The organism is Neorhizobium alkalisoli, from assembly GCF_002968635.1.
Lineage (GTDB): Bacteria > Pseudomonadota > Alphaproteobacteria > Rhizobiales > Rhizobiaceae > Neorhizobium > Neorhizobium alkalisoli.
On record NZ_PVBN01000019.1, the window covers coordinates 1 to 56,844 of the forward strand.

Annotated in this window: 51 protein-coding genes, 1 tRNA gene, 1 pseudogene and 1 riboswitch (1 of these 54 only partly in view); of the genes and pseudogenes, 21 read left to right on the top strand and 32 right to left on the bottom strand. The window is 58.9% G+C overall.

The genetic code is table 11. The annotated features are described in order from the left end of the window. Positions 1 to 529: 529 nt before the first annotated feature. The 5 genes from C5L13_RS27070 to C5L13_RS27090 form a co-directional block, all read right to left on the bottom strand. A complete protein-coding gene (locus tag C5L13_RS27070) occupies positions 530 to 2,596 on the bottom strand; it encodes a tetratricopeptide repeat protein (protein WP_105386384.1) in 2,067 nt (688 codons plus the stop codon). Between the two features lie 153 nt (positions 2,597 to 2,749). Next, the gene (locus C5L13_RS27075) at positions 2,750 to 4,120 is read right to left on the bottom strand and encodes a hypothetical protein (RefSeq protein ID WP_105386385.1); all 1,371 of its coding nucleotides are present in this window, start codon (positions 4,118 to 4,120) and stop codon (positions 2,750 to 2,752) included. A 33-nt stretch (positions 4,121 to 4,153) separates the two neighbouring features. Beyond that, complete coding sequence (locus tag C5L13_RS27080; protein ID WP_158693542.1) at positions 4,154 to 5,101, bottom strand: hypothetical protein; 948 nt, start codon at positions 5,099 to 5,101, stop codon at positions 4,154 to 4,156. Positions 5,102 to 5,157: 56 nt separating this feature from the next. Then, entirely contained in the window at positions 5,158 to 7,170 is a 2,013-nt protein-coding gene (locus C5L13_RS27085) for a peptidoglycan-binding protein (protein ID WP_105386387.1), read from the bottom strand. 12 nt (positions 7,171 to 7,182) lie between these two features. Continuing rightward, positions 7,183 to 7,947 carry a hypothetical protein gene (locus tag C5L13_RS27090; RefSeq protein WP_158693543.1) on the bottom strand — a complete coding sequence of 255 codons (765 nt, stop codon included), beginning with the start codon at positions 7,945 to 7,947 and terminating at the stop codon, positions 7,183 to 7,185. A 696-nt stretch (positions 7,948 to 8,643) separates the two neighbouring features. Between C5L13_RS27090 and C5L13_RS27095 the strand changes: the two genes are divergently transcribed. The 3 genes from C5L13_RS27095 to C5L13_RS27105 are packed head-to-tail and all read left to right on the top strand — an operon-like array spanning position 8,644 to position 11,686. Next, positions 8,644 to 9,813: a hypothetical protein gene (locus C5L13_RS27095; RefSeq protein ID WP_158693544.1), complete on the top strand. Its 1,170-nt coding sequence runs from the start codon at positions 8,644 to 8,646 to the stop codon at positions 9,811 to 9,813. Further along, positions 9,773 to 10,555 (top strand): hypothetical protein, encoded by a 783-nt coding sequence (locus tag C5L13_RS27100; protein ID WP_105386390.1) that lies wholly within the window; start codon positions 9,773 to 9,775, stop codon positions 10,553 to 10,555. Before C5L13_RS27095 ends, C5L13_RS27100 begins: the two co-directional genes overlap by 41 nt. A gap of 3 nt (positions 10,556 to 10,558) precedes the next feature. Further along, the gene (locus tag C5L13_RS27105; RefSeq protein ID WP_105386391.1) at positions 10,559 to 11,686 is read left to right on the top strand and encodes a substrate-binding periplasmic protein; all 1,128 of its coding nucleotides are present in this window, start codon (positions 10,559 to 10,561) and stop codon (positions 11,684 to 11,686) included. A 1,080-nt stretch (positions 11,687 to 12,766) separates the two neighbouring features. On the opposite strand, the gene C5L13_RS27110 is transcribed toward C5L13_RS27105, so the two are convergent. The 3 genes from C5L13_RS27110 to C5L13_RS27120 form a co-directional block, all read right to left on the bottom strand. Further along, entirely contained in the window at positions 12,767 to 13,057 is a 291-nt protein-coding gene (locus C5L13_RS27110; protein WP_105386392.1) for a hypothetical protein, read from the bottom strand. Between the two features lie 81 nt (positions 13,058 to 13,138). Continuing rightward, positions 13,139 to 13,225, bottom strand: a tRNA-Leu gene (locus C5L13_RS27115). Positions 13,226 to 13,326: 101 nt separating this feature from the next. Continuing rightward, complete coding sequence (locus tag C5L13_RS27120) at positions 13,327 to 13,626, bottom strand: SelT/SelW/SelH family protein (protein WP_105386434.1); 300 nt, start codon at positions 13,624 to 13,626, stop codon at positions 13,327 to 13,329. A 149-nt stretch (positions 13,627 to 13,775) separates the two neighbouring features. On the opposite strand from C5L13_RS27120, the gene C5L13_RS27125 reads away from it, so the two are divergent. Beyond that, positions 13,776 to 14,225, top strand: coding sequence for a DoxX family protein (locus tag C5L13_RS27125; RefSeq protein ID WP_105386393.1), 450 nt, complete (start codon positions 13,776 to 13,778; stop codon positions 14,223 to 14,225). Positions 14,226 to 14,254: 29 nt separating this feature from the next. Here the strand turns inward: C5L13_RS27125 and C5L13_RS27130 are convergent, their stop codons facing one another. Next, a complete protein-coding gene (locus C5L13_RS27130) occupies positions 14,255 to 15,124 on the bottom strand; it encodes an NAD(P)-dependent oxidoreductase (RefSeq protein WP_105386394.1) in 870 nt (289 codons plus the stop codon). A 137-nt stretch (positions 15,125 to 15,261) separates the two neighbouring features. Here C5L13_RS27130 and C5L13_RS27135 point away from each other — a divergent pair, with 137 nt between their 5' ends. Continuing rightward, on the top strand, positions 15,262 to 15,726 hold the full coding sequence (locus tag C5L13_RS27135; protein ID WP_105386395.1) for a GFA family protein: 465 nt from the start codon (positions 15,262 to 15,264) through the stop codon (positions 15,724 to 15,726). Between the two features lie 68 nt (positions 15,727 to 15,794). On the opposite strand, the gene C5L13_RS27140 is transcribed toward C5L13_RS27135, so the two are convergent. Genes C5L13_RS27140 through C5L13_RS27150 form a run of 3 tightly spaced genes read right to left on the bottom strand, consistent with a single transcriptional unit; the run spans position 15,795 to position 17,888 of the window. Further along, entirely contained in the window at positions 15,795 to 16,817 is a 1,023-nt protein-coding gene (locus C5L13_RS27140; protein ID WP_105386396.1) for a DUF3618 domain-containing protein, read from the bottom strand. Next, entirely contained in the window at positions 16,817 to 17,233 is a 417-nt protein-coding gene (locus tag C5L13_RS27145; RefSeq protein ID WP_105386397.1) for a phage holin family protein, read from the bottom strand. The genes C5L13_RS27140 and C5L13_RS27145 overlap by 1 nt, the downstream gene beginning before the upstream one ends. Then, positions 17,226 to 17,888 carry a nutrient deprivation-induced protein gene (locus C5L13_RS27150; protein ID WP_342588205.1) on the bottom strand — a complete coding sequence of 221 codons (663 nt, stop codon included), beginning with the start codon at positions 17,886 to 17,888 and terminating at the stop codon, positions 17,226 to 17,228. Before C5L13_RS27150 ends, C5L13_RS27145 begins: the two co-directional genes overlap by 8 nt. Positions 17,889 to 18,141: 253 nt before the next feature. Here C5L13_RS27150 and C5L13_RS27155 point away from each other — a divergent pair, with 253 nt between their 5' ends. Then, entirely contained in the window at positions 18,142 to 19,191 is a 1,050-nt protein-coding gene (locus C5L13_RS27155; protein WP_105386398.1) for a glycoside hydrolase family 25 protein, read from the top strand. Positions 19,192 to 19,240: 49 nt separating this feature from the next. Here the strand turns inward: C5L13_RS27155 and C5L13_RS27160 are convergent, their stop codons facing one another. After that, complete coding sequence (locus tag C5L13_RS27160) at positions 19,241 to 20,317, bottom strand: class I SAM-dependent methyltransferase (protein WP_105386399.1); 1,077 nt, start codon at positions 20,315 to 20,317, stop codon at positions 19,241 to 19,243. A gap of 143 nt (positions 20,318 to 20,460) precedes the next feature. On the opposite strand from C5L13_RS27160, the gene C5L13_RS27165 reads away from it, so the two are divergent. Next, positions 20,461 to 21,507 carry a GlxA family transcriptional regulator gene (locus C5L13_RS27165; RefSeq protein WP_105386400.1) on the top strand — a complete coding sequence of 349 codons (1,047 nt, stop codon included), beginning with the start codon at positions 20,461 to 20,463 and terminating at the stop codon, positions 21,505 to 21,507. Between the two features lie 456 nt (positions 21,508 to 21,963). On the opposite strand, the gene gcvA is transcribed toward C5L13_RS27165, so the two are convergent. Further along, entirely contained in the window at positions 21,964 to 22,905 is a 942-nt protein-coding gene (gcvA, locus tag C5L13_RS27175; RefSeq protein ID WP_105386402.1) for a transcriptional regulator GcvA, read from the bottom strand. 162 nt (positions 22,906 to 23,067) lie between these two features. Between gcvA and speB the strand changes: the two genes are divergently transcribed. The 10 genes from speB to C5L13_RS27225 all read left to right on the top strand — a co-directional run bounded on the left by speB (position 23,068) and on the right by C5L13_RS27225 (position 31,759). After that, a complete protein-coding gene (gene speB / locus C5L13_RS27180) occupies positions 23,068 to 24,126 on the top strand; it encodes an agmatinase (protein WP_105386403.1) in 1,059 nt (352 codons plus the stop codon). Positions 24,127 to 24,200: 74 nt separating this feature from the next. After that, the gene (locus C5L13_RS27185) at positions 24,201 to 25,289 is read left to right on the top strand and encodes an ABC transporter substrate-binding protein (protein WP_105386404.1); all 1,089 of its coding nucleotides are present in this window, start codon (positions 24,201 to 24,203) and stop codon (positions 25,287 to 25,289) included. A 130-nt stretch (positions 25,290 to 25,419) separates the two neighbouring features. Next, positions 25,420 to 26,457, top strand: coding sequence for an ABC transporter ATP-binding protein (locus tag C5L13_RS27190; protein WP_105386405.1), 1,038 nt, complete (start codon positions 25,420 to 25,422; stop codon positions 26,455 to 26,457). Further along, positions 26,454 to 27,308 (top strand): ABC transporter permease, encoded by an 855-nt coding sequence (locus C5L13_RS27195; protein WP_105386406.1) that lies wholly within the window; start codon positions 26,454 to 26,456, stop codon positions 27,306 to 27,308. The genes C5L13_RS27190 and C5L13_RS27195 overlap by 4 nt, the downstream gene beginning before the upstream one ends. Then, a complete protein-coding gene (locus C5L13_RS27200; RefSeq protein WP_105386407.1) occupies positions 27,305 to 28,099 on the top strand; it encodes an ABC transporter permease in 795 nt (264 codons plus the stop codon). The genes C5L13_RS27195 and C5L13_RS27200 overlap by 4 nt, the downstream gene beginning before the upstream one ends. Continuing rightward, a complete protein-coding gene (locus C5L13_RS27205) occupies positions 28,096 to 28,863 on the top strand; it encodes a carbon-nitrogen hydrolase family protein (RefSeq protein ID WP_105386408.1) in 768 nt (255 codons plus the stop codon). Before C5L13_RS27200 ends, C5L13_RS27205 begins: the two co-directional genes overlap by 4 nt. A 572-nt stretch (positions 28,864 to 29,435) precedes the next feature. Further along, positions 29,436 to 29,810: a GFA family protein gene (locus C5L13_RS27210; RefSeq protein ID WP_105386409.1), complete on the top strand. Its 375-nt coding sequence runs from the start codon at positions 29,436 to 29,438 to the stop codon at positions 29,808 to 29,810. Between the two features lie 40 nt (positions 29,811 to 29,850). Next, the gene (locus tag C5L13_RS27215; RefSeq protein ID WP_245571503.1) at positions 29,851 to 30,276 is read left to right on the top strand and encodes a metal-dependent phosphohydrolase; all 426 of its coding nucleotides are present in this window, start codon (positions 29,851 to 29,853) and stop codon (positions 30,274 to 30,276) included. A gap of 75 nt (positions 30,277 to 30,351) precedes the next feature. Continuing rightward, a complete protein-coding gene (locus C5L13_RS27220) occupies positions 30,352 to 31,131 on the top strand; it encodes an SDR family oxidoreductase (RefSeq protein WP_105386410.1) in 780 nt (259 codons plus the stop codon). 70 nt (positions 31,132 to 31,201) lie between these two features. Next, on the top strand, positions 31,202 to 31,759 hold the full coding sequence (locus C5L13_RS27225) for an isochorismatase family protein (protein ID WP_105386411.1): 558 nt from the start codon (positions 31,202 to 31,204) through the stop codon (positions 31,757 to 31,759). On the opposite strand, the pseudogene C5L13_RS27230 reads toward C5L13_RS27225, so the two are convergent. The 7 genes and pseudogenes from C5L13_RS27230 to C5L13_RS27265 all read right to left on the bottom strand — a co-directional run bounded on the left by C5L13_RS27230 (position 31,740) and on the right by C5L13_RS27265 (position 40,028). Further along, a pseudogene (locus C5L13_RS27230) lies at positions 31,740 to 33,339 on the bottom strand (ABC-F family ATP-binding cassette domain-containing protein). The gene C5L13_RS27225 and the pseudogene C5L13_RS27230 overlap by 20 nt on opposite strands. A gap of 187 nt (positions 33,340 to 33,526) precedes the next feature. Then, complete coding sequence (locus C5L13_RS27235; RefSeq protein ID WP_105386412.1) at positions 33,527 to 34,387, bottom strand: hypothetical protein; 861 nt, start codon at positions 34,385 to 34,387, stop codon at positions 33,527 to 33,529. Between the two features lie 1,584 nt (positions 34,388 to 35,971). Then, positions 35,972 to 37,207 carry a peptidase T gene (pepT, locus tag C5L13_RS27245; protein ID WP_105386414.1) on the bottom strand — a complete coding sequence of 412 codons (1,236 nt, stop codon included), beginning with the start codon at positions 37,205 to 37,207 and terminating at the stop codon, positions 35,972 to 35,974. Positions 37,208 to 37,399: 192 nt separating this feature from the next. Next, positions 37,400 to 37,801, bottom strand: a complete 402-nt coding sequence (locus tag C5L13_RS27250; protein WP_105386415.1) for a response regulator — start codon at positions 37,799 to 37,801, stop codon at positions 37,400 to 37,402. A 10-nt stretch (positions 37,802 to 37,811) separates the two neighbouring features. Beyond that, entirely contained in the window at positions 37,812 to 39,437 is a 1,626-nt protein-coding gene (locus tag C5L13_RS27255; RefSeq protein WP_158693545.1) for a sensor histidine kinase, read from the bottom strand. A gap of 181 nt (positions 39,438 to 39,618) precedes the next feature. Further along, the gene (locus tag C5L13_RS27260; RefSeq protein WP_105386417.1) at positions 39,619 to 39,831 is read right to left on the bottom strand and encodes a hypothetical protein; all 213 of its coding nucleotides are present in this window, start codon (positions 39,829 to 39,831) and stop codon (positions 39,619 to 39,621) included. Between the two features lie 11 nt (positions 39,832 to 39,842). Next, entirely contained in the window at positions 39,843 to 40,028 is a 186-nt protein-coding gene (locus C5L13_RS27265; RefSeq protein ID WP_105386418.1) for a hypothetical protein, read from the bottom strand. A gap of 162 nt (positions 40,029 to 40,190) precedes the next feature. Here C5L13_RS27265 and C5L13_RS27270 point away from each other — a divergent pair, with 162 nt between their 5' ends. Then, complete coding sequence (locus C5L13_RS27270; protein ID WP_455363820.1) at positions 40,191 to 41,858, top strand: glycoside hydrolase family 13 protein; 1,668 nt, start codon at positions 40,191 to 40,193, stop codon at positions 41,856 to 41,858. Here C5L13_RS27270 and C5L13_RS27275 read toward each other — a convergent pair. Then, positions 41,844 to 44,042, bottom strand: coding sequence for a heavy metal translocating P-type ATPase (locus C5L13_RS27275; RefSeq protein ID WP_105386419.1), 2,199 nt, complete (start codon positions 44,040 to 44,042; stop codon positions 41,844 to 41,846). The genes C5L13_RS27270 and C5L13_RS27275 overlap by 15 nt on opposite strands. Positions 44,043 to 44,154: 112 nt before the next feature. Continuing rightward, positions 44,155 to 44,250, top strand: a riboswitch (TPP riboswitch). A gap of 41 nt (positions 44,251 to 44,291) precedes the next feature. Between C5L13_RS27275 and thiM the strand changes: the two genes are divergently transcribed. From thiM to thiD, 3 genes are read left to right on the top strand one after another with little or no spacing between them, the layout of a single operon-like run. Next, positions 44,292 to 45,092, top strand: coding sequence for a hydroxyethylthiazole kinase (gene thiM / locus C5L13_RS27280; protein ID WP_105386420.1), 801 nt, complete (start codon positions 44,292 to 44,294; stop codon positions 45,090 to 45,092). Then, complete coding sequence (thiE, locus tag C5L13_RS27285) at positions 45,089 to 45,724, top strand: thiamine phosphate synthase (protein ID WP_105386421.1); 636 nt, start codon at positions 45,089 to 45,091, stop codon at positions 45,722 to 45,724. Before thiM ends, thiE begins: the two co-directional genes overlap by 4 nt. Beyond that, complete coding sequence (thiD, locus tag C5L13_RS27290; protein ID WP_105386422.1) at positions 45,721 to 46,542, top strand: bifunctional hydroxymethylpyrimidine kinase/phosphomethylpyrimidine kinase; 822 nt, start codon at positions 45,721 to 45,723, stop codon at positions 46,540 to 46,542. Before thiE ends, thiD begins: the two co-directional genes overlap by 4 nt. Positions 46,543 to 46,570: 28 nt before the next feature. On the opposite strand, the gene C5L13_RS27295 is transcribed toward thiD, so the two are convergent. From C5L13_RS27295 to hutF, 10 genes are all read right to left on the bottom strand, one after another. Then, on the bottom strand, positions 46,571 to 47,152 hold the full coding sequence (locus tag C5L13_RS27295) for a HutD/Ves family protein (RefSeq protein ID WP_158693546.1): 582 nt from the start codon (positions 47,150 to 47,152) through the stop codon (positions 46,571 to 46,573). An 8-nt stretch (positions 47,153 to 47,160) separates the two neighbouring features. Then, positions 47,161 to 48,834, bottom strand: coding sequence for a urocanate hydratase (hutU, locus tag C5L13_RS27300; RefSeq protein ID WP_105386424.1), 1,674 nt, complete (start codon positions 48,832 to 48,834; stop codon positions 47,161 to 47,163). Between the two features lies 1 nt (position 48,835). Beyond that, positions 48,836 to 49,645, bottom strand: a complete 810-nt coding sequence (hutG, locus tag C5L13_RS27305) for an N-formylglutamate deformylase (RefSeq protein WP_105386425.1) — start codon at positions 49,643 to 49,645, stop codon at positions 48,836 to 48,838. Position 49,646: 1 nt separating this feature from the next. Then, positions 49,647 to 51,182: a histidine ammonia-lyase gene (hutH, locus tag C5L13_RS27310; protein ID WP_105386426.1), complete on the bottom strand. Its 1,536-nt coding sequence runs from the start codon at positions 51,180 to 51,182 to the stop codon at positions 49,647 to 49,649. Further along, positions 51,179 to 52,411 carry an imidazolonepropionase gene (gene hutI / locus C5L13_RS27315; RefSeq protein ID WP_105386427.1) on the bottom strand — a complete coding sequence of 411 codons (1,233 nt, stop codon included), beginning with the start codon at positions 52,409 to 52,411 and terminating at the stop codon, positions 51,179 to 51,181. Before hutI ends, hutH begins: the two co-directional genes overlap by 4 nt. Then, a complete protein-coding gene (locus C5L13_RS27320; RefSeq protein ID WP_105386428.1) occupies positions 52,408 to 53,916 on the bottom strand; it encodes an HAL/PAL/TAL family ammonia-lyase in 1,509 nt (502 codons plus the stop codon). The genes hutI and C5L13_RS27320 overlap by 4 nt, the downstream gene beginning before the upstream one ends. Next, entirely contained in the window at positions 53,909 to 54,739 is an 831-nt protein-coding gene (locus tag C5L13_RS27325) for a quaternary amine ABC transporter ATP-binding protein (protein ID WP_105386429.1), read from the bottom strand. Before C5L13_RS27325 ends, C5L13_RS27320 begins: the two co-directional genes overlap by 8 nt. Further along, positions 54,732 to 55,589 carry an ABC transporter permease gene (locus C5L13_RS27330; RefSeq protein WP_105386430.1) on the bottom strand — a complete coding sequence of 286 codons (858 nt, stop codon included), beginning with the start codon at positions 55,587 to 55,589 and terminating at the stop codon, positions 54,732 to 54,734. Before C5L13_RS27330 ends, C5L13_RS27325 begins: the two co-directional genes overlap by 8 nt. Before the next feature lie 105 nt (positions 55,590 to 55,694). After that, entirely contained in the window at positions 55,695 to 56,732 is a 1,038-nt protein-coding gene (locus tag C5L13_RS27335) for an ABC transporter substrate-binding protein (RefSeq protein ID WP_105386431.1), read from the bottom strand. Between the two features lie 47 nt (positions 56,733 to 56,779). Further along, a protein-coding gene (hutF, locus tag C5L13_RS27340; RefSeq protein ID WP_105386432.1) for a formimidoylglutamate deiminase crosses the window boundary here: on the bottom strand, positions 56,780 to 56,844 show its 3' end. 1,306 nt of this gene lie beyond the right edge of the window; only the last 65 of its 1,371 coding nucleotides appear in the window; the start codon falls outside the window, past its right edge; it ends in the stop codon at positions 56,780 to 56,782.

Below are 56,844 nucleotides of genomic sequence, written 5' to 3' on the forward strand. Positions count from 1 at the left end.
TCGGATGCGGCTCCCGACATAAACGTCAATGGGGTTCGGCTTCTTCTGGTCCATTACGAAAGGCCCTCCGTCTTCATCGAAGACTGATCCAATCGTGAAACTATTTCAACTAGTGCTCGAAAAAATAGTCGTGCCAAAAGCCAGATTGTCAGACGGCCACCTGAACACCTGTTCTTCGGCTACGTTGCGGGGCGATTTCAAAAACAATGAAATAGATGCATCTGAAGCGTCGGCCAGTTAAATCCGCGACATGAGAGGCGCAGATGAATGCTATCGAACTTGCTCTATGGGAGGAGTCCTGCCACTGCTCCGAACTGCCTGACAAACCGATGATGGCTGTGGCATCGGCGACGGGTGCCTGAGAATGCTATCCAGACAGGCCCGAATGTTCGGCGGTGGGCACTCATTCGGAAACCCGCTACCGGCCATCGACAACTGCCGTAGCGACAGCGCCATGTGGCGCGTTGTGGTTGTCGCGGCCCGAAAGACGCTGACTTCGCGCCCCGCTATCCGACAAAATGGTGCTGGCTCAATTTGCCGGCAGGCGATGAAGATTTACCGGAAGGTCGAAAGCGTCGCTTCCGGTGGGACCGTTCGTCTCCGCCATCTTGGCCATGCTGTCCAGTTCGACGGACATGCCTGTGACGGAAAATTTGTTCAAGAGCGGCAGTAGAACCGCCCCGAACAAAAGGGCCGTGAGTACTGTGACGAGGGCGCTGAACGTGGCACCTTCGAAAACAGTCGTTCCTACGGCATACTCCGCGAGTCTAACCGCCCAAACGAACACCAGTTGGGCGAGAATAATGGTGAACAAGATCCAGCTTTTGTTGTCCGGTTTGCGCAGAGAACCCCATCCGCCGGGGATGGACTCCGCAATTCGCAGCGCATAGGTTTCCGCGATCGTCCACTTGGGATCCAGCGTGTGACATCTTGTAAAGGCATCCTTCGCTTCCGTTAATCGCTTTTGCTTCGCGGCGATTATCCCTTCAAGGAAATAGGCCTCTGCTTCGATAATCGGGGTCGTCAGGACGGTCCTGAGCTCGGCGTCCGCCTGAGTTAGATAGAGTTCCTTCTTAGTCTCCTCGAATTTCTGGATCAGAACCCGCACAAGCGCGCGCAGAAGCCTGGATCTTTCCGACCCTTTGGCAGTCTTCAATGCCAGGCGTGCGGACGTTTCGGCTTCATCGTATCGGCTGCAGGCCTGAAGAGCAGAAACTAGCCCATAGGTCGCTACTGGATGCCTCGGCTCAATCTGCAGCGCGGCCTGATAGCTTTGCGCTGCTTGCTCCCATTGCACTTCGCTCGCGCGCAGATCACCTTGCTGGATGAGCAGGGCCGCCGAAAAAGGCGAATAGATGAGGGCATCGCTGAGGACAGACTGCGCGCGCTGATACTGGCCGAGAAACGTGTAAAGCGCCACGAGATCTGGCTCAAACCGACGAAGAATGTCGAGTTCGATCGACCGCTTTAGATAGATCTCCGCGTCGCGATGATTACCCTGATTGAAGCAAACAACGCCGAGGCAACCGAACGCCTCAGGGCTTTTGTGAAGAATGAGGGCTTCCCGACACATTGCGGCTGCTTCGACAAGTTTCTTCGCTCCACCCTGCTTCTCCAGCGCCCAGGCTAGATTGACCTTGTTAAGGTCGTCTTGCGGCGCGCGCGCTACAAGGGCGCGAAAGATCTTCTCAGCCTGGCGAAGCTCCTTCTGGGCAAAGTGAATCCACGCTTTTTCGGCCTGTAGCCCCATGCTGACAGCGAAGAGCGTGGGGTTTTGTGCGAGAACCGCCGCTGCGTCTGCCAAGCGGTCGCTTTGTCGCAGTGTTGCTACCTTTCCCTGGAGGGCCGCCTCATTGTGTGGCGCACTCAAAAGAACTGCTTCGAAGGCCCGTTCGGCCGCATCAAATTCGCTCCTGCTCGCATGAAGCCATCCGATTTCGATACCTAGCCGAGGTGTCTTTCCATATTTGCCAATCGCGCGGCTGATAGCAGCGTCGATGTCGTCAAGAGCGCCGAGATGGCGCAGGGCGAAGATGAAAGAAAGATGGTGGTCCTCCTCAGCCCTACTGTGACGGAGAACAGCCTCAAACCGCGGCCGCGCCTTTTCAAAATCCCGTTGATCAGACCAAATCCAGGCACCCTCGCAGAGGATTCCCAGACAAGGTGCAAGCCCAGTATCTTGAAGGGACTTCCAATGTTCCTCTGCTGCGGAAAAATCCCGCTGCTTCCGCAATGCAGCTATCAAACCCTGATTTGCTCCCTCGTCCAAAGGGAACCTACGAAGGAGGCGGCGAAACCGAGCCTCAGCTTTTTGAAACTGATCCCGCTCCTGCCTGAACCAGCCTACCTCACAAGGAAAACGGGGATTTGTGGAGAATCGTCGTAGCGACCAGATAAGCCGCTCTTGATACTCAATGTCCTTTGCCCGGTCAGGATACTTTCGCAAATATTCGAGCAGCAGCAGGAGAGCATCGTGGCGTTGTTCTAGTGCCAATGTACTTAGAAGCTCCAGTGCATCGTCGTACTTGGAAGACTGCCAAAGAGCCTTGGCACGAGCGATATCCGGGGCTTCCGACTGAATTGCCACGTTACTCATGGGACGGCATCTCCGACCTTCGTTTTCCTGACGCCACCCCATCGCATTCGCTCGATACAAGAAGGCCTCCTGTATTGCCAACTTTGCTTAGAAGGGCCCCTTCCGCCGCACCTGTCCCGGAAGTGGCGTTTTTGCGAAACACGAAAATCACCCTTAGTTCCTGAATGCTTCAAACAGCTGTTTTGTTCTTTCGCCTGATTGTTCGTAAGCTGCGTCCAGGTCGGTTTTAAGGGCCTGCTTGGCGACAGGATCTAACCGCCGCCAGCCATCTTGCGCGGCGAGTACCCAATTGTACCGGGCATCATTGTTTTGCGTGGACGCGGCGCGCGCGATTGCAAGTTTTGTAACCTCCGGGTCGCCGAGGTCAAATAGGAACTCTGTGGCGTAAATCCGCACAGTGCGATCGGGATCCCCGGCCAAATCCAGAAGCGCATTTCGGTTTTCGGACGAAAGAAGCGGAGAGATGATTGGGCCCTGTTCTTTGTTTCGGCGCAGCATCTCCGTCAGTGCTACCGCGACCCCGAGCTTCGTCCTATAAACATCGGGGTCAGCATTGAGAAGTTCGACGATCGCAGGGACCTGCTCTGGTCGAGCCGACGATAGGGTATTTCGGGCAGCGCGGCGTACTTCGGTAACGTCGGATTTCAGGTCGGCGCCTGTCTTGGCGAGATCCACGTGAGCGGACATTTGGTTTGGCGAACTCTGCTGTGCGAACGCATTGCTGACCACCGAGAGCAACCCGGTAAAGCTCAAACCGCGTCCTCCGGATGCAACTTGCGGCGCGCAGGGATCAGCGCGTCTTCCGCCCCAACGGCCGACCACACGTTCACTCTGCCGCTGATCAATTACCTCCCATGTTTCACCTGCCTTGCGGACCGACCAGTCCAGCGGCCTGCTCGCGCCCATACCGAGTTCAATGCAACTCACGGGAATTCCGATGGTGACCAAGGGTGCGGTTTCCTCGTCTGGAGGCTCCAGTCTTAAAGAAGCGTACTCAACTTCCTTAGTCTGGTCGCCAAACACCGCAAAGGAAAAAAGGTCGGGTCTGCTGATCGTAGTGCTTACAATCACGCTTTCACCAAAAACCAGAGAGACCTTTGTCGGCGGCGCAGGGACATCCCGAACGTAACCGCGCGCATAATCCTTCCCTCGAGCCGCTATCGTGTCGATATCACGCTGAATGTCCGAACTTCGCTGGTGCTCCAGGAACCAAGTAAGGACGACAGCCAGAGCCGCAACACCTGCAAGAATGAAGACTTTTCCGCGGAGCGTGGCCTGACCACCAAATGCTGCAAGTATGATTGCAATACCCGCACTCAGCAGCAAACTTCCGGTAGCTTGGAGCCTCCAGTTGCCAATGTGACCAATCAGAGCTCCGGCAACCAAGACAAGACCCATCGCCATCGCCAGCCACACAAACGGCGTGATTTTCTCTGGGAAGCTGATCTCAATCAGCGAGAGTTGTTGCGCAGTGTTGGCTCGGGTTTCCAGCTTAGCCGGTTCATCAGGTTGATGGTCTGCCATCTCATATCCCCCAGTTCATTCTTAAGGTATTGGCTAAGTCAGCCTGGCCCGGGTAAGCCAGCCGGTTACTGCCTCTGTCTTCTGCCCGGTGGCGGTCAGGAAGAGATCGTCACTGTTAGAATCCTGAAGTGCACGAAGCGCCTGTTCGATCGAGACGCTTTGGGGAGAGAAGCCGAACTGAACGGCGTCGGCCGCGTTGTTGCTAGCCTTGAGGTAGTCATCGATGGTTGCCGATAGTCCCTTGAACTTTCCCGTCTCGTCAATCCACTCTGCCGGGACATTCTTGCGACGGATAATGAAAACTGGTGAGCGGGCCTTATCGAAGACAATCACACGCGTCGTCTGGTCGTTGAAGAGTGAATGGACCTCTGACATCAACGTCGAGCGTACGCCTCCCCGATCCACTTCCAGTTTCGCGATTTTCTCGTAGGGAATCATGCGCGATGAGGCGGGCGCGAGATGCACGTGCGGCGGATTAGCGGCGAGGAGCGCCGCCTCTGATGCCTGCTTAAAGCTCTCGTTGGTGAAATAAAACGCGAGGACCGTTCCCACCCAAGTGGCGAACACAGGCAGTGTCGCGGTAAAGATGCTCATCAGAATCGCGTCGAGCTTTTCTCGAATCGGATTATTCGAAACTGGTTCAGCCGCCAGTCGCCAGAACACGATGATCAAAAGCGCTGAAATCACAGTGATCGCAAGGGTGCCTCCGGTCAGCACAATCGGAGCGATCCGTTGCCGCATCCAAGTATCCGCGGGGCCGGCGTTTGCCGCAGCGCTTTCAGCCACTTTTTGTGGGCCGATTGCATGTCGGGCAACAATTACAAGCACGCCTGACAACGCTACAATTCCCGCAAGATGCGCGAGTTTCTCGAATCCGCCCCACGCCACAGTGGGCATATCGAGTAAGATAAGACTTGCCGCAAAGGCAGCGAGACCCACCAAAAGCGGTAGATACCGACGGACCAGTTCCTCGTTGCTCATGACGCCCTCATATTGCTCATCTAAATCCTGAACTTTCAAAAGGCAGGATAAATCCCTCAGCCGAAATTCTCGGATTTCATCCCCCTGAGTAGGCGCTCATGTACCTTCGCAGCAGCCTCGGCCTTGGTTATGACGCCGTCCTGATTGACATCCAGTCCCCGGTTTTGCGAGTACGCTTTAGTGCCTGCTTTGAACAGCACATGCCCTTCTGGTTGACCTACGGCAGCCGGTAGTAGAACTGCCATATAGAGGTCGCTAAGGGTCGGCATCGGCCTGTTGCGGGCAATGGACCTGAGGTATTTCTCGACAAAGTCAAGCTGAGCGACGGCTGACATTACGGCCAACTTGTCGGTCGTGGTTCCAAGTCCCTCCGCGGTGTCGGGCATAAACTGGATGAGGCCAGTCGCCCCACTGCCAGCGGCATTTCGAATGTCAGGCGCGAAGGTCTCGCCGGTTTCGAATGCAATGACCGAAAGCAGATGACTTGGATCGCATCTCAGCCGTGTTGCGATTTCGATTGCCTTTGCCCTGAATCCGGGACCGGCCTTTCGCTCTGCCGTTGCGCCCCAAGCGACAGAAACAGTTGCTACGCCCTGCGGTGAAGATGCGCGAGCGCGCCCCTGAGGTCCATCCCCGAAATCAGAATCCTCCTCAGGAACCTGATCGTCCATACTTCCGTTGAAACTAAAATCGGGGAGCGTCATTCCAAGTTCTGCGGCCGTCTCGGGACCGACAATTCCATCATCCGCGTTTGGACCGAAAACCTGGCTTTGGAAATCTAAAACAGCCTGGAAGGTCGTTACGCCGAAGTCTCCGTCGTCCTCTATCGCGCGGCCGAGCTTTGCGGCCAGCCGTCGTTGCATCTCCGCAACCAGCGGCCCTGATGAGCCCATCCTCAGTATCACTGTCTTGCCTTGGAGCCGTGTTCTGATGACTTGCTGTACCTCAGAATAGTCAAAAAGAACGTACTCTGTTTCTTCCTGCATCCCGGCACCGGCCTTGAAGGGTTCAATGAACGCAGCCCATGGCCCTCGCTCACTACCTCTCTCCCCTTTTCGCACAGTTCCGGCGACGACTTGGCATCCCACACTTGAAAAGCGAGAGTTTGGGATCTGGCCTTCCGGTCCCATATGAAAGGCGCAATGGATGTTGTCCCCTGCGATCCGACCGACTTCCCAGCGGTCACCCGTGTCGAAGTCGACGTCATCTCCTGTCCGTTGCAACGTGATTGCGCATTCCTGCAGGAGAGCCCAATGCCCAGACGCTCCTTCGGAGCGCTTGTGGAAGCCAGGCCGATACGATAAATATCGTCCTCGCCCCATTTGGTTGACACCCACTCCGCCTCGAGTGATACCTTGTTGAACAGCACTGAAAAATGGGACGGTTGACCCCGGAAACAGTGCGAAACCTTCGCCTGGTACCCACTGGCCGATTGCGCAGTTCATAGTTCGGTAGTTCACAGCGCTTTGAGAAACCTCGTGACTGCGCCCAAATCCGGTTCCTGAACGATTTACCGGCAGGCAGCCACGGATCCCGAAGATGATGATTTTCCCCGGTCTGAAAGGATAGAGGGATCGCTTCCACAGCCCTGCCAGGTGTTCTTCAGAAAGAACAAGCCCCTCGCCGGCAGACGCGAGCGCTCTGTCCCCAACATCTGCCATGCCAGCATTGGCGGAACCTGACACGGGTGGCACCGATAGGTCTTGCGACGATGATTGACCCCCTTCATGTTCGGTCCCGTCGTCCTCAATTGGGGGCTCAGACGCCCTTTCGCCTGAAACTTCTGAACTGCGCCCAAGGGCCTTTGTATGGGATCTATCAATCTGACCGCCAAATGGCCCCGAAAGGGCGATGCCGGTGAGGGCCTCGATCTTCTTCTTAAGGTCGCTGACTTTCTTTGCCGAAATGGCAACAATGCTGAGTTTTATCTCGTCGGACAACAAATCCAGATCGACGAGCGTGGCACGAAGTGTTTCTTTCAAGGCGGGGTCAGTCTCGCTGTTGAAACGCGTCACGAGCTTCACCCGCTCCTGGTTGAGCTCTTGTAGTTGTTCCTGCAAAGTCGGCATGAAACCCTCCGTTTAAGGCTGCTGGCTAGCCCGGCTCGCCTTTATTTGCTCGGCAAGCACGCGTATCTCCCCAGAAGCTTCGACGAGGCCATCGGCACCAACCCCGCCCTTGGCCGCGCTCTCGGCAGCAAGCTCCATGGCCACTATGGTTTGATCAATCAAGATAACCCAACCTGCGAGTGCCCGTCGGTCCCGTTCAAGATCGACAAGGTTCTGAGGCGAAAGTCCGCTGTTAGAAATAGTCGAACCCGGTTCGCGATAACGGCTCATCATCAGGTCGTACATCGCGGGAGTACCGTCCCTGATCGCTGTAAGCAGGTCTCTCATCGTCGGGAACCCAGCCACCAGCTGGTGCCTGAATTTCTCGCGGCCGGCGAGCGTTGCGATTTGTCGGAATATCGGTAGGGCAACAGCCACCGCAGCCGAAGCGGTGCCAAGGAACGTCGTCGCGCTGGGAGCGAGTGCTCCTTGGCCATGAGCTGTGGCCATCGCCGTTCCCGCGGCATGCAGGTTAGTTGAGATCACATTTAGACGATTTGCCAAGGCAGCAGCTGACTCGCCGTTCGCCAAACCGCTCAGGGCATTGTTGTAGGCTTTGATCGACTGCAGCGAGGCACGGAAGGACATTGTGAGCGGCGGATCGCCGACGTCGAGGTAGTAGCGAGCCTCATCGGGGTCAAAAGACAACGGCGCACGTCTCACAAGGAGCCGGCGTTTGACGATCCGTTCCGCCGCCGCCAAACGATCGAGAACGTCGGTCCCCTGTTCGAACTGCACCTCTGACGCCTGGACATAAGTTTGGAACTCAGCAACACTCGAGGTGCAAGCCGACAAGAAAAACGCGGTCACAAGGACATTTATGGCTAGGAGAAGGCTCGTGGGCCGAAACTTGTTTCCGCCACTGCGGCTGTTACAGCACTCGATCCCATATGCCGGTGATTGGTTTGACCTGCTGCCTGGAATTTCTGGCGTAGATAGCGAAAGTTGGCACCCAGCCGGACGATAACACCATGCGCCGCATGTATCCAGTTGCTGCTTTGGGCGTGTCGGCCTCTGCATATCCTTCACCACGCATCATGGATGATCACGAAGTCGCGATCATCTCATTCGCGGAAGTTGAGGTCCATGCAACCGAAAGGAGTAGATATATGACAATTGGTTAGGTTTAATCTATCAACGGCATTAGCATTCGTGGTAGGTCTAGACTTTATTATTCATTGCTAAAAAAGACAATCCTGATAACGTTCCTGCGTTGGCCCATCAGCTAGAGATTGTGCAGATCTAGCAATCGCATTTCCCACGTAGGGAGGGTCTTTATCATGATTAGAGTGTTTCTTTTGTTGCTTAGCCTGTGCGCAATTCCCGTGACGGCGGCTGCGCAATGCAACCCGGCAGTACAGCAGTGCCGATAAGGCCGCCGGACTTGTGGCCATTCCCATGCCTAACCTTGTTGCGCTGCTCCTAGGAGCAGCGGTGGTTTTGTTTTTTTCATACGAGCGCTTCAACCGCGTCACTTACGAGGGCGGCCGGCAGTTGCAGCGTCTCGTCAACCTGTTGTCGCCGGACAAACTCCGTGCCCGGCGCATCGTCTTGCATGCCTATGCATTTTATGCCGTCACATTGTTGCTTATCTACTTCTTCCTTTGTGCCTATGCCGAACTGCTGCCTAAGCTCGGCGGACCGGACCTTGAAGTCGGCGCAAGTCAGCTTCCCGTGACTCCTGTCGACGCTGCGGCCACCAGCACCACGGGCTTTGCTCCGGACGATGCCAGGGACGCCATCCCGTGGACGCAGCCGCTCTCGAGCGCGGCAATGCCGGCCGTCGCACGTGCGTACGATATCGGCATCGACTCATCCGTATCGCTGACAATAGCGCTGATCATGGTTGGCCTGGCGCCCACCTTTCCAATTCTGCGCAGCTTCGAAGATTGGATGCGGGCTGCCGCGCACCGGCTGGCAGGCATACCAACGCGCGTCATTGCGGCCGGTGAGGAACTCCGTCGACGTCATCTTGCGATCACCTTCGCCTCAGATGGAGGCGTCCTTGACAAACCCGCACTCCTCATTCCCAGGAGCGGCTGGGAGCGCATGGCCTGCTATTATGCAGTAGCAAAGGATCAGGTGAGTGAACCCGAAGACTTCCGAGCCGACCTCGAACTGATCTTCGCTCTTTCGGCCTGGATACTCGACCGGAAGCTTAAACTCGGGAATATCTCTGTTCGCGAGCGTTTCAACCATCTTGAGGAGGAACTCCGCAAGCGCAGGGATCAACTGATTTTGGCGTTGGACGACCGGTCAAACTACGAAGGAGGCAAGTTTAATGAAGCCTTGGCGCCGGAAGGGAGCGGCGGCCAAGGAAGTCTGGGGGATCGTAAACGTGCAAGCTGGGAGCGACTCGTCTCAGACGCTGACGACCTCGCGGACGATCTCTGCATCTTGCTTTGCACTCTATGTGGAACACGAGATCATATCGAACTCCACAGCAGTATCCGACGACGCCTCCTCAAACCCACAAACCCTCGCCGCCAGAAAGCTGGACGAGTTCCTTGGCGAGCTTTTGCGCCCCACGCCGACGACAGGATATCGAAGGTCCTACGCCACAATGACATCGCTCTGGGTGCTCGGTGTCGTGATATTCGTTAGCTTGGTCTGGAGCGTACTGCCTGGAAAATTTGAACACGAACTTGTCTGGAACACCCCTGGCAGCATCTATTCGCGCGCTTTGAGCATCAGTTTTTATGCCTTCAACAATTATTGCATTCCGATGATCGTGACGCTCGCACTTCGGGACGCAGGGCTCCAGTCCCATCGTTGGCGCAACATCTCACAAAGTCATTGGACCTCATGGCTTCCGCAGGCGGTCATCTTGGTCTTCGTTTCCTGGGCAGTCGCCACAGTATTTGTTGTCGGGTTGACTCTTTGGAAAACGGGTTTGGATGCAGGCTGGGACGCCAATGAATATAACGTTTGGCTGACGCTGCGACGGACTTTTGAATATAATGCGCCCACACCTCTCCGCGGTGCCGTCCTGGCCCTGATCGTGATTGTCTTGCTTGATGCATGGTCCTCGCAGGCACGTATTCTTTCCCGAAAATCGCGCCGCCATTCAAGCGTGATCTGGGCAGCAAGCAGCGCGATGATCATGGGCATGTGCGGCGGCGTGACCCGTTACATTACCTCATGGGCCAGCAAATCGACGGCGACACCTAGCCTCGACGACATCGATCGCGGCCTAATTTTTTACTCAGCGATGTTTTCGGCCCTTGTAGGTTTCTTCGTCGTTTTTTGCATCGTCGAGGCGCTTTTGCACCAGCACAGCAACACAGAGCGCTTTCGCGGGACAAAGACATCCGCCAAAACGCCTAAAGCAACGATTGCGGAGTAGCTGATGCGCGTCTTATTCGTCACGCTCATATTGGCCTTGCTTTTGGCACAGGCCCGCGCCGAGGCAGCGCGTAGCGAAACTCTGGACCGGGATCAAATCAGCGTCGGGGTCCGTGATGATGCCCGGCCGTTTATATGGCGAGATCCTGCCACCAACGACTATCTCGGTTTCTATTGGGATATATGCGCAAGTGCAGTTGAGCGCGCAGGCTACCACCTTAGGAAGACGGACGTCGACTCAAGCCGGCGAGCCGGGTTCCTGAATACGGGTGAAGGCGACTTCGACCTTCTCTGCGATCCCACGACGATCACGCTCAAGCGGATGCAGAATTTTGCCTATAACGGTCGGGCTCCTCATCTTGAGTTTTCGCCGATAATCTTCGTCGCCAACGGCTCTTACCTTCAGCTACAACGAGGCACAAATGCGGCAAAGGCAGCAGGGATCCTTCCGAAGGATGCCCCGGTTAATCCGTCATGTGACGCCATTATCAAGTGGCTGGAAGGCTTGGGAAACAAGCCGCCAGAAGAGTGGACCTGGTATGCAGCGACAGACACGGCGAGCGCTCCATCCGTGACGGACGGGGGCGGCCTGCTCGGTTGGCTCTCCGACACCTTTGATGTGACGCTTAGGCAGTCACCGGAAGGCGTTGGGGAGAAAACTAGGGCGTTCGAAATTTGGGGCTATGTCAAGGGGTCCACCATCGGGGAGACGCTCAACGATCAGGCTCCACGCCGATCGAAGCCCAATTGGGTGATCTGTCCATGGGAAAGACCATCGCACCAAAAGGCAGCGGAAGACTTCTGCGATGGTCGACTTGCACGTTATTTCGGGGACGTTGACATAATCAAAGCGGCGGTTGCGGAATACGGCGAAAAAACTGCCAAAACCTGCCCGGCCGACGAATCCGCAACCACCGTGGGCAGCTATGAGCCCTATGCCTTCGTGATGTCGGCGCATCATTTCCCCGACTTCCCCGAGCGCCTCACTCTAGCGCTTTACGAGATGTTTGAGGACGGAACTATCGAGCGGCTGTTTGCAGGTCATTTTCCAAGAACAAAGAAATCCCAACACCTCAGCACATTATTGAGGATCAATCGAATCCCGGCCGGGGCTGCCGCACGGAACGACTGATTTTCTTTGCATATGAACTGACGCCCTGTTCGATAAGCTAAGTACCTGACAAACCGGCGTTGGAATCTATGGGCTTTTGGTTAGTCCAGTCTAGCCAAAGAAGGCGCTGACTTCTCGATTGTTAGTGTCCGATCAACAGAACATGGAATGTGCATCCGATGCAGCGCAACCGAGCCTGCCAACTCGCCAAGGGCTAATCGTTCCGAAGCCAACAACGGTGAACAACGTTGGCACACGTATGGGAGATCGTGGTTAGCTTCAGTTTTGTCCGCGCAGAAGCACGAGGAGATAATGACTGCCCGCAAGGGAGCGCCGAAGGGGCGGACCTGCCCCACTTTAGGTACTATACGGTCGAAGCCGCCAAGTTATCTATCCTGACATCTAGAAACATACTTGCATCACCCGGTTCGCCTCACTGAAATCGTGACGCCGCACCATTTCTCCCCCGGCATGTTCAATGGAGGGGGCGTCCACCCCATCGCTCACGCCTTGAAGGGATCTGAACCTACGACCCAGTAATAATTTTTCGTACCCAGAGGATTATCTATTTACTTCAGAGGCTTAACTAATCACAATTGAAGCTCGTGAGCTGATGGATTTACAGGGTGTTTGCACAAAACCTCATGTCTATTGGAACGTGTTAGGAAACACCGTACGGCAAGGCGTGAGCGTTGAATGCTGTTGGCTCTAACCTATCCAAGTCGTTGCCGATCATAGACTGTCCAGCCAGCAGGGTGACTTCGTATAGTCCGCAGCATCCCGGGACTTACAATTGGGGCTCAGACTGGCGGCCGTCGCGTCCTTGAGGATGTCGTAGGTTGGAAGCTGCACCAAACTGACAATCTGGGAATGTTCTGATACCGCAATCAACCCATCTGTCGTAAAGGCGAGACCAAGCAGTCCTCTCCGACATCCCATGATCTTTTCTGGGCTACGGTGGAATAGACAAAGCCTTGGATGCCCCCTTCGCCGATACTCTTCTTAATGATTAAGCTGCTTCCGTCCTCATTTGGTTCAGCGAAGAAGACGATGTTATCGCCCTTATATATTGTTACCGGCTGACATAGCCCGGTTGGGATGTCACATGCCCCATTTCGACACGGTGTAGGAACTGTCCGTTGTGACGATCTGCTCCGTATCGCCGATGAAGAAGGCCGAGCTGACAGCTTGCGGGACGGTTGCAAGCCTGGCGTCCGACCAGTTTGTCCCGCCCATCACCTTCTCAAAGTCGGCAAGTTCGACACGATCGGAAAATACCCTAATGGCTCGTTTGCCGGCTTTAGAAACCACCACGCAGTCAGCTTTATCAAGGCCGATTTGCTTGATATTACCATCCGTAACACCATTGAGCCGATCGGGCAGCATTCCCATCGATCGAAAGCCTCGACCAATACAGGGCACGAGAGCTAGAACAAAAAAATGTCCGAGCGATATCAGACACTTAGTGGGAAATGGTGCCCAGAAGAGGACTCGAACCTCCACACCCTTTCGGGTACCAGCACCTGAAGCTGGCGCGTCTACCAATTCCGCCATCTGGGCGACGGAGAGCCATGTACGGGCGTGGCCTCTCCCTGTCAACTGCCTTTTTGAAGTTTCCGTGTCAGTCGTGGAAAAACCCTCGGCAGCGCCATCAAAGACCCTCAGGCCTCGCCGCCCTCCTTCGCTGCGCGATCCAAATGACCGAGATCGCGCTCCGGATCGATGACGTCGCGGATCCGCTGCTTCAACTCCTTCGGTCCCGGGAAACCACCGTCGCGCCTGCGCTCCCAGATCAGTTGATCGTCGATGCGGATTTCGAAATTGCCGCCAGTGCCGGGAATGAGCGCCACCTCGCCGAGCGAGTCGCTGAAAGTCTGGAGGAGTTCCTGTGCCATCCACCCGGCCCGCAGCAGCCAGTTGCACTGTGTACAATAAAGAATGGTAATTCGCGGTTTTTCCATGAGATTCGCCCTTTCGCCGATCTTCAAATCAATCTCACAATATTGTCACCTATAAAAGTCAAGTTTTGAAGGCGGACACCTCGACTTCGACGGCGCCTCGGTCAATTTGTGACGCGACGCACCATTGTTCCTAATCCAAGAGGTCCCCCATGGCTCTCCAGTCCACGACACGCTCCCGCCTGATCATCCCGGCATTGTCCCCTGTCTATACCTCCGCCCATGAGATCGTCGAAACGATCCTGCGAGTGATTGCCGGTGTTTTGCTCGTCACCCACGGCTTCGGCAAGATCACCAATCCCTTCGGCGCCGTCGGCATGGTGGAAAGCCTCGGCTTTTATCCAGGCGTCTTTTGGTCACCGCTGCTGGCCGCGACGGAATTTTTCGGCGGCATCCTCATCACCATCGGCCTCTTTACCCGCCCGGCCTCATTCGCGGCGATGATCGTGCTGCTGGTCACCGTCTACTTCCATGGGATCGTCCGTGCCGAGGGTCTTGCCGGCGCAGAAAAATCCATCCTCTGGGCCGCAATCTTCCTGTTCTTTGCGCTGCGCGGCGGCAACAGCCATTCTGTCGACGCCCGGATCGGCCGCACGTTCTGACCTTTCGGCAAGGGCTGGGCGACGCTCGCTCAGCCTTTTCTTTCCAGCGCCAGCCGCACCACGGCTCCGAGATCGGCTTCGCCATGACCAAGCGCGGCGGCTTGCCTGAAACTCTGGCAGGCGGCTTCGATCGTCGGCGTCGCGACGCCCAGACGAGTGGCTACCTCAAAGACCACGCCCATATCCTTGAGGACGCCCGAGACCGGAAAGCCAACTGTATCCGTCCGGCCGAGGATGACCGGCAGGCGGGACTTCATCGCGGGACTGGCAGCGGGGCTGCCGGACAGGATTTCGATCATCTTGTCAGACGAAAGGCCGGCTTTGCCGCCAAGCTCGATCGCTTCCTTCATGGTCTGCCAGAGACCCATCAGCATCATGTTGTTGACGAGCTTTGCCGACGCGCCGTCACCCAGTTTGCCGACATGGAGAATCCGGTTCGACAGATACTCGGCAACCGGCTCGAAGCGGCGGAAATCCTGATCGGCACCACCGATATAGAAGCCGGCTGTCCCGGCAAGCAGCATCTCCGGCCCCCCGGCAATCGGCGCGTCGAGAAGTGCCGCGTCCTTCTCGGCCATCACCGCCTGATGGGCGCGCAGTGTCTCCGGGCTGACCGTGCTCGTATCGACGATCAGCTTTCCGGCAGGATCGGCGAATGCGATCTCCTCGATCACGGCATGCACGGCGGCATCGTCAAGCAGAGCAAGAATGATGATGTCCGAAGCGGCCGACAGGGCGGCTAAGTCGCTTGCCGCGGCAATTCCAAGCGCGGACGCCTTTTGTTGGGAAACCCCGCTGCGGCTCCACCCGGTGACCGCGAAACCCTGCCCCGCGAGCCGCTCTGCCATCGCGCTACCCATGCGCCCTAGGCCGGCGATCCCGATCCGCTCCTTTGACATCCTGATATCCCTCCCCTTCCATGCACTCTTGCGGTTAAAGCAGAACCGGCCGATTTCGTCTTCTTCATTTTACCCTGCAAGATGAAGGTCCGATCTTTCGTGATAGGCTTGCTGCGTTTCGAGGGAGCATAAGCCATATGGACGAGATCTATGAGGGCGGCTGTTTCTGCGGCCGGATCCACTACCGCATGCACGGACAGCCGATGTTCATCCATTGCTGCCACTGTACCGATTGCCAGCGACAGACCGGTGGTGCCTTTGCCATAAACGCATTGATCGAGGCCGAGCGGATCGAGATCATCAAGGACGAGCCGGTAGCCGTCACCATGCCGACAGACAGCGGTCATCCCCACGACATCTACCGCTGCCCTCAATGCCAGACGGCACTCTGGAGCGATTACGGTCGACGCGGGTGGATGCTCTTCATTCGGGTGTCGACTTTGGAGAGGCGCGCCGAATTTTTCCCCGACGTCCGCATCTTCACCCGCTCGAAAGTTCCCTGGGTGAGGCTCCCCGAAGATGCTCAGATCTTCGACGAATATTACAGCACCAAGGCGCTCTGCCCTCTGAAAGCCTTGCACGGCGCGAGACAGCCAGGCTGAAGGCGGGCGCAGAGCGCTAAAAAGGCCCCCGAAATCCTCGGGAGCCTTCGATGCGATCTCGACGCTATTCAATGTGTGCGAGTGTCCGTGCGCCCTTCGCCCTTCGCGCGCTGAAAAGGTTTCGCTTCTTCGACGATGCGCTCCTTGGCCACATCATGGACTTCGGAGGCAACCGACGCAGCCTTCTCATAGACCTCGGACGCTACCTCTTCGGCCTTCTCGCGGACATCGGATGCTTTGGCGGCAAGCTGTTCGCGCATGTCATCGGCCATTTCTCCCATCATCTCGTCCTCGCGGCGAGTATTCGGGAGAGCAGCGCCGATCGCGGCACCAAGCGCGAAGGCGAGAGCACCTCCGATCAGCGGCTGATCCCTGAAGTGGCTCAGGATGGCGCTGTTCATATCGGATGCTTGGTCTCTTAGCGCGTCGGTTCTGGACATCGTGCCGTCCCGGACGGACCGGAAGCCCGCCGCCACGGAACCACTCGCCTGGGATGCTGTCGCACCCATGCGACGCCACGCCTTTGCAACCCAGCCAGAGGCCTCGTCAAAGAGGCGGCCGGTTTCGTCGCGGATGTCGTGGATCTGCTGGCCGGTGGCGTCGGCAAACCCGCGATAGGTGCGGCCGGCGTCGTCCATGAAATGGCCTGCTCTCCGTCCTGTCTCATCCGTCAGTGCCTTGAACCGGCTGCCGCCGTCGTCGGAAAAATGGCTGTAGCGATATTCGCCATCCATCTGTACCGGGCCGGTGCGGCGAACAGATCCCTTTACGGGAGCAAGAGGATAGCTCTCCTCCTCGTAATCGGAATGATCCACCTGCGCAGCTCTTGAACCTACCGGGTTTGCCATCAGCCAGGCCATGCCGACGCCCATCAGTGCGACCGGAATAGGATTGGTCTTCATGGCACTGCCGAGATTGGCGACATATTCGCCCCCACCGCTCGACTTTGCCCAGCCAAGCGCCTCATCGAGCAACTGCCCCGGAGACATCTTGGCCTGGATGGCATCCATCCGTTCTTCAATACGACGGCGATCCTGATCGATCTCCCGTTCAAGCGCTTCAGCTTTCGCCTTGTCAGAAATGTCACCCATCACACACGCTCCTTGATCATCTGGGCATCCCGGCGAAGCGACGACGAGGTGCGGTCAAGTTTGAGGTTTTCGCCACGCAGCGTGGCAAGACCCTTGGAAATCATCACCCATGCTGCGAGTGCGACAAGCACCCCGACAATGACGGAAGACAGGGCATCGGCCCCAGGCTCGGTCATCCCTTGGGAAACGAAGAAGGCGGTGAGCCCCCTCACGAGGGCGGCCAGAAGTACGCCCACAGCAGCAATGGCGAAGATCACGCCCGCCGCAAAGGCTTCCACGCCGGTCAGCGCCGATGACATCTTGGCCGAAGCTTCCGTCTTCGCCAAAGTGATTTCCTTGCGGAACAGGCCGGTAATGTCGGTCACGAGGTCCCGCACCAGTTCCGGAAGAGGACGGTTTTCGAAGGTGTTAGCCATTGTAGGTGCCTCCTGTCTGATAACCCGAGGTGAAGCTCGTGTCCGTCCCGGGGGTCGCGGGAGAAGCTGGCGTAGATGGTGATCGCGTAGTGCCGGCATCATTGCGCGAGGTCGTCGGTCGCGAGCGGCGATCTGCGGAAGCAGTCAGAAAGCGGCTGGCGGCAAAACCGGCAAGGGCTGCGATCCCGAGAAAGGCCGCTGGATTCTGACGTCCGAAATCCTCCGCCATACCGGCGATCTGGCCCATGTCCTTGCCCTTGATATCGTCAGCAAAGCGCTGGACGGACGAGCCGATCTGCTTTGCGTAACGCCCCACCGCCGCCTGATCGCCTTGCTGCAGCTCATCGCCCACCTTGCCAATGGCCGCGGCAATGCCGCCGACCTGTTCGGCGGCAAAGTCCTTCTGTCCGGCGGCTGCCTCCTTGGCCTTTTCAGTGGCGTGGCTTATTTCCACGCGAGCGGCGGATTTGGCGCCACGCCAGTCTTCCTTGGCTTTGTCCACGATTCCGGCTTCGGCAGCCTGGCCGGTCGTAGTCCCGAGGCCGGCGTCTTGGGCGGCCTGCGAGGTCGGAATATCCCTGGCCGGATTGCCGGCATCCGCATAGGTGGGTTCGGGCTGAAGACCCGTTCCACGGTTTAGGTCACGTTCTGTCATTGGTCTCTCCCAGTCTCTAGGAACAGGATCGGCGGGATACCGTCTGTGCGATATCTACCCAACGATGCGGTTAGGAAGTTGTTCCCACCGTCCGTAACAAGCCTCTGTAGCCGTTGGTATTTCCCAGAACCGGCATGGAAGAGAATTCGAGCCCCGCAGTTAAGATTGCATTCAGTGTTTTCCGGTAATTTTCCGTTAGCTATTCCGTCCACGGACGGATCAGGCTCCGTTTCTGTTTTGCGTACGGGTTGTCATGCGTTTATCGGTCTTGCCATTTCTCATCGCCGGCCTTGCACTTGCTAGCTGCTCGTCCAATTCCGGTTCAGAACGCGTCGCGGCCAATGTGTCGTCCAAAGAGACGACCGGTTCAGTCTCTCAGCCGACGGCGCCTGTGCCTGCAGCCAACGTGGGTGCTCCCCTTGCGCAGGGTCAGGCCGATGCCTCCCGCCAAACCCTGGCTTGGGCAGAACCCGTTCGGGCACCAAATGCGTTTGCCAGGCAGACGACCGTCGGCATGCCGCTTCCCTCCGATCGGCCGATCACGACACTCATGCCCGAGGAGCCTCAGATAGATCCGGCGCCCGCCCGGGGCCGCATGCAGATCTACAGCCGCCGCTTTCGGGACGCCAAGCCGATCAATTTCGGGCGCGTTTCGCCGAAGGACTATGCCGTCCACGGGGTGGACGTGTCGCGCTGGCAGGGGGAGATCGACTGGGTCAGGCTTCGCACCCAGGGAGCAAATTTCGCCTATATCAAAGCGACCGACGGCGGCGATCATCTTGATCCGATGTTCAAGACGAATTGGCGCCGCGCCAAGGAAGCCGGCCTGAAGCGCGGCGCCTACCACTTTTTCTACTGGTGCCGCACAGCGGGCGAGCAGGCAGACTGGTTCATCCGCAACGTGCCGCGGGATCCGGACGCCCTGCCACCGGTCATCGATGTCGAGTGGAACGGCGAATCCCGCTGCAAACAGCGCCTGGCGCGCAAGCGCGTGCTGGAAAAGATGCAGGTCTTCATGGACAAGCTCGAGCGCCACTACGGCCAGCGGCCAGTCATCTATACGGCGCCTGATTTCTACGAGGACAATCTCTCCGGCGAATTCCCGAACTACCCATTTTGGCTGCGCGCCGTTGCCCAGCACCCTTCCAAGGTCTATCCGGGCCGCAAATGGGTCTTCTGGCAGTATTCCGGTTCAGGCCTTTCGCACGGCGTCGACGGCAAGATCGACCTCAATGTCTTTCACGGCAGCGTGGAGCAGTGGCATAACTGGATTACGCCAAGAACTGCCATGGCACAAAACTAAGAGGGCGGGGACCTCTTTCGAGAACCCCCGCACCTTCCTTTAAATCACCTCAAAACCGCGCTTCCAGGATCAGGTTGAACGGCGTTGCCATGGCCCGCCGGAAGTGGGTGAACCCTGCCTTGTAGAACAGATCCCGCAATCGCGCCTCGCCGGCCTGTGCCCCAAGTACGGTGCGGCCGCCATCGGAAATGGCATGCGCGCAGCAGATCGTAGTAGATGCGGCGTAGTATAGGCGTGCGACCGGCGAGATATTGTCCTCTACCCGGTCATTGGCAAACGGCTCCACCAGCATGACCGTCCCTCCAGGAGCGAGCATCCGCGCGGCATGCTTCGCAGCAGCAAGCGGGTCCCCCATATCATGGAGGCAATCGAAGAAGCAGATCAAGTCATAACCTGCACCTGAATAATCCTCCGCGCGAGCCTGTTCGAACGTCACCCTGTCTGTAACGCCTGCATCAACCGCGATCTTGCGCGCCTCAAGAACGGATTTCTGGTGGGTATCAAAGCCGCGGAAGCGCGATGCCGGAAAGGCTTCAGCCATCATGACCGTGGAATGGCCATAGCCGCAGCCGACATCCGCAACACACGCACCGGCCTTGAGCTTTTCGATGACGCCATCCAGAGAGGGCAGCCATTCCGGGACAAGACTCGCCTTATAGGCGTTCCGGTAGAATGAAGCGACGCCGCAATAGAGGCGGCCATCATGATCGCCCCACGGAATTCCAGACCCTGTGCGGAACGCCTCCAGCGCTTTGTCTTCGTCCGCCCACATGGATGCCGGGACAGCCCAGGCGCCCGCGACAAAGACGGGGCTCTGGTCGTTTGCAAGCACGAGCGCCTGTTCCGGCGTGAGCTCGAAACGGTCGCTTGTGGCGTGGTAAGCGAGATAACCGCCTGCGACCTGCGAGTTCAACCATTCCCGCACATAGCGCTCGGCACAGCTGGTGCGGCTTGCAACTTCTCGCGAAGTGAGCGGGCCTGCACCTGCCATTGCCTTGTAAAGGCCGAGGCGGTTGCCGATGCTGATCATAACGCCGCCATAGCCGGCAGACAGATCTCCGATGGCACGGGAAACGATCGCGTCCAGCTTTGCCGGATCTACCGCATTGCTCGTGACATAATCCATATTGCTATCTCCTCTTCATTCGTCTGTTGTGATGATGAGTGGAGGGTCGCAGGTCAGAAGCTCGATAGGCAGAGCGGGAAACACCAAAATCGGGTCGTTTGGGCCACCAGGTGCCGCGACACGAGTTGATATGGGAGACGAACATGTCGCGCGAGGCGACCGGGGCGGAGATCAGGCCGATACATGTGAGCCTTGTGGCCATTCCCGACGCGGTGGTCTCGACACTCAGCGGCGTATTCGACGTCATGAATGCCTTCTCTGTCTTCCCGCCGCCGGGGGCTTCGAAATTGCAGCCCTTCGAAGTTGAGATCGTCGGATTGGAGGCGGGTCCCCTGCCGCTTGCAAGTCGAGTGCCGATGACCGTGCATCGAAGCATTGCGGAAGTCGAAACCACCGAGATCATCATCGTTCCCTCCATTTTACTCGCAACAGATGGCTGGGAGAAAGGCCGGTATCCGGAGCTTGTCGCCTGGATAGGCAGCATGCACGACAAAGGCGCCCTACTCTGCTCGGCATGTTCCGGCATCTTCCTGCTGGCGGAAACAGGCCTGTTCGACGGCGCTGACGCGACCGTGCATTTCGGCTACGCGGATGCCTTTACGAGAACCTTTCCGAGGGTTCGCATCCATCCAGAACGAGTGCTGGTGGTATCGGGCAGCCGCGAAGACCTCATTACGTCCGGCGCCTCGATGACATGGCACGATCTCGTTCTCTATCTGATCGCTCGCCACGCCGGAGCTGCAGCGGCGCAGGCTATTGCCCGCAGTTTCGCGCTTCAATGGCATCAGGACGGGCTCGCCCCCTACATCGTGTTCGAAGGGCGCAGAGACCATGGCGATACCGCCGTCAGATCGGCCCAGGACTGGATCGCTTCGCATTTCTCCATTGCAAACCCGCTCGAGGAGATGATCCTCCATTCGGGGCTGACCGAGCGCACCTTCAAACGGCGCTTCACCAGCGCCACCGGCGTCAGCCCGATTGGCTATGTTCAACGGCTGCGCATCGAGGAGGCCAAGCGCAGGCTTGAGCGTACGGATCTGTCGGTCGACGAGATCAGCTGGCAGGTCGGATATGAGGAACCGGCCTTCTTCCGCCGTCTTTTTAGACGCGTCACCGGCCTTGCCCCTGGAGCATACCGGAAGCGTTTTCGCATCCCCGATTATGCGCGTTCAGGCCAAGGCTCCCATTAAGCAACCATCTGCGATTGAAAGTTTCGGGAACAAATTCCGCTCCGGGGCATTGAAAGCCAGGCAGAAGGAGGAAGCATCATGACCTATGATCCCAATGACAGATTGAATGAGCCCCGTACTACGCCTGGGGTGAACAACAATATGGAAGTCCGCCGCAGCTCCTCGTGGGTGCCGTGGGTAGCCGTGCTTGCCGTCATTCTTGTCGGCGCCTTCGTTTGGTCGCAGATGGGCAGTTCGCCTACTGATCCCCAAACCACCTCTTCAACGACGCCGCCGGCCGCCGACACCACGTCTCCGGCCCCGGCTCCTGTAACCCCGGCCGCTCCGCCGGCAGCAGATCCCGCTCCAGCAACACCGCCTGCCGGTGGCACTGGTGGGACCGGTACGCAGCCGTAAACCTTCCGTTCACTCGTGAACGAATTGAAGTCGCCCGCCTTTGTCGCGGGCGATTTCTTTTTACGCCCTGCGCCCACGCAGGAGCGTGCGGGCCGAAGTCTGCGGCTCCGCAAGCCTGTCCGCTTCGAGCGATGCGAATATCCAGTCGATGAAGACACGCACGATCGGTGTGGAGCGCACCGCAGGACGGCAGGCGACATAGAAGGAATCGTTTGCGGCCACGCTCAAGTCGAAGGGAACGACGAGTTCGCCGCGAGCAATCAGATTGCTGGCAGTGATCGTGTCGCCAAGCGCAATGCCCTGCCCATGCAGAGCAGCTTCCGTCGAGAAGCGGGCATCGCCCATGAAATGCTGCCGCCGGCGGGGCAATTCGATTGCGTCTGCCGCCGAAAGCCAGGTATTCCACTCACGCCCGTCACCGTCGCCATGCAGCAAGACGTGGTCCTCGAGGTCCCGCATCGAACGCAGGGGCCGGCTGTTCAGGAGCGTCGGGCTCGCGACCGGAAAAAGCTGCAGATTGCTCCAGAGCCGTGTCCAGGCATCCGGCCAATTGCCGTCGCCATAAAGGATGCACACGTCCACGTCAGGCGAATGGAGCTGCGTCGGATCATTGGAGGCGGAGATCTTCAGCCGGACGCCCGGATATTGATCGGTGAAGGTGTTGAGCCGCGGCACGATCCAGAAAGACAAAAGCGCCGGGACACAGGTGATCGACAATTCGCCGCTTGTCGCCGGACGTTTCATCTGCGCGGTGGCGGCGGCAATCTCGCCGAAGGCCTGAGTGACGGCAGGCAGCAGCAGCGCACCTTCGGACGTCAGTTTCAGCCGCTTCCCGCCGCGCTCGAACAAGGAAACACTCAACGATTCCTCCAACGCCTTAATCTGATGGCTGACGGCGCCATGAGTGACGTTCAATTCGCGCGCCGCAGCCGAAACCGATCCGCAGCGAGCGGTTGCTTCGAATGCGCGCAACGGGTTGAGGGGCGGCAGCCGGCCGTTCATTCTGATCCTTATTGTGAATTTTTCTCACACCAACAGCTAGAACAATCTCAATTGCTTTTCCAGCCTCTCCTGATTGATAATGATGAAAACGAGGGCGACAGCCCCTTGGGAACAAAAATTAGGCTGCGACTTCGAAGCAGCAGATAAACAGGCGAGGTTTGCATGGCTTTCGACGGCAACAGGCTCGAGGAATTGCGGGCCAAATATCTCAATAGTCTCGGCGGCGAGATTTTCGACCCGAAATTCAGGAAGATTGGTGAGAAGATCTTCGACAAGGCGGGAACGCGCGTCGCCCCCTATGCGGGAATACCAACTCTGCTCGACGCGCCCTACCTGCCGCTCGATGCAAAGAACCCGGATTTCGGCGATCTTCAGGTGGCGATGATCGGCATGCCGATGGACCTCGGCGTTACCAACCGGCCGGGATCGCGCTTTGGGCCGCGGGCACTCCGCGCCATCGAACGGGTCGGCCCCTATAACCATGTCCTGGAATGCGCACCGACGCATGAGCTGAAGGTCGCGGATATCGGCGACGTACCTTTCCGCAGCCGCTACCGCCTGGAAATGAGCCACGACGACATCGAAAAGCGCGTCAACCAGATCGTCGATGCCGGAGTGCTGCCGCTGTCGGTCGGAGGCGATCACTCAATCACCCATCCAATCTTGAAGGCGGTGGGCAAGAAGGCTCCGGTCGGACTCATCCATATCGACGCCCATTGCGACACGAGCGGCTTCTTCGACGAGACGAAATTCCATCACGGGGGTCCGTTCCGTAATGCCGTCCTCGATGGCGTCCTCGACCCGACGCGCACGATCCAGATCGGCATCCGCGGAGCTGCCGAATATCTGTGGGAGTTCTCCTACGAGTCCGGCATGACCGTGATCCACGCGGAAGAGGTGACCGGCCTAGGCATTTCTGCGATCGTCGAGAAAGCCAAGGCGATCGTGGGTGACGGTCCAACCTATGTGTCCTTCGATATCGACAGCCTCGACCCGAGTTTCGCGCCCGGTACCGGCACACCGGAAATCGGCGGCCTCACCACCCGCGAGGCGCTCGAACTGATCCGGGGCCTGAAAGGCATCAACATCGTCGGCGGCGATGTCGTCGAGGTCGCACCGCAGTATGACGCCACCCACAATACGGCGCATGCCGGTGCGCAGATGCTGTTTGAAATCCTGAGCCTGATGGTGTTCAGCCCTTCCGTAAAGGGGCGAAGCTGATTTAAAGTTCGATACAAGAGTGGGAACAAGCCGGTCCAGGCCAAGAACCGTCCGGCAAACAAAGGAGAGACATCATGTCCGATATCTTCAATAACAAGATCGGCCGCCGCGCAGTGCTCGCCGGAGGCATTGCCGGCGCTTCCATGCTGGCCATGCCGGCCGTGCTGCGCGCCCAGGACAAGAGCCTGAAGGTCGGCGTATACGGCGGCTACTTCAAGGACTCCTTCGACAAGAACATTTTTGCCGACTTCACCAAGACCACGGGCATCGCGGTCGAATCGGTCGCGGAGCCGACCGGCGAGGCTTGGCTGGTGCAGCTCGAACAGGCCGCCAAAGCCGGTGCCGCACCTGCCGACGTATCGATGATGTCGCAGGTCTCGATGCTGAAGGGTCAGTCCACCAACCTGTGGACGCCGCTGGACCTGGCTAAAATTCCAAACGCGAAAAACCTGATCGATCGCTTTGTCAACAAGTACCCCGATGGCAAGATCGCAGGCATTGGCGCGGTTTCCTGGTACATCACGCTGGTCTCGAACACCGACGTAGTCAAGGAAGCGCCAACCTCCTGGGCCGCGATGTGGGAAAAGGACAAGGAAGACAAACTCGGCCTGCTCGCCCTGGTGTCCAACTCCTTCCTTCTCGAAGTGACCGCCAAGACCTTCATGGGCGGCACCAATGCGCTCGACACCGAGGAAGGCATCGTCAAGGCGCTTGAGAAGCTTGCCGAGCTGAAGCCGAATGTCCGTCTGTGGTATCGCGACGAGGCACAGTTCGAACAAGCGCTGAAGTCAGGCGAAATCCCGATGGGACAGTATTACCACGACGTCACCGGCCTCGCCGCTGCCGATGGCAATCCGGTTCGATCCACCTTCCCCAAGGAAGGCGGCATCCAGGATTCCGGCTGCTGGGCACTGTCACGCGCATCGAAGAAGACGGAAGAAGCCCATACCTTCATCAACTACATGTGCCAGCCGGCAATCCAGGCGACCTTGTCGCGCAAGGTCGGCACCGCGCCGACCATCAAGCGCGACCTGCTCGATTTGACTGCGGAAGAATTCGCCGCCGTATCTTCCGATATCGAGCCAATCATCCCGCGCTATGATCTGTATCAGACCAAGTCCGACTTCCTGAACCAGAAGTGGACCGAGATGATCGCGGGCTGACGGTAGCCATTTGTCCTTGTGACGAGGGTTACGCTGAGATCCGGGAGCGGCTAACATCGGCCGCACCCGTTTAATCCCTCCCCATCAGGGGAGGGTCCCATCACTCGCCGAGCCGATTGACGAGAGCAAAATGTCCGGATTGATCCTTGAGCATGTGACGAAGCAATTCGGCACCTTCACCGCAGTCAACGACGTGAACCTCTCGGTGGCGGACGGCAGCTTCGTCTGCCTGCTCGGGCCCTCAGGCTGCGGCAAGACCACGCTGATGCGGATGATTGCCGGTCTCGATTTGCCGACCGGCGGCTCAATCAGGCTGAGCGGGGCCGACATCACCCAGGTGCCGACCCATAAGCGCGATCTCGGCATGGTCTTCCAGTCATTGGCGCTCTTCCCGCATCTGACGGTCGGCGAAAACATCGCCTATTCGCTGCGCATTCGGGGGGCGGACAAGGACGCACAGAAAAAGCGTGTCGACGAGCTCTTGGCGATGATTCATCTGCCAGGTTTTGCCGACCGCTCGGTCAGCAAGCTCTCTGGTGGCCAGCGCCAACGCGTTGCAATCGCCCGGGCACTTGCGATCTCTCCCAAACTTTTCCTGCTCGACGAGCCGCTTTCGGCACTCGACGCCAAGCTTCGCGAGGCGATGCAGGTGGAACTGCGTCAGCTGCAACAGCGGCTCGGCATTACCACTATCGTCGTCACCCACGACCAGCGCGAAGCGATGACCATGGCCGACACGGTTGTGGTGATGAACGGCGGCGAAATCCGCCAGGCGGCAGCACCCGTCGATATCTACCGTCGCCCAGCCGACAGTTTTGTTGCGGACTTCATCGGCCAGACCAATCTCCTGCCGTTCGAAACCGACAGCGCGGGCCGCGCCGCCGTGCTCGGGACCTCCATCGAAGGTTTTGCCCCGTTTGCGGGACCGGCAAAGGGCATGCTCTCGGTGCGCCCCGAAGACGTCCAGCTGGTTCCTGCCGGCAATGGCTCGATCCCCGCCCAAGTGACCTTCGTGCGTGACCTCGGAGGCACGATCGAGACATTCGTGGAGGCGGGCGGCCAACAGGTGATTGCGGTTTCTTCGCCACGAAACCGGCCCGAGGTTCATGTCGGCCAGACGGTCGGGATCAAGCTCGATCCCGCGACAAGCGTGGTGCTCTCCAAATGAGACGCGAACCGCCGCAGCGCCTTGGCGATTATGGGCCGCTTTTCTTCCCGGCGGGCATGCTGACCCTGTTTTTCGTGGTGCCTTTTGCCACGATGATCGCCGTTTCATTCTTCCAGCGCGAACAGGGCGGCTTTTATACGCCCGCTTTCGTGCTCGACAACTATGCAAGGTTCCTGAGCCTCTTCTTCGGCAAGGTGCTCGGTTTTTCCCTGTTTCTCGCCGTAGCGGTTGCCATTGCCTGCGTGGCCGTCGGCGTCCCCTTCACCTATCTGCTGGCGCGCTCGGCCCGCAAGACGCAGATCGCCTGGCTGGTCGCGCTGCTCTCCATCCTATCGCTTTCCGAGGTGATGATCGGTTTCGCCTGGTCGACGCTTTTTTCGCGTACAGCCGGCATCACCAATCTCTTCGTCTGGCTGGGATTGATGAGCCAGGCCCAGGCACTGACCCCGAGTTTCGGGGCAGTGATGACCGCCATGACCTATCAGGCGTTTCCCTATACGGTCCTCGTCCTTTATCCAGCACTGGTCCGGCTTGATCCGACCCTAGCGGAAGCTGCCCGTACGCTCGGCGCTTCGCCAGTCAAGGCCTTCTTTACCGTCGTCGTACCGGCGTTGCGCAACACCATCCTCGCAACCCTGATCATGGTCTTCATCTTTGCGCTAGGCTCCTATCTGCTGCCCCAACTCTTGGGCCGGCCGCAACACTGGACGCTCTCGGTTCTCATCACCGACCAGGCGATCTATCAGTCGAATATGCCTTTTGCTGCTGCAATGGCCGTCTTCCTGGTGTTGGTATCGCTCGCGCTGGTGGGTCTTGCGGTTTATGCCGGACGGCAGAAGGAGGCAAAATGACCGTGCTGCGCCGCCTGTTGTTTTTTGTCGTCGGTCTGTTTCTGGCCTTGCCCCTGATCGTCGTAGCCGGTGTTTCGATCAATCAGCGGCAAACGCTTGCCTTCCCGCCACAGGGATTTTCGCTCGCCTGGTACGGCCAGATCTTCACCAACCCGGAATGGCGCAACGCCCTGGTCGCCTCGCTGGCGCTGGCCGCCACATCAGCCTTGCTTGCGCTGCTGATCGCGCTGCCGCTCGCCTGGTTCCTGTGGCGTCGCCTGGCGCCCTGGGCCAATATCTTCCAGCTTCTCGGCGTGGCTCCCTTCACGCTGCCACCGGTCATCACGGCGCTTGGGCTCCTCACCTTCTGGGCAACGACCGGTCTTTACGGTCAGGCCTGGACGGCGGCAATCAGTCACGGGATCTTCTTCGTCACTCTGCCGCTGGTGACCTTGTCGCTCGGCTTTTCAGCGATCGACCGGTCACTGGTCGAGGCCGCAGCGACGATGGGGGCCGACGACCGGACGATTTTCCGGACCGTCGTGCTGCCGCTCATCCTGCCCTATATCGTCTCCGGTTACGCCTTTGCCTTCGTGCTGTCGCTCAATGAGTATATCGTCGCCTACATGACCGTCGGCTTCACTATGGAAACGCTGCCCATCAAGATTTTCAACGCGCTGCGCTATGGGTATACACCGACCATGGCCTCCGTCACGGTGCTGTTCCTCGTCATCGCGGCAGTTGTCTTCGGTCTGGTGGCTCGCTTGGGCGACCTACCAAAACTGCTTGGTGCGCTCTCGGAGGACAAATGAAAATCGCCGGCTTTCAGATGCGGCCGGTCGTCGGCGACATGGAGGCCAACCTCGCCAAGATCGAGGTGGCGGCGAGGAATGCCGCCGTCGAAGGCGCCAGACTCCTGATCACGCCGGAACTGGCGCTGACCGGCTATGGCGCGGCTGAGAAATTTCCAGGCCTCGCCACGCCTGCCCACGGACCGGTGACCGACAAACTGTCTGAAATCGCGGCGAAGCACCGGATCGCTATCGTTGCCGGCTTCGCCGAAAAGGCATTCGAGAACACCTTCAACAGTGCCTTCTTCACCGACGGCAAGGGACAGACAGCCGTCTACCGCAAGTGCAACCTCTATGGTCCCTATGAACGGAAATGGTTCCGGCAGGAGGACCGCCGCCAGGTTCTCGTGACGCTAGACGACATGCGGCTCGGTTTTCTCATCTGCTATGATGTCGAGTTTCCCGAAAATGTTCGCGCGCTGGCGAAGGCCGGCGCCGATCTCGTCGCTGTGCCGACGGCGCTGCCGGTGGGCTTCTCAGGGACCTTTATCGCAGAGCATATGATCCGGGTGCGCGCCTTCGAGAACCAGGTTTTCGTCGCCTACATCAATCATTGCGGCTCCGATGAGCTTTTTTCCTACGCCGGCCGATCCTGTATCGCGTCGCCTGATGGCAAGTTGTTAGCGCAAGCGCCTGACGCTGGCGAGGTGTTGACCCTTGGCGACATAGATCCTCTGGCCTATGCGCTCTCTCGGGCGGAAAACACCTATCTTGCCGATCTGTGACTACGACAAGAGCAAGGATCCTATTTTTCGTTCATAGCCTAGCTGGAACGGTTTACTTTTTCGCCAGTTAGTTACTCGTCAACCATGGGGGGTACGGGCTAACGGAGGAAGTATCAATGCTCAAGATTATTTCAATCTCGCTGCTGTCACTTGGACTAGCAACCGGCGCTGTTGCCCAAAGCCGCGATGCCGGAAGTACCGGAGAACAGCCTGGTGACCCTCTGAATAAGGCCAATCCCGGCGCCGTGCATGCCCCTCAGGCTACCGACGACACGACTACCCATAGTGTCCGGACCAACTGTGCTCCGAACATGCAGACGAATAAGACATCTCCCGATCCTGACAAGACAGCTACTACTAGTGTCACGGCAGGTGAGGCTGGCCCGAACACCGCCGGCCAATCATCAAACTGCTGATATAGCCGCCGTGCGGTTGGCCGGTTCCGACCGGCCAACGCCTGTCATTCGCGCAACAAGCTACACTCCCGAGAGCCCTATAGGCCTCAACCCAGCTCTTTTCTTTGTCAGCCCCTGCCCTAACTGCTCTTCCCGTTCAGACCAGGAGACGAGACAATGATCATTCGATCTGGCGGTTGTCTGTGCGGAAAAGTCACTTACAGCGTGCGGGATGCTCCTCTTCGCATCGGCCTTTGTCACTGCGTCGACTGCCGCAAGGAAAGCGGCTCAAGCTTCGTCACCTTCGGTATCTGGCCGCGAAACGCCTTTGAAAGCTCGGGCGAGGTCAGATTTTTCCGTGGCCGGGGTTTTTGTCCGGACTGCGGTTCTCGCGTCTTCAACGAAAGCGAAGGAGACGAGGTGGAAATTCGGGTGGGATCGCTCGACATGGCGCCATCCGATCTCGAACCTACCTATGAAATTTGGGTGAAACGTCGGGAAAACTGGCTGCGCGCACTCCCGATCGACCAGCATGAGCAAGACCGAGGCTGAAACTAGGCGCACCGCCATACTCCATCAAAAAGGATTTCCCATGCTGCAGACGGATTTGCTTGAAAGAGCGATCGCGATCGCCATGGACGCACATCACGGGCAGTCGTCGAAGACCGGCGGCCCATTCATCGACCATGTGCGACGGGTGGCGGACCAGGTTTCCGGAAGTGACGAAAAGCTTGTCGCCTGGCTGCACGATGTCGTGGAAAAAGGACCCGGCTGGTCATTTGATCGCCTTCGTGGCGAAGGCTTTCCCGAACAGGTCGTCGGAGCAGTGGATGCGTTGAGCAAGCGCGACGGCGAGGACTATTTCCAATTCGTCCGGCGCTCCATCTCCAACCCGCTTGCGAGATCCGTCAAGCGGGCGGATCTGACTGACAATCTCGCCCAGGCAAACCAAATGGGGGGAGACATATCCAAATTTGTCGAGGGCCTGTGTATCCTCGATGAACAATATCCCCACTGAGCGGCGGAACCTTGAGCCCCCTCTCCCGTTCGTTTCCGCGCAGCACACGCTAGCATCGACCGACAGGATGGGCTCATGGAATTTTTATCTAAAGTGGCTCTGGTGACAGGCGCTGGGTCGGGCATTGGCAAGGCTGCCGCGGTCAAGCTTGCAGCGGAAGGGGCTAAAGTCGGCGTTCTCGGGCGCACGCGAGACGAAATCGACAAGACAGTCGACGAGATTGTCAGAGCCGGCGGCGAGGCCGTCAGCCTGGAAGCGGACGTCTCGGACGAAAGTCAGATGCGGGAAGCTGTGGACAGGCTCGCCACGACCTTTGGGCGCATCGACATCGTCGTGGTAAACGCCGGCATCAACGGAGTCTGGGCGCCGATCGACGACTTGAAACCGCAAGAATTTGACAAGACGATCGCTGTCAACCTGCGGGGCACCTATCTGACTTTCCACACCGTGGTGCCTCATCTGAAAAAACAGGGTGGCTCGGTCATTGTCGTTTCGTCGATCAACGGCAATCGCACATTCAACACCCCGGGAGCGACAGCCTATGTGGCAACAAAGGCGGCGCAGGTCGCCGTGGTGCAGCAACTTGCACTCGAGCTCGGCAAGCATAAAATTCGGGTCAACGCGGTTTGCCCAGGCGCGATCGATACAAACATCAACGAGAATACGACCGTGCGCAGCGAGAACGACACAGCTGTACCGGTGAAATTCCCAAAAGGCGATATCCCGATAACTGGCGGCAAGGCCGGCGAAAGCAACGACGTCGCAGATGTCATCCTGTTCCTGGCCTCCGACCGCTCACGGCACGTCACCGGCACGCCTGTGTTTGTCGATGGTGGGCAAGGCCTGCTGAGATAGATATCGCACTTGAATCCTGCGTTTGGAGCGAACTAGTATCTTCAAAGATGAGGCTGCGGAGATTTTGTCCATGTCAACTACACCGAATTCCGGATCTGCTCCGATCATCATCATCGATCTCCAGACCGGCATGTTCGACGGCGTCGCCGATCCGCCTCTGCATGGGGCGGAACGGCTGGTCGAGCGCGTCACAACCATCATGGATTGGGCTCGTCGGAACCGCCGGAGGATCGCTTTTATCCGCCATGACGGTCCGTCCGGCGATCCGCTGGCGCCGGGGGAGCCTGGCTGGGCCGTCTGGCCGGCACTCGGACAGGCCGACGATGAGCCGACCTTTTCAAAAAGCGTTGGCGATGCCTTCAGCAATCCGGATCTCGGGCGATGGATCGAGGAACAGGGCGCACCCGAAGTGGTACTGCTCGGAGCGCAGACGGATTTTTGCGTTGCTGCAACAGTAAAAGGCGCTCTGTCGAATGACCTGAAGGTCACCGTCATTTCTGATGCGCATAGCACGCTTGATCAGCCTGACGAGCCTGCGGCAGCAATCATCAACCGCTACAACGCGCAGTTTGCGGAGGCCGGCGTCAATCTGGTGACCACCGATCGCTTCATCCAAGGGGTGGCGTGACAGCGAGTTCCAGCCGGCGGGTGACACCGATCCCATCCAAAAAAGTCTCGTCATGGCTAACCACCAGAAGCGCCCCATCGTAGAGACGCAGTCCGGCTTCCACCGCGGCGATCGAGTCGATGTCGAGGTGGTTGGTCGGCTCATCGAGGATGAGCAGCGATGGCGGCTCCGGTCCGCCGAGTACGCAGGCAAGGCCCGCGCGCAGCATCTGCCCGCCCGACAAGGAACCGACAACCTGCAGGGCTGCATCGGCGCGAAACATGAACCGCGCCAGTGCCGCCCGGCAAGTGTTCTCATCCGCGTTTGGATTGAGCCGCTTGAAATTGTCGCGGATCGACAATCTCGGATCGAGGCGGCTCACCTGCTGATCGAGCATGACCGCCTTCACAGTTACTCTGATCGTGCCAGCGAACGGCTGCAAGCGCCCAACGATGAGCGACAGCATTGTTGTTTTCCCAGATCCGTTCGGACCTGTCACAGCGACGCGCTCCGGCCCGGGTGATTTCAAAAGAAAGGTCGCTCAGGACCGGAGCGTCGGGCGCATAACCTGCCGTGACGCTGTCCATCCTGAGCACGGTCCTGTTCGCCGGCAGCCCGGTCGGCGGCAGCCTGACTGAAAGCGGTTGCAGGATCTCGATCTTTTCCCGCGCGATGGAAATGTCTTGGTTCGCCTGAGCCCGCCGGCGCTCGGCCAGCCGAGCATTCTCGCCGCTGGTATTTTCCGCCTTCCGTTTAAGCCCACCGGCAACGATGCGTGGCATATCGCCCCTTGCCGCCCTCTTTTTGCCAACGCTATCACGTCGCGCCTTGCGTTCGACCGTTTCCTGGACCGTGTGGCTGACCTCGGTGATCCGCTTTTCGGCATCCGCCAGATCGTGTTCGGCAGCCGCCAGTTCGTACGCCTTACACTCACGGTAATGGGTCCAGTTGCCTCCGTAACGAGCAGCCGCCAGCGTCGTCAGCTCAACAATCGTGTCAGCGGTGTCGAGCAATTCACGGTCGTGGCTGACGATGACCGCCCCACCGCGCCACTGGCCGAGAAAATCGATCACAGCGCGCCTGCCGTCGCGGTCGAGATTGTTGGTAGGCTCATCGAGGATGAGGAAATCCGGTTCGGCGAAGATCAGCGCCGCAAGCCCCGCTCGGGTGCGCTGGCCGCCGGAGAGGTTCGAGAGCAGCGTCTGGGCATTTGCTTCCAATCCTGCGCGGGCCAGGGCCTCCGCCATACGCGCTTCCAGCATCCAGTCGGCCTGGGCGAGTTCGTCCATGGTCGCTTCACCCCGTTCGGCGCGGGTGAGCAGGTCGAGGGAGGCACGCGTGCCGAACAGATCGGCGATCGTCGCTTGTGATCCGACCTGTACGCACTGGCGCAATAGGCCGAACGTGCCGGAAACGGAGACCCTGCCTGATGTGGGCAACAGTTCGCCGGTGATGAGCTTCAGAAGCGTCGTTTTGCCGACACCGTTGCGGCCGACAAGCCCAACCCGTTCAGGCCCGAAGCGGAGGTTCAGCGCTGAGAAAAGTGGACGGCCGTCAGGCGTGGACCACGAAAGATCGGAAAGAGTGATGGAGGCAGGCATGGACAGATTCCCGGATTGCAAGGCGAAGCGGCGCTGCGATCGGGTTGGAATCCATGGTCGACCATCCTGTTGGTGTTGCGGATGGTTGAAGGCTAAGGCGGAAATGCGGCTGGTTCAAGGTAGATGAGGGCAAGAGCGACCCTGAGTGGCAAGTCCCTTGCCGTACGAGTGACCGGCAACGCAGGCGTCAACCGGCTATCGTAGGTGCGGCCATCAGAGCCGAAAAATAAAACTCTGAAGCTGGCAAGGTAATATCGCGAAGATGAGTATATCTGTCATCGATCATGGCTGCGATACTTCCCTTCAAAAGGGCCAGATACTCATCGTCGCTTAGTGCAGCCACTTCCTCCTCGGTCATGCCTTTGGGGGTGTGCTTGCGATCAACGGGATGCCGGGGCACAGAATCCTTCGCAGCATCTGTCGCGTTTTCAAAGCGATCGGCCTCCAACATCAGCGAAAGCAATCGCTTGTTTGGGGACATGATTGGGTCATCGACCACACCCTCGCTGGTCGCGTTGTCCGGATCGGGCTTTTGAACAACAGGCGCACCATCAGGGCCGAAGACCGTAACGTCGAAAGCCAGTTCGGCAAAGAATTTAAGGATCCGGTCGAGCCGGTCCTGGGCCAACGCCATTCCTTCGAGGCTGGCTGCTTCGTCCTCGAATCCGATCGAGGAGTAGTCGAAGCCATCGGCAAGTTCAGTTACGCCGCTCTCATAGATCCGTGCCAGTACGACATCCCCGATTTTGAGTTCAAACTTCAACTTGCTGGGGTGATTGCTGATAGCAGAATCTGCAACTTGCTGCGGACTGGGTGCCGGCAGACCAATGACATCATCAAGATGGGGGATGTTTGCGAACTTCCCGAAAGCATCATAGATAAACTCGCCCACCTCACCGCTTCCCGGGTCGTCGATCAACGCCGCTGGTAGAGGTGGATACTCCAATATCCGCGCCTTCGTGCCCGCTGCTTGCGTTTCCGCATCTCGCAGAAGCTTAAGGGCGAATGTGTTAGTCACACCAAGCATCGAATTGCCAACAGTCGTCATATTGCTACCTCCTCGCATCCAGCCCGCGGACGTGAACCCGCCTACAAGCAGCCACCACCGATCGTCTGCGTGAGGTGCAATTTAAGGTTACAAAGAATACCTTGCATCTAGCTGGAGGATTGCGAAAGGAGCCGGGCAATTACCGCCTCTGCAAGGGCACGGCGACCCATCCCCGCCGCCAGCTTTTTCCGCCGGACGCCAGAAATCCGGCAGCGGCAAGGGCGAAATGGTCGTCGGAAGGGGTGAGCCCAGGGACGAAAGTCGTACATCGGGCGGTTCGGCGTTCAGACCGAAGTCCCATGCCGGAACCCGCTCCGAGGTTGTGATGTTTAGGTCGCAAGTACGCGAAGCCCAACACCAGCGCCACGTTGCATTGGCTTCGCCCAAGGTGGCGCAACAAAACCCTCGGGAACCCGTCGCCTCATGGCGGCGGGTTTATTTATTCTGGCTCCCCGTTAGCCACCGATCTCAGATATCGCGCCCTCTATCGAGTAATGGAATGCTTACGGGGTTGCTTTAGAAATGAAAGCAGCCCTTCCGACGAGCCATAACGAAGAATGGCAAGGCCGATGGCCTGACCCATCAGCCCGTCGCTTCAGCGGCCCGCTGGCACATTAACCTGGACATCTCCGACAAGCGGCTCGTCATTAGCGTCATCATTGAGTGCAGAAATGCTCAGCACGCAGGCGACAAGCCCTGCGACAAGTAGCAACCCATAAGGCATCGGTGTTTCTCCTGTGCCCCCGGGGATCGAGTACACGCTTGAAAACTTAACGGTTCGGTAATGGAAATGGTTAACGAGCTGGCAAAGAACCATTTTTGCACACATGCACACGTGGCTCGCGTGTCGGTTTTTTTACATGCCAGTCGTTATTGGGCGGCATTTGGTGAGGAGGTCGCCACGTGGCGACCTCCTGTTTCAATCCGTTAATTCGAAGGAGCCGGCGTAGCTGGTGCTGGAGTTGCTGGCGGGTTGGTCCCCGTGGTAGCCGGAGGTGTGGCCGGAGCGGTAGCTGTGCCGGCGGGCTCTTCGGATCCTGGCATGAACATCATCACGGCTATGATGATGACTATGACTGCGACGATACCGATTATGACGTTTCTGCTCATGAATGCTCCTCCGTAAGCCTGCATTGGCTCCCGGTGAGGTAGTTCGGGCGGTGAATTTGTCCACCCGCGGCCCGATAGCAGCGTTTTTCATTCTTGCCGTCGTCGGGGTCTCGCCTTCCCATCCGCCAGCACGAATAAGGTCTCTCGGCCGCGCGCGATAGGAGCAAAGATCAAGCGGCTGCCGGGCGCGTCTCGGGACTTGATGTCACCGCACCGATGATCGCTTCCTCTCTCGGGAAGCGACCTGAACGTTGTTTGCCGCCCAGGCTTGGCGCTGGAAGGCAGCCCCAAATAGAATGAGGACCGAAACGATATTCGCCTCGGTCCTCATTGGCCCCCGCCATGTGTTGCGTCCTTTATCGCCGGAAAGGGAGTGAGCGGCAATTCCGAGTTTTCACCCGCGCCAAACGATACGTAGAATCCCTAATGCCGCTCTCGCTCACGCCACATAGTCTATAGCTGATACCAGAAACCCTACGCCCGCTCCTCCCAGAGCTTGGCAAGCTCCACGATCGTCTTCACCGCCTTTTCCATGTCCTGGCTGCTGACGAATTCGAGCGGCGAATGGAAAGCATGGCCCCCGGCGAAGATGTTCGGGCAGGGAAGGCCCATGAACGAGAGCCGCGAACCGTCCGTGCCGCCGCGAATGCTCCCGCGCACCGGCTCCATGCCGGCCCTTCGGATCGCTTCCACCGCAAACTCGACGATCTCAGGATGCTTGTCGAGCACCACCTTCATGTTGCGGTATTGCTCCTTGACCGTGAAGGTGTAGCTGGAGCCCGGGTAACCAGCGAGCACCTCACCGGCGATCTTTTCGAGCAACGCTTCCTTGGTCTTGAGGCCTTCCTCGGTAAAATCCCGGATGATGAAGCTCAAATTCGCCTTTTCCATCACGCCGGAAATGCCTGTCGGATGGATGAAGCCATCGCGGCCTTTAGTCGTCTCCGGCGCCATGTCTTTCGGGAGGCCGTCGATGATCGCCCCGGCAATGCGGATGGCGTTCTCCATCTTGCCATAGGCAAAGCCCGGGTGGATTGCGACGCCCTTGATGTCGATCTCGACGGCATCGGCGGAAAAGGTCTCGTCCTCGATCGTGCCGGCTGTCTCGCCGTCGAGCGTATAGGCGAAATCGGCGCCGAGCTTCTTCAAGTCCACCTTGTCGACGCCGCGGCCGATCTCCTCGTCGGTGGTGAAGAGGATACGGATTGCGCCGTGCTTGATGTCGGGATTGTCGATCAGGAATTCGGCCGCCGATATGATCTCGGCAATGCCGGCTTTGTCGTCGGCTCCCAAAAGAGTTGTACCGTCGGACGTGACGATGTCATGGCCGATCAGGTCCTTCAGCACCGGGTGTTCGGCAACCTTGATGAACTGGGTCTTGTCGCCGACAAGCTGGATATTTCCGCCTTGATAGTTCTTGATGACCTGCGGCTTAACGCCCGTACCGGAAAAGTCCGGTGCGGTGTCCATATGGGCGGTGAAGCAGACGACCGGCACGTTGTTCTTCGTGGTCGTCGCGGGGATTGTCCCGTAGACGTAACCGTGCTCATCGAGATGGGCATCACTCACCCCGATCGCCAGCAGTTCCTCGACGAGCAACCGGCCGAGATCCTTCTGCTTCATTGTGGAAGGCTGAGTCGGGGACTTGGCATCCGACTGGGTATCGATGACGACGTAACGGAGAAAACGATCGGTAACGCTATCGGCCATAACTGGAAATCCAAATGAACAAACGGGATGACGAGTTTTAGCGGGCGGAATCGATCGCGTGAATGGGGTATCGCGGGGTTTTTCGCGCGACTTCGCGCATGCGTTGGCCTGACCTTGGTTATGAGGTCTCCAAGACCGCAGCGGGCGCCCAACGGTGATTTTACCGTAGTCGCCTGTGGATAGAATCATCGTCTAGAAGCCTCGGCCGGCCTTTCGGTTATTCTCGATGCGGGTAAGGCAACCAGTCACCTTTGCCATCAGCAGATCAAAATCGATCGGCTTGGTCAGATAAGCTTCCGCGCCCGCTCTCAGTCCCGAGAGAACATTTTCCCGATCCGTCAAAGCCGTCAGCATTATGAACGGCGTGTCGGCCAAATCTGGATAATTGACCTGGATCTCGGCCAGTAGTTCGTGACCGCTCATGACTGGCATGGAAATGTCGCAGATGACGAGATCCGGCCATTTGGAAACCAGAAGGTCCAGCCCTTCCTGACCATTGGCGGCCTGAAGGGTCGAGAAACCGGCATCCTCCATCTCCTCGACCAGGAGTTGACGGATATCGTGCTCATCATCAATGCATAAAATCGTCGTCATAGTTCCGTTCCTAAGCTGTCTTTGCCTCAAGGACTTCGTCGAAGGGAAGATCCAAGGTAAACGTCGTGCCGCGGCCGAGTTCACTCTCGACAAGAATAGATCCGCCGTGCAACTCGATGATTTCCTTTACGATATTGAGGCCTATCCCTGTGCCGGCGATACCGGTGGCGCTACGTGCCCGGAAATAGGGCTCGAAAAGCTTCGGCACGTCATCCGAATCTATTCCGATACCGGAATCTCTTATGGTGATGAGAACGCGCGGTCCCTGTTGCCAGCCTTTTACATCGATTTCCGGAGAGTTGGGCGAGTATTTGACTGCGTTCGAAAGCAAATTCGTGAAAACGCGGCCAAGCGCCGTCCCATCCACCATCTGGAAGGCGGGCAAGTCCGCCAGATCAGCGCGAATGTTGTGTTCCTTGCTGATTTCCATCCGATGCGCGATACACTCCTCTATCACCGCGGAAAGAGAGCAGGGCCTTTTATCGATTTCGATCGTGCCGGTGGCTATGCGGCCGGCGGCCAGGATACTCTCCATCAGCTCCACCATCCGGACGACCGCGCCTTTGATCTGTACGCACTTGTCCGAAAGGAACTGCGGCGTCACCTCGCCTTTCGTACGCGTAAGCCGCTGCGCTGCCCCATCGATAACGGCAAGCGGCGTGCGGAATTCATGAGAGATCATCGCCACGAAGCGGCGTTGGAGGGCGTTGATCGCTCTCTCCTGCTGCAGAAGGCGGTCGAGTTCGACGTTCTTCAACTGGACTTCGACAGTCCTTTCCTCGACGGTTTTTTCCAGGCGGTCGCGGTGCTGGCGCAGTCTCTGCTCGCTGGATTGCAGGGCTTTCAGGGTGAGTTGACGATCATGAACGTCTTCCAACAGACCGTACCACCTGATCACCTCACCCGCCTCGCTCAGCCGGGGGGCGGCGCGATTGCGGAACCACCGATACCGACCTTTTACCGGCCCGATGCGATAGACCATGTCGAAGGGAGCGGCGTTTTTAACCGCTGCGTGCCATTGCTCGATAACCTGAGGAAGATCCTGCGGGTGGATCGTTTTTTCCCAACCGCGCCCAAGAGCTTCGTGCAAATCAAGCCCCGACGCGTGTTGCCAGCTCGGGCCAACCTCGATCACATCCCCTGTGGCATCAGCCACCCAGGGTGTCTGCGGATGGAGCTCCACAAAGGATCGGTAATGTTCTTCGCTCGCACGTAAGACCTGTTCGGCGCGGCGCAGTTTGGTGATATCGGAAATAACCGCGATCAACACGGGCTTCGTCGTGCCACCAATGGGAAGGAGTGCCCGACGTTTATGTGTTACCAATATTCGAGTTGCGCCGCCTCGACTGGTTACTTCCTCTTCGAGCAGGCTTTCTTGGCCTGTCGCCATCACCTCAGAGTCTATGGCCCTGATTGGGTCGGCGTCTGACTTTTGCAGAAATTCGTGCCCTGTGCGCCCCAGGAGATGCTCCGGGCTCATGCCGATCAGGTCGCAGGCTTTTTTATTGAGATACAAGAAGCGCGATTGGTCATCTTTGATAAGAATCGGCTGATGGGCTCCTTCGAACAGAGCCTGCAAGATATCCATATCTTGAAGTTGCTCGTCAGTCTCTCTCAGATGGGAACTGCCCGCCAACCAAGCCTCCATGGTAAGTCACCATAATTCTAGTGGCGCTAAATTAGCGTGTCTGGCTTACCGAATACTGAAAGCGGCTCCTATTGTTTTACAGGCTAGCGGAAACAACACACGGGATGTGGCGAAACACCCTCCCCGCCGCCGCGCGGAGGGCCATCCTTTCAAATCTCTGTGCCACGTGTCAATTCGCCGGTCGCGTTCCACCACCCTTCTTTTCGGCATCGTGAGTATGGTGGCTGTCTCGTTCGCCGCCGCCGCCCGACAGACGGCTTTTGGCACGACGGTCATCGTCGGCCGGTGGCTTTTTGACCTCTAACGGTGCCTTGGCATTCTCGTGGGAGGCGCCGGGGCCGCCCTGACGGATGCTGGCAGGGGTCTTGTCGGAAGTGGACATCACAAACCTCCTTATCGATCCTGCTGATAGCCTTGGTGCGTAGTATTGACCTTGGTGTTGCCCTGCTGTCCCTGCTTGTCGGAATTCACAGTGCCGGGATTGGTTGTGCGCTCGTCACCCGTTCCCGAAGTCGCGGGTTGGCCAGTGCCTTTCGGGCTACGGTTGTCTTCTGGGATGGGTGGGAGTCTGCTGTTCATCGGATGCTCCTCTATTTTGCTACCTCTTGAGCTAACCCGTAAGCCGCCGGCCTGTTCCAATTTTGCGGAACACGGTTGAGCTTGCGACGTTGCGCAAGTGAGAAATTCAAGAAGGCAGGGAGAGACGACCGTATGAATCAGATCCCGCATCAGCCCGCGGCTATGGCCGAGCAACCGACGTCACCTGCGATGGAGCGCAAGTGGTGGCACACGGCTACCGTCTATCAGATCTATCCGCGCAGCTTCGCCGACAGCAATGGAGATGGCATCGGGGATCTTCCGGGTATTGCCTCCAAACTGGACTATCTGAAAAACCTTGGCGTCGACGTCATCTGGCTCTCGCCCATCTACAAGTCGCCGATGGACGACAATGGCTACGACATCTCCGACTACCAGGACATTGCTCCCGAATTCGGTACCCTGGCAGATTTCGACCATTTGGTAGCCGAGGCGAGGACGCGCGGCATCGGGATTGTCCTGGACCTGGTCGTCAACCACACGTCCGACGAACATCCCTGGTTTCTCGAATCCCGCAAGTCCCCCAGCAATCCCTATCGCGACTTCTATATCTGGCGCAAACCAGGCCCCGATGGCGGTCCTCCGAACGGTCTCATGTCATCCTTCGGCGGACCGGCCTGGACGCTCGATCCTCAAACTGGAGAGTATTATCTCCACCTCTTCTCCCGTCGCCAACCGGATCTCAATTGGGAAAACCCGAAGGTCCGGCGAGAAATCTACGACATGATGAACTGGTGGCTGGAACGCGGCATCGCCGGCTTTCGAATGGACGTCATCGACTATATCGGCAAGCAGGTCGATCAGGAACTGGTGAAGGACGGTCCGCACCTGCATGACTATCTGCAGGAAATGAATCGCGAGACTTTCGGTGGCCGCAACATCCTCACCGTCGGCGAAGCCTGGAGCGCGACGCCGGGTTCGGCCTTGCTCTATACAGGACGCGATCGCAACGAGCTTTCGATGGTCTTTCAGTTCGAGCACGTCACACAGCAATGGGACGAAGTCTACGGCAAGTGGCGCTCCAAACCTTTCGACCTCGTGAAGCTGAAGTCGGTATTGAGCAAATGGCAATATGCGTTGTCGGAAGACGGATGGAACTCGCTTTTCTGGGGAAATCACGACTTGCCGCGTGCCGTCTCCAAGTATGGCGACTCAACCGGCTATCCGTCTGAATCCGCCAAAATGCTGGCGACGGTGCTGCATCTGCTAAAAGGCACGCCCTTCATCTATCAGGGTGAAGAGATCGGGATGACCAACGTCCCCTTCACCAAGATAGATCAATATCGGGATATCGAGACCCTCAACATGCACCGCCTGCATATGGAGGCTGGACTTTCCCCCGAGGAGTTCATCAAAGGGGCGAACGACAATGCCCGCGACAATGCACGCACGCCGATGCAATGGAGCGCCGCACCCCATGGCGGCTTTTCCTCCGGGGTGCCCTGGATTGAGGTCAATCCCAACTATACGACGATCAACGCGGAAGCCGCCATGACCGACGAACGTTCGGTCTGGAACCACTATCGGCAGCTAATTGCCCTAAGGAAAGCTCATCCGGTCATCGTCTATGGGCTTTACCAGTCCTGGCTGGATCAGCATCCGGACGTTTTTGTCTATTCCCGCAGCCTGGACCACGAGCGGCTGGTGGTCATAGCCAATTTCACCGCACGGCAAGTATCACTGACCATACCGGACGAGCTCAAGACGAGCGGTCAATGCCTGATCTCAAATTGCCAGCCTATCGACAATCTCGACCCGATTGTAGAACTCAAACCCTATGAGGCTTTTGCCATCCTGTCACCGACCGCGTAACAGACGGAGCGCATTGATCGTAACCAGCACGGTCGCTCCGGTATCAGCCAGAATTGCCGGCCAGAGCCCGGTCACACCCAGAACTGTCGTTACCAGAAAGACCGCCTTCAGGCCGAGAGCAATGGCAATGTTCTGGTGAATGTTCCGCATTGTACGCTTCGACAGCTCGATCATGTCGGCGATGTCGCCGACGCGGCCGTGCAGTACCGCAGCGTCGGCCGTTTCGAGCGCCACGTCCGTGCCACCGCCCATGGCGATGCCGATATCCGCCGCGGCAAGCGCCGGCGCATCATTGATCCCGTCACCCACTTTGCCGACCGTAAAGCCTTTTCCCTTCAGGTCGCCCACGATCCGTCGCTTGTCCTCAGGCATCAGCTCCGCATGCACCTCAATGCCGAGGTCCTTGCCGATCGCACTGGCGGTACGAGCGTTGTCACCGGTCAGCATGAGTGTTTTGACACCGGCATCGGTCAGCGCTTTCAGTCCGGCCTTTGCGTCGGGCCGCGGCTCGTCGCGCATGGCGATGGCGCCTGCCAGCACGCCGCCCACGATCAGCACGGACACGGTCTTGCCCTCATCATTGAGGCCGGCGATCTGCCGCCGATGCGCCATGGACAGCGAAACCCGATCTGCCGCTGCTTTCGGCGACCCCAAGAAGGCCTCCTGGCCTTCGATGACGGCCGTTACTCCCTCGCCACCAAAGGCCTTTGCGCTGCTCGCGCCGGGAATGTCCACTTCATCGTCCGCCGCCTTGGTGAGAATGGCCATTGCCAGCGGATGGCTGGACCCGGTTTCGAGCGCAGCAGCGATACGCAGAACCTCATCGGCGTTGCGGCCGAAGGCAATCACATCGGTTACCCGCGGCTTGCCGGCGGTCAGCGTACCGGTTTTGTCGAATGCAATGGCTGTGACCTTGCCCACCGTTTCGAGTACCGCGCCGCCCTTCATCAGCAGACCGCGTCGGGCGCCGGAGGAAAGCGACGCAGCGATTGCTGCGGGCGTCGAAATGACCAAAGCGCAAGGGCAGCCGATCAGCAGAATCGCAAGCCCTTTGTAGATCCAGGCATCCCAGGCCCCACCTGCGATGAGCGGCGGCAACACAGCAACCAACCCCGCGACGAGTACGACAGCTGGCGTGTAGTAGCGTGAAAAGCGGTCGATGAAGCGTTCGGTCGGCGCCTTGCTTTCCTGCGCCTCCTCGACCAACCGCACGATCCGGGCGATCGTATTATCAGCCGAAGCCGCCGTCACCTCGACGCGTAGCGCCGCATCTCCGTTCACCGTGCCAGCGAAGACCGCATCGCCGACAGTCTTTACAGCCGGTATACTCTCGCCCGTCACCGGCGCTTCATTGATCGCACTTTCGCCGGCGACGATAACACCGTCCGCAGAGATGCGGTCGCCTGGCCGCACGAGGATGATCGACCCAACGCTAAGATCTTCTGCCGGCACTTCGCGTGTCTTGCCGTCTGCTTCCAGCAGTGCAGTCTTCGGCACCAGTGCCGTCAGGCTCCGAATGCTCTGGCGCGCTTTGCCGGCCGCGACGCCTTCCAGAAGCTCGCCGACCAGAAACAGGAAGACTACCGCCGCGGCTTCCTCGGACGCATCGATGATCACCGCTCCGAGCGCGGCGACCGTCATCAGCATCTCGATCGAGAACGTCGTACCCGCCAATGCAGCCATGACGGCGCGGCGGGCAATCGGTATCAACCCAATGAGCATGGCGGCGACGAAGATATAGGTATCGTAGGCCGGAACGAGGCGCCCGACCCCGTAAGCTGCTGCCAACGCAATACCCGCAAGGATCGTCAGACGCCCTTTGGCGCTCTTCCACCATGGCCCTTCGCTTAGGTCGTACCCATGCAATCCTTCGACATTTTTCGTCCCGTGGCTGCCGTGGTCGTGCTTGTCATGATCATGACCACAAGCATGATCCGGCAGCTCTACCGCGGGGGGCGCCTTCTGCCCAAGGGCGCGCAACGAATAACCAAGGCCGATGACTTTCTTTTCGATGGCCGGCAGGTCGCATGTGCCATCATGACTGACCATCATCGTGCCTGCGGCCACAGAAACGGAAACGCCCTCGACCCCTGGTATGCGGCGCACCGCCGTGTCGATCTTTGCTGCGCAACTTGCGCAATCCATTCCACCGATCTTGTAGCGGGCCTGGTTCTTCGTCGTCATTTCTCTCTCCGTCTGGGATCGAGCAACCTATCTACAACCTCTAGCGACTGGAGCTACAAGCGGTTTATTGAAAAAAATTAGCTGGCGTCCATGGCGACATAGGGCTAGTCCTGTCTCCAGACAGGGGCGTCCGGTTTTGCCGGGCTGAGAAGCACCCTTTGAACCTGAACCAGATCATGCTGGCGGAGGGAGTCGCCCGGGCTTTTCTGATTTTGCGCCCTGCGTCCGCTCCGCCCGAAAAAGGCGAGGATGCAGATGATAGAGACTCCAGGCCAGATTCTAGCGGCCATGCGCCAAAAGAACCCTCTTGTGCAGAACATCACCAATTTCGTGGCTATGAACATCGCGGCCAATGTGATGCTCGCGGCCGGTGCCTCGCCAGCCATGGTGCATACGAAGGAGGAAGCCGGGGACTTTGCTCGCATCGCCGCGGCGCTGACGATCAACATCGGCACGCTTTCGCCGGACTTCCTATCCGGCATGAAGGAAGCGGCAAAAGCGGCCGGCGAGGCCCGCAAGCCCTGGATCCTGGATCCGGTCGCGCATTTTGCTACGGCCTATCGCAGCGCTGCGGTTGAAGAATTGCTGTCGCTGAAGCCCACGGTCATCCGCGGCAATGCGTCGGAGATCATGGCACTTGCCGGCAGCCAGTCGAGCGGCCAGGGCGTCGACAGCGGCGACAGAACCGAAAAAGCCGAAGGAGCGGCTGTTGCGCTCGCTCGTCGTCATGTCTGCGTCGTGGCCGTGACTGGCGAACAGGATTTCGTCACCGATGGTGATCGCTCCGTCCACATCCTGGGCGGCTCCGATCTTATGCCGCGCGTCACCGCATTGGGTTGTTCGCTGACGGCCTTGGTTGGTGCTTTTGTCGCAGCACGACCAGACCAACCCTTTGACGCAACGGTGGCCGCACTCGCAATGTTCGCGGTGGCGGGCGAGGAAGCCGCCCTCGCCGCCAGTGGACCTGGTTCCTTCTCTCCGCTTTTCCTCGACGGCCTGGCAGCACTTCTACCCGAGACACTGGATGCCAAGGCGAGGATTGTCGCATGAAGGCGTTCGATCTCTCCGTCTATCTCGTGCTGGACCCTCAGTTGTGCCATAGCCTCGGCATGGTGCAGACGGCTCGGCTTGCCGTGGAGGGTGGTGTCACCATGGTTCAACTGCGCGACAAGCAGGCCAGCACCGCCCAAATGATCGAAACTGGCCAGGCATTGAAGGCCGTGCTCGCAAGCAGCGGCATCCCATTGATCGTCAACGACGACGTTGAAGCTGCAATCGCCATCGGCGCGGAAGGCGTGCATGTGGGACAGAGCGACATGGGGGCGGCCGTAACCCGCCAGCGTGTCGGGCAAGCGATGATCCTCGGCGTGTCGGTCGAGACAGAGGAGCTCGCACGGCAGGTCGATCCATCGATCGTCGATTACGTCGGAATAGGCCCGGTCTTCGCAACCCCCACCAAGCCGGACCACAAGCGGCCAATCGGCTTCGATGGATTGGCGCGCATCGTGGCTGCCGCTTCAGTGCCGGCGGTTGCTATCGGAGGCCTCAAGGCGGAACATGCCGGCAAGGCGCTGGCTGCCGGCGCCCAGGGGATCGCCGTGGTCTCCGCCATTTGCGGTCAGCAGGACCCGAAACAAGCTGCCCGAAGAATAGCCGAAGAGATCAAAAAGGTGCGCGCATGATCCGCAATGTTCTGTCCATCGCAGGCTCGGATCCTTCAGGTGGCGCCGGCATCCAGGCCGATCTCAAAACCTTCTCGGCGCGTGGCACCTTTGGAATGGCCGTCCTCACCGCATTGACCGCACAAAACACCACCGGGGTGACAGGGATCCATCTCGTTCCGCCCACTTTCGTGGCCGAGCAGATCCAGGCCATCTTTGCCGACATCAGGGTCGATGCGGTCAAGATCGGCATGATCGCCAATGCCCAAATCGCCGAAGCTGTCGCAGATGCGCTTCGTCCCTATCATGACAATCTGCCAATCGTGCTCGATCCCGTCATGGTCGCCAAAGGCGGAGCATCACTTCTGGCACCCGATGCGGTCGAAGTCCTGGTCCATCGGCTGGTGCCCATCTCCACGTTGGTTACGCCCAATCTGCCGGAGGCGGCAGCCCTTTTACGGGAGCCGATTGCAGTCAACCGCGCAGACATGGTCGAGCAGGCCGAGCGGTTGCTCCGGCTGGGGCCAAAGGCAGTATTGGTTAAGGGTGGTCATCTTGAAGCAGCCGAAAGCCCGGACATCCTGGCCGACATGAACGGTCGCCACTGGTTCGACGGTGTTCGGGTTCCCACGCAAAACACCCATGGCACAGGTTGCACCTTGTCCAGCGCGATAGCCGCCGAGCTCGCAAAGGGCGCTCCGCTCGCCGAGGCCGTGTCCACCGCCAAGGTCTATCTCGCGAGCGCCATAGCCGCGGCCGGCAGGCTCAGCGTCGGCAACGGCCATGGACCTGTTCAGCACTTCCATGCCCTGTGGGCTGAACACGAACAGTCGAACTAGCTTGGGCAAGCCGATCGACAGCTTCACCTCAAGGCAGAAGCTCCATTTCGATGAAGTAAATGACACTGCCCCGCTCGGCGGTCAGGTGAACATTCACATTCGCAACGATCGAGCAAAGGACGTCTTGTCCTTCCGCCGCAAGCTCGATTCCATCCACCCTGACTGTACAGGCGCCCGTAAAGACGATCGCGGATAGTGCCTTAACGCTACTGAGTACAAGGGAACCGTCAAAGGCATATCGTTGCACTCGATGCCATGCGTGGCCGCGAAACGTCATGACGTTGAGGTCGGTGATCGGGCCGGCCAAACACCGCGCGGAGACCTCACTATCGCCGGAGAATGGAAAGGGGTCGCACAATGCCCGCATTTCAGGTTGCTTGACGCCATCCACCTTCAGCTGCATACCGTCGCCGGCAAGGACCACGATCGTCCGGTCAATGCCGGGAAAGGGCGAGAAATCACTCTCGCCCTCCACTGTCGCCAGGCTGATGCGCCATAGAAAACGGCCGGCTGGATCGCCAGGCAAGGGTTCGGAGGCCACCTCGCGGGTGACGCCCTTGCCATTTTTCCAGGGCATGGCCCTATGCCTGTCTGCTTTGAGAAGATGCATCTCCGGTCCTAGTTGCCGAGAATGCCCGGCAGACGCAGGCCCTTTTCCTTCGCGCATTCGAGCGCGATCTCGTAACCCGCGTCCGCATGGCGCATTACGCCGGTGGCCGGATCGTTCCAAAGAACCCGCTCCAGGCGCTTCGCAGCGTCGTCGGACCCGTCGGCGCAGATGACGACACCCGAATGCTGAGAGAAACCCATGCCGACGCCGCCGCCGTGGTGCAGTGAGACCCATGTCGCGCCGGAGGCGCAGTTCAGCAGGGCATTGAGAAGCGGCCAGTCGGACACCGCGTCCGATCCGTCCTTCATGGCTTCCGTCTCGCGGTTCGGTGAAGCAACCGAACCGCTGTCAAGGTGATCACGGCCGATGACAACAGGCGCCTTCAGCTCACCATTCTTGACCATTTCGTTGAAGGCCAGCGCCAGGCGGTGACGATCGCCCAGACCCACCCAGCATATGCGCGCCGGCAGACCTTGGAAGGCGATGCGCTCGCGGGCCATGTCCAGCCAGTTGTGCAGGTGCTTGTTGTCCGGCAGCAATTCCTTCACCTTCGCATCGGTCTTGTAGATGTCCTCCGGGTCGCCGGAGAGTGCTGCCCAACGGAAGGGCCCGATCCCACGGCAAAACAGCGGGCGGATATAGGCAGGCACAAAGCCCGGAAAAGCAAAGGCGTTTTCCAGCCCCTCTTCCTTGGCAACCTGGCGGATATTGTTGCCGTAATCGAGCGTCGGAACGCCTGAGTTCCAAAAATCGACCATGGCCGCGACATGGATCTTCATCGAGGCCCGGGCAGCGGTTTCAACCGCCTTCGGATCGCTTTCCTGCTTCGCCCGCCACTCGGCGACCGTCCAGCCGATCGGCAGATAGCCATGAATCGGGTCATGAGCCGAGGTCTGGTCAGTCACGATGTCGGGTTTAACGCCGCGGCGAACCAGTTCGGGGAAAATCTCGGCAGCATTGCCGATAAGGCCGACAGACTTGGCTTCCCCAGCCTTGGTCCATTGGTCGATCAGCGCGAGCGCTTCATCCAACGTATGCGCCTTGGCATCGACATAACGGGTGCGCAGGCGGAAGTCGACGCGTGTCTCATCGCATTCGACGGCGAGGCAGCAGGCGCCGGCCATGACGGCCGCAAGCGGCTGGGCTCCGCCCATGCCGCCGAGACCGCCGGTCAAGATCCACTTTCCCTTCAGGTTGCCGCCATAGTGTTGGCGGCCGGCTTCCACGAAGGTCTCGTATGTTCCCTGTACGATGCCTTGCGTGCCGATATAGATCCAGGAACCAGCCGTCATCTGGCCATACATGGCCAAACCCTTGCGGTCGAGTTCGTTGAAATGTTCCCAGGTTGCCCAATGCGGGACAAGGTTCGAATTGGCGATCAGAACACGCGGCGCGTCCTTGTGCGTGCGGAACACACCGACCGGCTTGCCGGACTGCACGACAAGAGTTTCCTCCTCCGTCAGCGTCTTCAGCGTTGCGACGATGCGGTCGAAATCCTCCCAGGTGCGAGCGGCACGGCCGATACCGCCATAGACCACCAGTTCATGCGGACGTTCGGCAACGTCCGGATCGAGGTTGTTCATCAGCATGCGCAGCGGCGCTTCGGTCATCCAGCTTTTGGCGTTCAACTCGGTGCCTTGCGGTGCACGGACTTCGCGGATGTTGTGGCGTGGGTTGCTCATCTTAATTTCCCTTGGTCTTCAATTGATCCGCAACGGACTCAATGCGTGTCAGGAGCTCTTTCAGGTGTAAGCGCAGCTGCTCGGCCTTCTTCTCGTCATAGGCGAAGGGTGGTTCTTCGGTGGCCAGATGTGAAATCTGCGAAAGCTCCATCTGGATCGCATGGACGCCCGTTTCCGGCCGGCCGTAGTGGCGGGTCGTCCAGCCCCCCTTGAAGCGGCCGTTGACTATTGCCGTGTAGCCTTCGGCGGACCGGGCCACCTCGACGGCAGCCGCCTCGATACGAGGATCGCAAGTACGGCCCATATCCGTGCCGATGTTGAAATCGGGCAGCCGTCCTTCAAACAGGAACGGAATGAGTGAACGAATGGAATGGCAATCATAGAGCACGGCGACACCATGAATTGCCTGGACGCGTTCGATCTCGGCAAGAAGGGCTGCGTGATATGGAGCGTGAAAGTGTTGCAGCCGATAGTCGGTGTCGGCCTTGGTCGGTTCCCCGCCTGGTTTCCAGATGGGCTTCCCGTCGAAGTCCGTTTCGGGGATCAGACCCGTCGTATTCTGGCCCGGGTACAGGCTCGTTCCGGTGGGATCGCGGTTGGCATCGATCACATAGCGATGGAAGGTCGCCCGCACTGTCGTCACCTGGGGCAGCAGGCCGGAATAGAGATTGTGGATGTGCCAGTCGGTGTCCGCCAGCAACCGTCCGTTCTCGTTCAGACGCCCACGAACGTCCGGTGGAACCTCTGTCCCTGTGTGGGGGAAAGCGAGAATGACCGGGGATGTGCCCTGAATGATTTCGAAGACCGCCATGTCAGCCCTCCAATCCCGGAAGCAGACCGTCCGAGACGCTGGCGGCAAGTGACCCGTCCGCCACGAGAGCACTTGCCGCAGCAAGATCCGGCGCCATGAAGCGGTCCTCTTCGAGGGTCCGAACGACCGCGCGCAAAGTGGCAACTGCGTTCTGCAGCTCCGGCCCGGTGGTCAGCGGTGCGCGGAAATCCACCCCTTGCGCCGCAGTCACTGCTTCGATGCCAATGATGCCGAAGAGGTTCTCCGTCATCTGCAGTAGTCGGCGGGCACCGTGGCAGGCCATGGAAACGTGGTCTTCCTGGTTGGCCGAAGTAGGTGTCGAATCCACCGAGGCGGGATGAGCCATCTGCTTGTTTTCGCTCATCAGGGCAGCCGACGTGACTTCGGCAATCATCAGGCCGGAATTCAACCCCGGCTTCTTGGCCAGGAAGGCCGGAAGACCGTAGGAAAGGGCCGGATCAACCAAAAGCGCTATGCGGCGCTGAGCGATCGCGCCGATTTCGCAAACGGCAATGGCGATCTGGTCTGCGGCAAAGGCCACCGGTTCGGCATGGAAATTGCCCCCGGAAACGACGCTGTCGTCGGATAGAACCAGCGGGTTGTCGGTGACGGCATTGGCCTCGATTTCGAGCGTCCGGCCGGCCATGCGCAGCAAATCCAGGCAAGCACCGTCGACTTGCGGCTGGCAGCGGATGCAGTATGGATCCTGCACTCGCTCGTCACCCTGCAGATGGCTTTCCCGGATGACCGAGCCGGCGAGCAGGCCACGCAGTGCCGTAGCCGTATCGATCTGGCCCCTGTGGCCACGCAACATGTGAATGTCGGCTATAAATGGTGCGGACGAACCCATCGCCGCGTCGGTCGAAAGCGCGCCGGTGATCAAAGCGGCCTGAGCGGCCCGATGGGCGCGAAAAAGGCCGGCAAGCGCCAGAGCCGTCGAAACCTGAGTGCCGTTGATCAGCGCAAGCCCTTCCTTGGCGGCAAGAATGACCGGGGTCAGCCCGGCGCGCTCCAGTGCGACACCGCCCGGCAGCCGTTCGCCTTCAAAAAAGGCTTCGGCCTCGCCCATCATTACCGCCGCCATATGCGCGAGCGGCGCCAGGTCCCCGGATGCGCCGACAGATCCTTTTTCCGGGATCAGCGGTATCACTCCCTTTTCCAGCATATCCTCGATCAGGCGCACCAGTTCGAGCCGCACGCCGGAAGCGCCACGGCCAAGCGACACCAGCTTCAGCGCCATGATGAGGCGGACGATGTTTTCCGGCAGCGGCACGCCAACCCCGCAGCAATGCGACAAGATCAGATTGCGCTGCAGCGTTGCCGTATCGCTGGCGTCGATCTTGATCGATGCCAGTTTTCCAAACCCGGTGTTGACGCCATAGACCGGTTCGTTGCCGGCTGCGATGGTGGCAATCCGGGCAGCCGCGCGTTCAATGCCAGCATCAAAGCTGCGATCCAGTACGGCACGCCCGGTATTCCAGTAGATCGTCGCCAGTTCGGCCAGGGAAACCCGACCGGGATGAAGTGTGATCGTCACGATGAAACTCCTGACATGGATGTGGAGGCCAGCTCGCCCCGCCAGATCCGCCGATGCAGCGGATTGAAGCCGATCCGGTAAACGAGCTCGGCGGGGCTCTCGATATTCCAGATGGCGAGATCCGCCTGTTTGCCGGCTTCAATGGTGCCGATACTGTCCAAACGGCCGAGCGCCCGCGCCGCCTCCCGGGTCACACCGGCCAGGCATTCCTCCACCGTCAGGTGAAAGAGAGTAGCGCCCATGTTCATGGTCAGCAGGAGCGAGGTCAGCGGCGATGTGCCCGGGTTGCAGTCTGTGGCAAGGGCCATTTTCGTTGCATGCTGGCGGAACAGATCGACCGGCGGCTTCTTCGTTTCGCGGATGAAATAATAGGCGCCAGGCAGCAGTACAGCGACCGTTCCTGCTCTGGTCATGGCGGCAGCGCCTTCGCTGTCGGTATATTCCAGGTGATCGGCCGAGAGCGCGCCATAGTCAGCGGCAAGAGCCGCGCCGTGGAGATTGGAAAGCTGGTCGGCATGCAGCTTGATCGGAAGGCCATGCGCCCTCGCTGCGTCGAACACCGTTCGCATCTCGTCTGGCGAGAACGCAATGCCTTCGCAAAAACCATCCACGGCATCGACGAGCCCTTGCGCATGGGCGGCTTCAAGCCCCGGCAACACCACCTCGCGGATGAAATCGCCATTGCGGCCCTTGTAGTCTACCGGCGTCGCATGGGCCCCGAGATAGGTGGTGGTGACGTTGACCTTGCGCTCGCTCGCCAGAGAACGCGCCGCGCGCAGCATCTTGCCTTCGTCCTCGACGGTCAGGCCATAGCCGGACTTGATCTCGACGGTGGTCACCCCTTCCGCCAGCAGCGCATCCAGGCGCGGCAGGCTTTCGGCCACGAGATCTCCTTCGTTTGCCCCCCTCACCTGCCGGACGGACGAAACGATCCCGCCGCCCGCACGGGCGATTTCCTCGTAGGACGCCCCGGCGAGCCGCATTTCGAATTCCCGCGCGCGGTTTCCGGCGTGGACGAGATGGGTATGGCAATCGATCAGCCCAGGCGTGATCCAGCGACCGCCGCAGTCGACGACATCGATGCCATCGGTCACGGGGACGCCTCTTTCATCGCCAACATAGGCAATGCGGCCATCTTCGATCAGAATGGCCCCACCTTCGATCACTCCCAACCCAGCGTGGGTCGGCGACATGGTTGCCAGCCTTGCATTGCGCAGCAGCGTAGTCATAGCGCCTCGCTTTCCGATCCAATATGGGTCATGCCAATGAGGGCGCGAACCCGGGCAATCAGTGCATTCAACGGCTGATCATCCCGATAAAAGGGCACCTCCCCCCGGACAAGGTCATAAAGCCGTCCCGTTCGAGCGGCCTTTGCTGCAGATCCGGGCTGCTGATCATAGGCCTGCGCGGCCGCCGCCACTTCGATTGCGAGGATGGTCTGCAGATTTTCAAGGATCGCCAGCGCCTTGTCGGCTGCCGGCGTGGCATGGGTCAGAATGTCTTCCTGCAGACCGGACGTGATGCCGCCATCGAGGCTTGCGGGCGCGGCGAGACGGCGGTTTTCCGCCACCAGTGCAGCCGCTGTGTACTGGATGATCATGAAACCGGAACACACGCCGCTTCCAGCAGCAAGAAACGCCGGCAGGCCGCTCACCAGCGGGTTCACCAACCGGTCGATCCGCCGCTCGGATATTGCCGCGAGTTCGGCTGCAGCGGTTGCCACGCTGTCCATGGCAAGACCCAACCCGGCACCTACCGCATGAGCCTGCGAATGCACCTGCGGCGCTTCCGGGGAGCCGGTCACGATGGGATTGTCCGTAACGCTCGAAAGCTCGCGATCGACGACCTCCGCGGCCTGTCGCAAAGCGTCGCGGACAGCACCATGGATCTGCGGCACCGCGCGCAGGCTCAAAGGATCCTGGGTCCGGCTTCCGGCCGATTGCGCCAAAAGCTGACTTCCGGAAAGCCACTGGCGCAGGTTTCGTCCGACCTGTTGTAGTCCGGCGGAATGGCGCAGGGAAAGCGGGATTTCAGCAAACGGATCAGCCTGAGCACCGAGGTTTTCGTATGTCATCGCCGCAGCCGCATCCGCCCAGTCGAGCAGATGCAAGAATCGCGAAAGCGCCAGCGCACCAAGACCGGTCGCACAGGGCGTGCCATTGACGAGGCTGAGACCTTCCTTCGCCTTCAGCGTAACCGGTTCCAGACCGAGCCGCTTCAGCGCCTCGCGTCCTGCGATCAATTCACCGGCGTGCCTGCATTCGCCTTCGCCGATCAGCACAAGACCGATCGCGGCGGCATGGGTAAGATAACCGACCGAGCCGCGGGAGGGGATGATGGACAGAAAGTCCGCGTTCAGGAATGCTAGAAGCGACTTGACCACTTCGACGCTGATGCCGGAAAAGCCGTGGGCGAAATTTGCAATCTGTGCAGCCATTATCGCACGCGTCTCCGCCTTGCCGAGCGGCTGGCCGACTCCGCAGGCATGGCTCAGCAGAATGTTTCGCGACAGCACCTGCTGGTCGTCACGATCGATGATGACATCGCAGAGGGCGCCAACGCCGGTATTAATGCCATAGCCGCGGATTTCCCGTTCGACCAGCGCATCGACAATCGCGCGCGCCTTTGAAATCCGCTGCCAGGCTTCAGCGGAAAGAACCAACTCAGCGCCATTGGCGATTGCCGCAATCTCTTTCCAGGTCAAAACTTTATCGAGAACGACAACATCAACCATGATGGGCTGCCTCTGCACCGGCACGGCGCTGCACGAAACGGGCAACATAGTCATCTGCCGGCGTATTCAGGATCTGGCTTGGCGTACCGACCTGCACGAGCCGACCGTCTTTCAGAATGGCAATCTCCGCGCCGATGCGCAGCGCCTCGTCGAGATCGTGCGTGATGAAGACGATGGTCTTGGAGAGGTTCTTTTCCAATTGCAGGAGCTGGTCCTGCATATCGCTGCGGATCAGCGGATCCAGCGCCGAAAAGGCCTCGTCCATCAGGATCACGTCGGTATCGGCGGCCAGCGCCCGCGCCAGGCCGACGCGCTGCTTCATGCCACCGGAAAGCTGGTGCGGATATTTGTGTTCATAGCCAAGCAGGCCGACGGTCTCGATCCATTTCATGCCGATCGGATTGGCGTCTGCCTTGCTTAAGCCCCGCACACGCTGGCCATAGACCACGTTCTGCAACACCGTCCGATGCGGCATCAGGCCGAAGCTCTGGAATACCATGCTAACGCGGCGGGTGCGGAATTGCCTGAGGTCGCGCGGATTGAGGTCCAGCACATTGCGACCGTCGACGAGGATTTGCCCGCTGGTCGGTTCGATCAGGCGATTGATATGGCGCACCAAAGTTGATTTTCCCGAACCGGAAAGCCCCATGATCACAAAGATGCGGGATGCGCCGATCCTCAGACTGATATCGTTCAGACCAACACTGCATCCGGTGCGCTCGAGGATTTCGCCCTTCTCGGCACCGGCGCGCGCCATGGCCAGCGCTTCGCGTGAATTTCGGCCGAAGATCTTGAAGACGTTGCGGATCTCTATCTCAGCCATTCTGGCCGTCCTCCAGCTTGGACCCGCCGAAGCCTTGGGTGATACGGTCAAGTACGATGGCCAGGATAACGATACCCAATCCCGCCTCGAGCCCTTTGCCGACATCGAGCGTCTGAATGCCGTTCAATACCTGTTCACCGAGGCCCCGCGCGCCGATCATGGAAGCCACCACGACCATGGAAAGAGCCATCATGATCGTCTGGTTGAGGCCCGCCATGATCGTCGGCGTCGCAAGCGGCAGTTCGACGCCGAACAGGATCTGCCGCGGACTGCCGCCGAAGGCAGTTGCCGCCTCGACAACTTCGCCGTCGACCTGCCGGATACCGAGATCGGTCAATCGGATCAACGGCGGAACGGCATAGACAATGGTGGCCAGCACAGCCGGTACCTTGCCGAGTCCGAAAAGCATGATTGCAGGAATGAGGTAGACGAAGCTCGGCATGGTCTGCATCACATCGAGAACCGGGAGCGTGATGCCGCGCATGAGGCGGCTCTTGGCCAGCCATATGCCCATTGGTACACCGATGGCGACCGAGATCAGCGTTGCCATCAGCATCAAAGCGAGCGTCTGCATGGCCAGATCCCACAGACCGAGCGCTCCGATCACAAACAGCATCACCGCCACGATGACGACAAGTGCAACCTTGCGGGTTGCCTGCCAGGTTAGCACCATGAAGGCGATGATCACCAGCCACCAGGGCAAACCGCGCACGATCCATTCAATGAACAGGATGGCCTGCAGGATCGTCTGTGAAATCGCCTTGAAGACAAAGCCGTAATTGACCACCAGCGACTGCACCGCCGTATTTATCGGCCCGCGGATGGAGATATGGAAGCTATCGGGAAACATCGCTCAAGTCCTTGAAATGGCAAACCGCCCACATGCCCGCTTGAAACATCAAAGCGACGCGACGCATGGTCGTGGCCGCGCGCAGAGACGCGCGGCCACCTGAGACTATTTCAACGAGGCTTCGATCTTGGCTTTGGCGTCGGCCGAAACCCAGGCGCTCCAAACAGAACCCTTGGTCTTCAGGAACTGATTGGCGGCAGCGACCGCGTCAGCCTTCTGATCGACCATGTAGGCGAGGCTCGCATTCACCTCTTCCAATGGGAAAGTCGCCTTTTCCAGGATCTGGATAATTTCAGGCGCCTCCTTGGCAAAGGTGCTGTTGACGCCGTAGGCCACTTCGACCGCCGGGAAGGCGCAGCCGGCTTCGCGCTTGCCAGTGGCGCTTGTCAGCTCCTTCCAGCAGGCTTCGTCGTAGGCGGGCTCCTCAAGCTGAACCAGCTTGAACTTGCCCATGACCGCCGTCGGGCTCCAATAGTAAAAAAGCACCGGCTCGCCCTGCAGATACGCCGAACTGATGGCCGCATCGAGCGCAGTTCCCGTGCCCGGGCGGAAGTTCACGTAGGCATCCGTCAGCTTGTAGGCCTCGAGCTTGGCGGTGTTGACACCCTCGCAAGTCCAGCCGGACGGGCAGTTGAGGAAGCGACCCTTGGAAGGTTCTTCCGGATCCTTGAACAGCTCAACGATTTTCGGATCGGAAAGCTGCGAGACGCTCTTCAGGTCGGGCGCAAGCGGCTTGACGCCCCGTTCCTGGTCTCCCTTGACGAGATATTCCGGCACGAACCAGCCTTCGGAAGCACCGACAAACGTCTTGCCGACCGAAGTGACCTGGCCGGCAGCGGCTGCATTGTTCCAGACATCGGAACGGCCAATCCATTCCTCGGCGAAGATTTGCACGTCATTGTTGGCAGTTGCCTGCTCCAGCGTGACGGAATTGCCGGGGATCGAGTCCACCTTGCAATCATAACCTTTGGACAGGATCGCCTTCATCACTTCAGTGATGAGGGCGCCGCTCTCCCAATCGATGCCGGCAAACGTGACGGTCTTGCCGTCTGCGCAATAGGTAGCAGCGTTGGCACCGGTGACGGAGCCTCCGAGCATCACTCCGGCGGCAAGCAGTGTGTATTTCAGTTTGGCACTCAGCATGAAAATTCCCCTTTTTGTTTGCTCATGAGTTGGTGCAAGTTGAAGGCCTAGGCCAGTTTCAGAAGAACCTCCCGGAACGCATTATCGATTGCCTCCTCATTCGTGTGGCGGC

What these genes read in the sequence shown, in the direction of transcription:
- C5L13_RS27330 (WP_105386430.1), bottom strand. Translation starts at nt 55,589, where the DNA reads ATGTTTCCCGATAGCTTCCATATCTCCATCCGCGGGCCGATAAATACG.
- C5L13_RS27265 (WP_105386418.1), bottom strand. Translation starts at nt 40,028, where the DNA reads ATGAACAGCAGACTCCCACCCATCCCAGAAGACAACCGTAGCCCGAAA.
- C5L13_RS27075 (WP_105386385.1), bottom strand. Translation starts at nt 4,120, where the DNA reads ATGGCAGACCATCAACCTGATGAACCGGCTAAGCTGGAAACCCGAGCC.
- C5L13_RS27270 (WP_455363820.1), top strand. Translation starts at nt 40,191, where the DNA reads ATGGCCGAGCAACCGACGTCACCTGCGATGGAGCGCAAGTGGTGGCAC.
- speB (WP_105386403.1), top strand. Translation starts at nt 23,068, where the DNA reads ATGGCTTTCGACGGCAACAGGCTCGAGGAATTGCGGGCCAAATATCTC.
- C5L13_RS27135 (WP_105386395.1), top strand. Translation starts at nt 15,262, where the DNA reads ATGGACGAGATCTATGAGGGCGGCTGTTTCTGCGGCCGGATCCACTAC.
- C5L13_RS27140 (WP_105386396.1), bottom strand. Translation starts at nt 16,817, where the DNA reads ATGGGTGACATTTCTGACAAGGCGAAAGCTGAAGCGCTTGAACGGGAG.
- C5L13_RS27235 (WP_105386412.1), bottom strand. Translation starts at nt 34,387, where the DNA reads ATGACGACTGTTGGCAATTCGATGCTTGGTGTGACTAACACATTCGCC.
- C5L13_RS27070 (WP_105386384.1), bottom strand. Translation starts at nt 2,596, where the DNA reads ATGAGTAACGTGGCAATTCAGTCGGAAGCCCCGGATATCGCTCGTGCC.
- C5L13_RS27080 (WP_158693542.1), bottom strand. Translation starts at nt 5,101, where the DNA reads ATGAGCAACGAGGAACTGGTCCGTCGGTATCTACCGCTTTTGGTGGGT.
- C5L13_RS27160 (WP_105386399.1), bottom strand. Translation starts at nt 20,317, where the DNA reads ATGGATTATGTCACGAGCAATGCGGTAGATCCGGCAAAGCTGGACGCG.
- thiM (WP_105386420.1), top strand. Translation starts at nt 44,292, where the DNA reads ATGCAGATGATAGAGACTCCAGGCCAGATTCTAGCGGCCATGCGCCAA.
- C5L13_RS27125 (WP_105386393.1), top strand. Translation starts at nt 13,776, where the DNA reads ATGGCTCTCCAGTCCACGACACGCTCCCGCCTGATCATCCCGGCATTG.
- C5L13_RS27100 (WP_105386390.1), top strand. Translation starts at nt 9,773, where the DNA reads ATGACATCGCTCTGGGTGCTCGGTGTCGTGATATTCGTTAGCTTGGTC.
- hutI (WP_105386427.1), bottom strand. Translation starts at nt 52,411, where the DNA reads ATGACTACGCTGCTGCGCAATGCAAGGCTGGCAACCATGTCGCCGACC.
- C5L13_RS27260 (WP_105386417.1), bottom strand. Translation starts at nt 39,831, where the DNA reads ATGTCCACTTCCGACAAGACCCCTGCCAGCATCCGTCAGGGCGGCCCC.
- C5L13_RS27250 (WP_105386415.1), bottom strand. Translation starts at nt 37,801, where the DNA reads ATGACGACGATTTTATGCATTGATGATGAGCACGATATCCGTCAACTC.
- C5L13_RS27105 (WP_105386391.1), top strand. Translation starts at nt 10,559, where the DNA reads ATGCGCGTCTTATTCGTCACGCTCATATTGGCCTTGCTTTTGGCACAG.
- pepT (WP_105386414.1), bottom strand. Translation starts at nt 37,207, where the DNA reads ATGGCCGATAGCGTTACCGATCGTTTTCTCCGTTACGTCGTCATCGAT.
- C5L13_RS27215 (WP_245571503.1), top strand. Translation starts at nt 29,851, where the DNA reads ATGCTGCAGACGGATTTGCTTGAAAGAGCGATCGCGATCGCCATGGAC.
- C5L13_RS27110 (WP_105386392.1), bottom strand. Translation starts at nt 13,057, where the DNA reads ATGGGAATGCTGCCCGATCGGCTCAATGGTGTTACGGATGGTAATATC.
- thiD (WP_105386422.1), top strand. Translation starts at nt 45,721, where the DNA reads ATGATCCGCAATGTTCTGTCCATCGCAGGCTCGGATCCTTCAGGTGGC.
- C5L13_RS27325 (WP_105386429.1), bottom strand. Translation starts at nt 54,739, where the DNA reads ATGGCTGAGATAGAGATCCGCAACGTCTTCAAGATCTTCGGCCGAAAT.
- C5L13_RS27085 (WP_105386387.1), bottom strand. Translation starts at nt 7,170, where the DNA reads ATGCCGACTTTGCAGGAACAACTACAAGAGCTCAACCAGGAGCGGGTG.
- C5L13_RS27335 (WP_105386431.1), bottom strand. Translation starts at nt 56,732, where the DNA reads ATGCTGAGTGCCAAACTGAAATACACACTGCTTGCCGCCGGAGTGATG.
- hutU (WP_105386424.1), bottom strand. Translation starts at nt 48,834, where the DNA reads ATGAGCAACCCACGCCACAACATCCGCGAAGTCCGTGCACCGCAAGGC.
- gcvA (WP_105386402.1), bottom strand. Translation starts at nt 22,905, where the DNA reads ATGAACGGCCGGCTGCCGCCCCTCAACCCGTTGCGCGCATTCGAAGCA.
- C5L13_RS27295 (WP_158693546.1), bottom strand. Translation starts at nt 47,152, where the DNA reads ATGCATCTTCTCAAAGCAGACAGGCATAGGGCCATGCCCTGGAAAAAT.
- hutG (WP_105386425.1), bottom strand. Translation starts at nt 49,645, where the DNA reads ATGGCGGTCTTCGAAATCATTCAGGGCACATCCCCGGTCATTCTCGCT.
- C5L13_RS27320 (WP_105386428.1), bottom strand. Translation starts at nt 53,916, where the DNA reads ATGGTTGATGTTGTCGTTCTCGATAAAGTTTTGACCTGGAAAGAGATT.
- C5L13_RS27210 (WP_105386409.1), top strand. Translation starts at nt 29,436, where the DNA reads ATGATCATTCGATCTGGCGGTTGTCTGTGCGGAAAAGTCACTTACAGC.
- C5L13_RS27225 (WP_105386411.1), top strand. Translation starts at nt 31,202, where the DNA reads ATGTCAACTACACCGAATTCCGGATCTGCTCCGATCATCATCATCGAT.
- C5L13_RS27200 (WP_105386407.1), top strand. Translation starts at nt 27,305, where the DNA reads ATGACCGTGCTGCGCCGCCTGTTGTTTTTTGTCGTCGGTCTGTTTCTG.
- C5L13_RS27220 (WP_105386410.1), top strand. Translation starts at nt 30,352, where the DNA reads ATGGAATTTTTATCTAAAGTGGCTCTGGTGACAGGCGCTGGGTCGGGC.
- C5L13_RS27145 (WP_105386397.1), bottom strand. Translation starts at nt 17,233, where the DNA reads ATGGCTAACACCTTCGAAAACCGTCCTCTTCCGGAACTGGTGCGGGAC.
- C5L13_RS27155 (WP_105386398.1), top strand. Translation starts at nt 18,142, where the DNA reads ATGCGTTTATCGGTCTTGCCATTTCTCATCGCCGGCCTTGCACTTGCT.
- C5L13_RS27185 (WP_105386404.1), top strand. Translation starts at nt 24,201, where the DNA reads ATGTCCGATATCTTCAATAACAAGATCGGCCGCCGCGCAGTGCTCGCC.
- C5L13_RS27165 (WP_105386400.1), top strand. Translation starts at nt 20,461, where the DNA reads ATGTCGCGCGAGGCGACCGGGGCGGAGATCAGGCCGATACATGTGAGC.
- thiE (WP_105386421.1), top strand. Translation starts at nt 45,089, where the DNA reads ATGAAGGCGTTCGATCTCTCCGTCTATCTCGTGCTGGACCCTCAGTTG.
- C5L13_RS27275 (WP_105386419.1), bottom strand. Translation starts at nt 44,042, where the DNA reads ATGACGACGAAGAACCAGGCCCGCTACAAGATCGGTGGAATGGATTGC.
- C5L13_RS27150 (WP_342588205.1), bottom strand. Translation starts at nt 17,888, where the DNA reads ATGACAGAACGTGACCTAAACCGTGGAACGGGTCTTCAGCCCGAACCC.
- C5L13_RS27190 (WP_105386405.1), top strand. Translation starts at nt 25,420, where the DNA reads ATGTCCGGATTGATCCTTGAGCATGTGACGAAGCAATTCGGCACCTTC.
- C5L13_RS27195 (WP_105386406.1), top strand. Translation starts at nt 26,454, where the DNA reads ATGAGACGCGAACCGCCGCAGCGCCTTGGCGATTATGGGCCGCTTTTC.
- C5L13_RS27130 (WP_105386394.1), bottom strand. Translation starts at nt 15,124, where the DNA reads ATGTCAAAGGAGCGGATCGGGATCGCCGGCCTAGGGCGCATGGGTAGC.
- C5L13_RS27120 (WP_105386434.1), bottom strand. Translation starts at nt 13,626, where the DNA reads ATGGAAAAACCGCGAATTACCATTCTTTATTGTACACAGTGCAACTGG.
- C5L13_RS27205 (WP_105386408.1), top strand. Translation starts at nt 28,096, where the DNA reads ATGAAAATCGCCGGCTTTCAGATGCGGCCGGTCGTCGGCGACATGGAG.